The sequence below is a fragment of the Larkinella sp. VNQ87 genome (assembly GCF_049445795.1).
GTDB lineage: Bacteria > Bacteroidota > Bacteroidia > Cytophagales > Spirosomataceae > Larkinella.
The window spans coordinates 97,370-155,040 of sequence record NZ_JBMSDT010000013.1; the positions used below are offsets into that span (position 1 = coordinate 97,370).

Here is a 57,671-nt window from a genome sequence, read left to right on the forward strand (position 1 = left end):
CTTTTCGGCGGTGGTGAATGTGCGTTTCGAGCAGGTCTTGCCGGTGTTCACAGATCCGGAGGGGGGGCGGTTGACGTATGCGTTGAGCGGATTGCCTTCGGGTCTGGACTTCGATGGGGTGAGCCGGGTGCTGGTGGGGACGGTTCAGGCGGTGGGCGCTTATAAGATGACCTACACGGCTACCGACGCTCAGGGCGCCAAAACCAGTGTAGAGATCACGCTCAATGTAGCCAACGAGGCTACGACCCCGACCAACCCGACCAACCCGACGGACTCACCGTTAGTTCTGCTGGCACCGGAATACGATTGTCAGAGCGGGCGAATCACCTTCCGGACGAGCGGGGGCGACCGCTCCCAGATTGAATACCGGGCGGCTGGTATTACCGAATGGACAACGACTTCGACACACATTCTTTTCTTAACCATGCGGCAGGGCAGCACCTTTGACATCGAAGCACGACAAAGTCAGAAGGTGGTCAAGTATACCTTCACCACAACCTGTGCAAGCGGGAAAAGCGTGATTCCGGATCAGGTGATTACAAAAGGACTGTACTACACGTTTACCTTGCCCGAACCGGGGGCGGGTGTGCAACTTGAGGTGAGCGGTTTGCCGGATGGCATCGCCTATAATGCCGGAAACCGGACATCCAGCGGAAAGCCCCAGAATGCGGGTGTTTACACGGTGACCGTGAAGAGTACGACGACCGACCAGAAAACAAACAGCATCCAGTTTAAACTGACGGTTCGTGATCCGCAATTGACCGTCCAGTTGATGAAGGCCGGAAATGCCGCGTCGCGTCAGATTATTCAGGAGTTGACGAATAATATGTCGGTCGGTGTCAACAACCTGCCCGAGAAAATCAACATCTTCTGCACGTCGAACGTGCCGGTGGGCAGCATTGCCTTCGAACTGACAGGCGCAACCTCAAACAATTATGTCGATAACCAGACCCCGTTCGGGCTGTTCGGTGATGATGATGGCTTCAAGCCCCAGGTCGGTTCGTACGTTCTTCGGTTGGCGGCCTTTACCGGGGCCAACGGCAGTGGAGAAACCATTATTACCAAAACGATTGCGTTCTCGTTCGTGCCTGGTGGTGGCCGGATCGGGGTACTGGCTGAAAACGCCGAAACTGCCGAGGGGGAATGGCTGGTATATCCGAATCCGGTTCGTGAAATTATCAACCTGACCGGACCCGGTGCGGTGACGGATACGGGCGTCTTCCGTTTCTCCCTCTCATCAACTACCGGTGGACAGTGGGAATTGCAGGGCAAAATGACCGGCACGAGCCAGCAGAAGATAACGCTGGATGTTCAGTCGTTGCACTTACCAACCGGCTTATACTTCCTCCAAATTCAGGAAGGCAACCAGGTTCGGAAAGTAATTAAAGTTTTGAAACAGTAACGTTGTATTGAGTATTTATGAAAAAGCAACCGGTAGTCGGTTGCTTTTTTTATGCCCGAAATAAAACTGTAATACTCTATTCCGCACCCGCAACGCCCTGATGATAGAGCGTCAACCCGGCGATGGGATTTTCCAGAATCCGTCGGACGGTCAGGCCTTTGTCATTGGCAACCTGCCGCAAAAGGTCGCTGTAGTAGAATGCCACCGAACCGACGAAGTGAATCGGCAACTGTTCATACGCCGGAAACTTGCGGATGTAGGTGTCAAAAAACAGGGCAAAGGCATCGTAAACAAGCTGATAGGCAACCGGATGACTACGGTTATCAAACAGAAATTTGGAAAATGAAGCAAAATACCGGTTTGGAAACGGCTGTTTATAGGCCTGATCCAAAACCGTCAGCCGGTCCACATTTGGAAACCGCTTCCGGAATTTTTCGGTCAGTTCAGGGGGCAACTGACCGTGCAGATACCGCACTACCAGCGTTTTGCCCAGATAGCCACCGCTGCCTTCGTCACCCAGCCAGAAGCCGAGCGTACCGCCCAGTTGGGCAATCGTCCGGCCGTCGTACAGGCAGGCATTCGATCCCGTTCCCAAAATGCAGGCAATTCCCGTATCGTGGTGGCACAACGCCCGCGCTGCCCCCAGCACATCACTGCTGACTTCAACAGTTTTGGCATCTGGGAAAACTGTCCGGATAGCCCGTTCGACAACCCCACAGGATTCTTCATTATTGCAACCGGTACCGTAATAAAATACGTCCGTCACCGTTTCCTGAACGGAAGGGATCAGACTGGTTTGCAATTCAGAAGCAATGGCTGCACTATCCTGGTAATACGGGTTGAACCCGATGGTGCGGGCCTGCCCGACCTGGCCCTGGGCGTCGAGGGTGCGCCAGTCGGTTTTGGTGGAGCCGCTGTCGGCGATGAGAATCATGTTGGTGCGTTATTTGCTGATTAAGTGATTAATTTCCCGACGGCCTGAAAGCGGCTGAATACCCATTCGCCGTGGGGGGCGTCGGCCAGTTCGTCGGTCAGGTCCTGCCCGGCCCAGTGCTCGTAGTGTTTGCCCTGGCGCCAGAGTCGGCTGGCCGACACATCGTAAATCAGGCCCCGGTACGCACACCAGATTTCGTCGCGGTCGGAGCCATTGCGGAGCGCCAGTTGCGAGCGGGTGTACTCTTTCAGGGTATTTTGGGGGCCGGTAGACATACGGTTTTAAACAGTTCAGGCAGCAAAAATGCAACTTTACCCATAAGTTTAAACACGGATTTCGTAAAAACGCGTAACTTTATCCGGTTACTAATGAACACGAGCCAATCATTTAATTTCTAGAGATATGAACAAAATCTTTATCGTCGCCCTGGTGGCTTTAGTAGGGATTGTTACGACGGGTTGCAATAAAAATAAAGTGAAGCCGATTTCAGAACGGGTTGCAAAGGTATGGTCGGCGCAGAAAGTGGAAGAAAATAACGTGGTTGTTTATACCAAAGGCGGAAGTAATAACGTCAAACCCGCCTATTCACAATTCACCCTGGATCTGAGCAACCCCCCGACGGCAGTCATCACACAGGTCGACGGCTTCAAATCCACCGGCCAGTATGAGGTACAGGGTGAAACCAAACTCATCCTGAAGAACCTGAGCCCGGCCCCGACCGACGGCCCAACGATCGAGTACAACATTGGTTCATCGACGGATAACTCGCTGGAACTTACCCGCACGACGGCCGACCGGAAAACCGGCGGTACTACCAACAAATATACCTTATCAAATCCGTAGGCGCATTCCCATTCCGATTGCGTTTTACCAAGAACCGTTTTACCGGTTTTGCCGTTTTCAACCGAAAGCGGCTTTTTGCTTTTAAACACCATGAATACACGAACCGAACTGGAATCATTGGGCGAAATTGGCCTGATCGAGCGATTGAACCGATCCATCGGATCGCCGGTATTACCCGAAACCATTCGCGGCATTGGCGACGATGCCGCCGTGATCGATACCGGTGGCCCCGACTACTGGCTGATTTCGACCGACATGCTGCTGGAAGGCGTTCATTTCGATCTGTCGTATACGCCCCTCAAACACCTGGGTTTTAAGGCCGTGGCCGTGAACGTTTCGGACATTGCCGCCATGAACGGCACGCCACTCCAGATTACTGTCAGCATTGCGCTCAGCAACCGGTTTCCGGTCGAAGCCGTGGAGGAACTGTACGAGGGCATCAAGGCCGCCTGCGAAGCGTACCGCGTCGATCTGATCGGTGGGGATACGACCTCCTCGCGCTCGGGACTGGTCATTTCGGTAACCGTAACCGGCCGGGTGGCCAAGGATAAAATCACGTACCGGAATACGGCGCAACCCAACGATGTGGTTTGTGTCACGGGTGATTTGGGGGCGGCTTTCTGCGGATTGCAACTGCTGGAGCGGGAAAAGCAGGTCTTTCTGGCCGATCCGTCGATGCAACCCGAAATCGGCGAAGACAAAGCCTATGTGCTGGAGCGGCAACTGCGCCCGTCGGCCCGCACTGACATCGTGTATGAACTCCGGGATTTAGGCATTGTCCCGACGGCCATGATCGACGTCTCCGACGGCCTGGCTTCGGAATTGATCCATATCTGTACCCAATCCAAAACCGGGGCGGTTATTTTTGACGAAAACCTGCCGATTGACGATGTGACGTACCTGGTGGCAACGGAGCTGAATCTGAGCCCCATCACGGCGGCCCTGAACGGCGGGGAGGATTATGAACTCCTGTTTACGATTCGGCCGCAGGCATTCGAGAAGCTGAAAAACCACGCCCGCATCACGCCCATCGGCTACCTGACCGACCAGCCCGACTCCATCCTGCTGGCCACCAAAGCCGGGCAATACACGCCGATCAAAGCGCAGGGGTGGAAACATTTTTAATACGTAAAATAGCGAATACTGAATATTGAATAACGAATAATGAACCCTTGCAGCGCCACTTCATTATTCGATATTCGTTGTTCAATATTCGCTATTTCACGTTATTCTTTACACAAAGTGTGCGCCGTGGTTTTTGGCGTCGGCGACAAACTCTTTGACTTTTTGTTCTTCTTCTTTGGGGCAAATCAGCAGGACGCCGTCGAATTCAGCGACAATAAAGCCTTCTAACCCGCTGATGACCACCAGCTTGTTTTTGGGCGTTTTAATGATGTTATTACTCGTGTTATAAAGCAGGTGAGTGCCGTCGGTCACGTTCTCGTTTTCGTCTTTGCCCGAGACTTCGTAGAGTGATTTCCAGGTACCCAGATCCGACCAGCCGAAATCACTCAGGACAACGTAAACATTCTGGGCTTTCTCCATAATGCCGTTGTCGATGGAGATGCTTTTGCAGAGCGAATACGCTTTGTTAATGAACGGCTCTTCTTTCTCGGTATAATACCATTCGTTGCCTTCGGCAAAAATCTCGGCGGTTTCCGGCATATAGGCTTCAAACGCCTGGCGAATCGCCTGGGCGTTCCAGACAAAAATACCGGCGTTCCAGACGAATTCACCGCTCTCCAGAAATTGTTTGGCCAGTTCCAGGTGCGGTTTTTCGGTAAAGGTTTTCACCTTTTTGACGCCTTTGTCGTCGGAGTCCGGAATGTATTGAATATAGCCGTAACCCGTATCCGGGCGGCTGGGCTGAATCCCCAGTGTAACCAGAATGTTCTGACCGGCGGTAGCATCCAGCGCTGTCTGAATTGTAGCCCGGAATTCGTCTTCTTTCAAAATAATGTGGTCGGCCGGAGCCACGACCATGTTGGCCTCGGGGTCTTTCTGTGCGATTTTGTAGGCTGCGTACGCTACGCAGGGGGCGGTATTCCGTCGAACCGGTTCACACAAAATCTGGTCGTCGCTCAGATACGGAAGCTGATCTTTGACAAGTTTATGGTATTCAGAACTGGTAACGATATAGATATTTTCCGGTGGACAAATCCCATCGAAACGCTCGGCAGTTTGTTGCAGCAATGACTTGCCGGTGCCAAGAACATCATGAAACTGTTTGGGATTGTTGGTACGGCTGAACGGCCAGAAACGGGTTCCGACACCCCCCGCCATGATAACGACATAATTATGATTCATACCAAATAATTCGAGTAAGATTTAATCTGTAAAATGAATAAAGGGTCACTAAGCTACAAGGATTGCGATTAAAAGTTAGTTTCGAATAGGTTTTCTTATTGAAGGACAATGTAGCGTTAACATTTTTTGACAATAAACAAAGTTACCGAATCGTCTATACGAATCACAAGTAACAGGATTTAAGTGATTGTTAAAAAGCCACCTACGAAACGTATAATAAGTTCGTAAATTTTTGATAATCAATTTTGTAAGGGCGTAACCCGATTATTTGCCGGATAACCGGTGGTAATTCCTGGGATTTATTGTAATTTCCTTGCCTTCATCGGCTTCATTCTTAACTCATTATTTATCGGTAAAACAGTACCTGACCATGAGAAAATGCAGTAAGCAGTTCCTCCTGTCTGCCGGATTGTGGTTGACGCTGATCACAGGATGCTTTGCACAAACAAAACTTGCCGGACAAATTGTCGAAAGCAATACGTCTGAACCGTTGGTAGGCGTTAGTGTAGTTGTGAAAGGCACCATTGCCGGAACCATTACGGATGCCAAAGGACGATTTTCGCTGACGACCTCCGCGCCCACCCCGCTGACGCTGGTGGTTTCGTCAGTCGGTTTTCAGACGCAGGAAATTGCCGTAACCAGCCCGACAGAATTGAAAATTCAATTGAAAGAGCAGGTTATGCTGGGCCAGGAAGTGGTCGTTTCGGCTTCGCGGGTGGAGGAAAGCGTCATGCAATCGCCGGTTTCGGTGGAAAAAATAGACATTCGAACCATTCAATCGACCCCGGCTGCGACGTTTTACGATGCCTTGCTTAACCTCAAGGGCGTCGACATGACGACGCAGAGTCTGATGTTCCGGTCGGTCAACGTGCGGGGCTTTGGGGCCAACGGCAACACCCGCGTGGTCCAACTAGTCGATGGCATGGACAACCAGGCGCCGGGGCTCAACTTCTCGGTGGGCAACATTGCTGGTATTTCGGAGCTGGATGTCGAAAGTGTTGAGTTACTGCCCGGCGCTGCCTCGGCTCTTTACGGCCCCAATGCTGTCAACGGGCTGTTGCTGATGAGCAGTAAGAACCCGTTTCAGTACCAGGGGCTAAGCGCGTATGCCAAAACCGGCATCATGTCGGCCAGCAACCGCAGCACCGCCACCACCCCGTTCTATGACGCCGGTTTTCGGTACGCCAAAGCCTTCAGCAATCGACTGGCGTTTAAACTCAGCGCGTCGTACATCAGCGCTACCGACTGGCAGGCTACCGACTGGCGGGATCAGAGTTTTACGAACGGTTTTACGCTGGCCAACGGCACCCGCCCGGGCAATCCGGGCTACGATGGCGTCAACATTTACGGCGATGCCAGCGCAAACCTGAATGCGTTTCAATCGACGGTAGCCCAGTTGTTGCCGATCCCCGTTGAACAAATAGCCCTGCTCTCGCCGGATCTGGCCCGAATCATTGGTGGAGTGAATCAGCTCTCGGCGGCTACGAACATTCCGGCTACCCAGATCGTCAACGACGTATTGCTGCCTAACGTAACGGTTTCGCGAACGGGGTACAGCGAGCAGGATCTGGTGAATTACAAAGTCAGCAGCCTGAAACTCAACGGCGCCCTGCACTACCGCATCAACGACCGGCTGGAAGCCATTTTGCAGGCCAACTGGGGAACGGGAACGACGGCGTATACGGGTCAGGATCGGTTTTACATCAAAGGCTTCAGCATTGGTCAGTACAAAGCTGAACTTCGGGGGGCCAACTTTTTCGTGCGGGCCTATACCACCCAGGAGCGTTCCGGCGATTCGTTCTCGATTGGGCTCTTGGGTCAGGGCATCAATGAAGCCTGGAAACCCAGTCTGGATCAAAGCAATCTGGTGGGCTCGTGGTTCCCGCAGTATGCCTTCGCTTACGCGGGTGGGGCGTTGCAGACCTTCAGTACCGCACTCATGCAGGCAATGGCGACCAATCCGGCCACGGCTTACCAAACCGCGCTGAATGCCGTAAATGCGGTTTCCGGAAACCTGCACACCGCAGCCCGGACGGCGGCCAATCAGGGGCGGTTTTTGCCCGGAACTCCCCAGTTTGACCAGGCTGCGGCTACCGTATCCGGCCGCCCGCTGCCCGGAACGTTGCCTAATCTGGGTGCAAAATTTCTGGACAAAACGAACCTGTACCACGGTGAGTTTATGTATAATTTCAGCAAACTCATTGATCCGAAAACCCTGGAATTGCTGGTGGGCGGTAACTTTCGGCAGTATGCGCTCAACTCCGGGGGAACTATCTTTGCCCTGGATGAACAAAATAACGAATACCGGATCAACGAGTACGGCGGTTACGCGCAGGTGGCCAAAACCGTGGCCGACATACTGAAGCTGACCGGCTCGTTGCGGTACGACAAAAACATCAACTTCAAGGGGCAGTTCAGCCCCCGCCTATCGGCGGTGCTGACGCTGGACAAGGTACACAACATCCGGGCATCGTTCCAGCGCGGTTTTCGGATTCCGACCGCCCAGGCGCAGTACATTGACCTGAACACGCCGACCAATCACCTGATTGGCGGTTTGCCCATGTTCCGAGACCGGTATAATTTCAGCGGAAACCCGGTTTACACGCTGGAATCCGTCCGGGCGTTCGGAACCGCACTCGGGCAGGGAGCATCGCCAGCTCAGGCGGCTTCGTCGTTGCAGGTCTATGAGGCCAAAGAGTGGGAGCCGGAGCGGGTCGAGACGTATGAAATTGGCTATAAGAGCCTGCTTGGGAATAAGTTATTTGTCGATGCTTATTATTACAACAACCGCTTTCTAAATTTTGAAGGAACGCAGGTGGTGGTGCAGGGACTTCAACCGGCTACGGCGGACAATCCGCAATCACTCCTGCAACTGATTAGTGGGACAACCCGTAACCTGTACGGTTTTTACGTCAATGCGCCGGTGCAGGTCAGAAACCACGGCTGGGCCATCAGCGCCGATTACCTGCTGCCGGGGAATTTTGTCGTTGGCGGTAATATTGCTTACAATGCCCTGACCAACCGCGATAAGCTGCCTGCTGATTTCGTGCCGTTCTTCAACTCCCCGAAATACCGGTATAACCTGTCGGTCGGAAACCGGAATGTTCGCAATACCGGTTTTGGCTTTAATGTGGTCTGGCGGCATCAGGATGGGTTCCTTTGGGAGTCGAGTTTTGCCAACACAGAGGCAACCCTTCGCCGGGAAACCACCATTCCGGCCTACAACACACTGGATGCGCAGGTTAGTAAACGAATACCGGGTATCAAATCCGTGCTGAAAGTGGGCGGGACCAATGTTCTGGGAACACTTTATACCCAGGGCTGGGGAAATCCCAGCGTCGGTGGAATGTATTATGTCTCGCTGACGTTCGACGAGTTGATGAATCGTTGAGGTACTTGGCGGACGTGGTAAGCGGAGAAAGCCTTTCCAACAGGAAGGGCCTTTTTTCAGGTACTGGCAATGCGGATAAGATCTTCGATCTGGTTGATGATCAGAACATTGTCGGGTGTGTCGATGTCTTGCCCTACTACCTGATAACCAGTGAAAAGCAACTGAGCCGCTGGAAACCGGTCGGCCAGTTTGTTGACGAAGGGCTGTACTTCGTGGTTGCTGGGCGACGAGGTAATCGAGGCAAAGATATAGTCTGGTTTGTGCTGCTCATAGACGTACTCTAGCTCGCTCAGGGGCAAGCTCTGGCCCAGGTAAATCACCTTATTTTGCCGCGCCCGGATGACGTAGTTGGCAAAGAGCAAACCGATTTCGTGCAATTCGCCTTCCGGTAGAAACAGCAGGTATTTTTTGGCGTTCGGGCGTTGCTTGCTGACCTGGCCGTCGATGGCAACAATGATTTTCTGCCGGATCAGGTTCGACATGAAATGCTCCTGAGCCGGGCCGATCGAACCCGTTACCCAGAGCGTACCGATGCGGCTCAGGAACGGATAAATGATGTGAATCATCGTGTTCTCGAAGCCGAATTGTAAAATGTTGGTGCTGATTATTTTTTCAAACCGGTCTTCGTCCAGATCAATCATGGAAATTGTCAGGGCGTGAATCTGGTCGGGGTAGTTGAGTTTACGGTCAGAGATGGTAATGACTTCCTTGGTCATCTCGTCCAGCGACATCTTCGAGATTTCCGAAATCTTAAAACCGTGATCTTTCAGCAACGAAATATTCAGCACTAGCTTCAGATCCACATCGTCGTATGTGCGAATGTTGGTATCGGTTCGCTTCGGCGAGATGATATTGTAGCGCTGTTCCCAGATTCGGAGCGTGTGTGCTTTAATGCCCGATAGCTGTTCCAGATCTCTGATCGAGTAATTACTCATGGGAATTGTACAAATTGCAGTTTTCGTTAGGTAGGTTTATCGCAAAATGAGTTACGTATAGACGTATTCAGGTGCAATTTTGTTAGTTTAAGTTCAGTATGCTGAGTTACAAGATACAAAAAGAAAACCGACAAAGGATGCGCACAGCTTAAGAAAAATTGTAATAATCGGATATGCCAACAAACTTGCCCAGTGATATAAAACCGTAAATATCTAAAATTGTTTATAAACTAGTTAGAAAGAATACTATGTTGTTGACGGCAAAGAACAGAAATTGCAGGAGCAGCAGGGGGAGGGCCAGGCGGTTTTGCTTTCGAAAGGGCAGGCCGTACCAGATACCCAGAATGACCAGGGAGACAATCCACCAGCCCAGGTAATTCCGAATCGGAATAGAGGGTTCGAGCCAAGTCCAGAAATCCATCCGAACCGCAACGGGTTCGATCAACACATCCAGCAAAACCATCAGCGAAGCCGCCACGATGGTTTTCAAATACACCGGCAGAGTAAACCGGTCGCAGATGACACCACAGCAATAAGTCAGCATCAGCCAGTTTACACCAATTACCAGGGGAACCTCCCAGAGTGCCCAGCCCAGCGTAGCACCGTAGGCGTAATTGCCAAAAACAAAACCAGTGTGGACGCCCAGCACCTCGACCAAAAAGCCGAGTACGGTCGCCAGTGCGCAGTAGAAAAGAAAAGACGGTTTCCAGTCGGTATGAAATAGCAACAGAAAGAACAGCGAACCCAGTAAATTGAACGGAACCAGACTCCGGAACAGCGGAGCCCATGTCGGTACCTGCAGGCCAACGATTCCGGCGGTATAAGCCAGCAGCAGCAGGATCAATACAGGACGGTATAACCGGTCGGGCATAGGGGCAGTGGCAGCGAATGGTTAGGAATCCGGAACGGAAAGACGTAAAAAAAAGCCCTGCTGTTGACAGGGCTAGGAGAGGGAGAAAGACGGGTCTCGAACCCGCGACCTCCAGAACCACAATCTGGCGCTCTAACCAACTGAGCTACATTCTCCGTTTACGGACTGCAAAGATAGGAAAAGAATGATGGATTATGAATTATGAATGATGAATTTTTTAGCGCATCGATCATTCATAATCCATCATCCATCATTTTATTTACACCGCTTGCTGATACCGATCGTCAGCACCTTTCCAGTCGACGAGGTTCCACCAGGCAGCTACGTAATCTGGGCGTTTGTTTTGGTATTTCAGGTAATAGGCGTGTTCCCACACATCCAGACCCAGAATGGGGGTTCCTTTTTGGTCGGCTACGTCCATCAATGGGTTATCCTGATTGGGGGTCGAAGTAACGGCCAGTTCACCACTCGGCGTAACGATCAACCACGCCCAGCCAGAACCGAAACGGGTGGTAGCGGCTTTAGCAAACTCTTCCTTGAAGGCATCGAAGGAACCAAATTTCTGCGTAATGGCTTCGGCCAGTTTACCGGTCGGTTCACCACCGCCGTTTGGTGACAGAATGCCCCAGAAAAAGGTATGATTCCAGTGCCCACCGCCATTGTTCCGAACCGCTACGGGGTATTTGCTAACCTCGGTAACCAGTTCTTCGATCGACTTGCCTTCCAACTCAGTACCTTTTACCGCGTTGTTGAGGTTGGTCACGTAGGCGTTGTGGTGTTTGCCGTGGTGAATTTCCATCGTCTGCTGATCGATGTGGGGTTCCAGCGCGTTGCTCGGATAAGGCAGGGGAGCTAATTCAAAAGCCATATTGTGATATGTTAAGGTTAGACATACAGTTAAGTTGTCAAACGCACTAACAGCGACTTTTTGATTTATGTTCGTAAGCCCCGAAAAAAGTTGCGCAGCAGATGCAGGCTTTCATCGGCCAGGACACCCGTTGTCAGGCGGGTTTTGGGATGAAGGAGGGACGGCTGAACGCCGGAAAAACCGCGTTTCGGATCGGGGGCTCCCACAACCAGGTGGCCGATCTGCGCCCAGAATAGCGCTCCGGCGCACATCACGCAGGGCTCCAGGGTGACATACAATGTGCAGTCCGTGAGGTACTTCGAGCCCAGGTATTGTTCGGCCGCCGTGATGGCCAGCAGTTCGGCATGCGCCGTTACGTCGATCAGCCGTTCGGTCTGGTTATAGCCTTTCGCAATGATCCGGTTTCGGCAGACAACGACCGCTCCGACCGGGATCTCGCCTTCTTCAAAAGCGGACTCGGCCTGTTCAAGCGCCATGCTCATGAAGTAGTCGTCGTTGAGCATTCGTAGGGAGGCAATTTAAAAACGGGTCCGAATTCTCTTCGGACCCGTTCTAAGTTTATCGTTTCAAAATTTTCCGAACGGTTTTTCGGTCGCCGATCTGAATTTGCAGGAAATATGAACCCGAGGCCTGTTGTCCCAGATCCAGGTTGGTTTGTCGTTGGCGGGTGGTTACTTGCTTCATGACGCGTCCGTTCTGATCGGTCAGTTGCAATTGAGCCGGATTTTTTTGCAACGGCAGATCGATGTCAATGGTCACCATGTTATCGACCGGAACGGGGAAAACCCTGACGGCCGTGATGAGCGGGTCAGGTTCCAGACCCAAAACCGGCAATACCCGGATGATCGCCGTTCCGGTGGCTGTACCAACCCCGCAGACGTTCGATACCGAGCTGGCGGTATAAGTAGTCGATATGATGGGCGTAACGGTCACAAGGTGCGGGTTGGTACTCGTCGTCACTTTGGTGGTTTTCGAATTATCAGAATATTCGAACGTCCAGGGCGCATCACCCGTTAAGGCGAAGGAGAGCGGAGTACTTTCATTGTCGTAAATATCCTTCGTACCGGTTAGCGTTACTGTCGGTAAAGCCCGGATATTCAGAATGGTCGAGCTGGCACTTCCCGGTACCGGGACCTGCGGGTTGGTGGCCGTAACGCGGACCTGGTAAAGTCCCTGCGCCAGCGTCGTCGGAATCGGAGCCGTTATCGGGCTTTGCGTGGCATTGACCTTAATCTCCGTTTTGTTGGTAAACTCGGTGTCGGAAACCAGCGCCATTTCGACGTTGTATGTGTTTCCTTCCGTAAACTGCCCGGCAGTCGTGAAAGGCACCTGAACGGACGTACCAACGCAAACCGTCGTCACTGACAGCGCGCCTGTGGTAACCGTCGGAATGACGGCATTGACCGTGAAGGTTCCGAGGGGGGTTCCGGTTCCGCAGGTATTCGAAATGTTGGTAATGGTGTAAATGGTTGTTTTCTTCGTCGGCAACAGATTAATCTCCTGCTGCATGGTTTCAGACTTACCCGTGGTTCCGTCCGAAACTGTATAACTGAACGGCGGAACGCTGGTAAAGGTGATCGTCACCGGAACCGTTTTCCCCAGATTGACCGTTGCGGCTCCTTCGATTTTGGCGGTCGGCGGTGCATTGACGATCAGCTTAATTTCGGACCGGCGGCTTTGGCAGTTATTGGCAGTTTGGGTCACAAAATACGAATCACCTTCCGGCTTGGTTGAAATGTTCGTCGTCGGCGGAACGGGGGGGGCCGTAAACTCCCGGCCGTAGGGGTCAATCCATTTCAGGTTCTGGCCCGTCGCTTCGAGCGGTTTGGCCACTGCGTTCTGGCAGTACACCACCGGCGTGACAACGGTTGGTTTCGGCGTTACATTCACGGTATAGGTTACCGCAGCCTTCTGACTCTCGCAGCCATTGACCGTTTGGGTGACGCTATACGCATAGACCCGGTTTTCTTCGACGTTCGTGCTGGGTTTCGGGGCACCGCCGATCAGGTTGCCGTTGGCATCGAACCATTTCAGGGCTTCTCCAGTGGCTGCCAGGGTTTTTTCTTCGGCATCCTGGCAAACGACCAGATTCTCAACACCCGGCAGAATCGGTTGTGGCTTCACCGTAATTTTGGCTGCTGCGCGGGGGCTTTCGCACTGGTTGATCGTTTGTGTAACGTAATAGGTGAAGGTTCCGGCGGCTGTAGTTTGTTGCACCGGAGCCGCTCCCGCGCCGGTTCCGCCGGTTTCAACCGTGTACCATTTTAGGTTCTCACCAGATGCCTGTAGCGTAACCGGCGTGGATGTATTCTGGCAAACATCTGGCAGCGTCGGAACCGTTGGCAGGCCGGGCGTAGCAAATACCCGAACTTTAATCGTACCGCGATCGCTTTCGCAGCCGTTAGCGCCGTTCTGACTCACATAAAATGTCGTTTCACCGGGCGTTTGCGTATCAGGCGTCGGAGCGGCCGACAGAGCGGTCGTGCTGGCTGGCGTGCTATACCATTTCAAGGTAGCACCGGTTTCAAAAGTGGCAGTCAGGGCTGAAGCTGTTTCCTTCTGACAATACCGAATGTCCTGGGTGCCCGGCACAGCCGGTTTTGGCTTGATCGTCACCGTCAGGCTTGCCCGCTGGCTCTCGCAGCCATTGATAGTTTGGCTGACATAAAAGGTCAAATTGCCCGGCGTATTCGTGGAAGGCGTCGGTGCAGAATTGGAGCCGGTTCCGCCGGTAGCATTCGTGCCGTACCAGTTCAGAACTCCGCCTGAGCCAGCCGTTGCTATCAAGGGAACGGCTGCAGCATCTTCGCAGTAGCTCAGTGCTGCTCCCACTGTAGGAGCGGCTGGTTGCGGTTTTACCGTGACGGACAAAGCGGCCCGGGGGCCTTCGCAACCGTTGACTATCTGGCTGACGTAGTACGTAGTTGACCCTGCGGTGGTTGCTGATGGGGTTGGGGCTGTGTCCGAACCGGTTCCGCCCGTGGCATTGGTGCCATACCACTTTAAGGTGCCACCAGCTGAAGCCGATGCGGTGAGAGCTTCTGTGGGAAGATTCTGACAAATAGAGACTGCCGCAACGCCCGGAGCAGTGGGCGTCGCGTAAACCGTTACGGTGATACTGGCCCGGTTACTTTCGCATCCACCCAGCGTTTGACTAACATAATACGTAAAAACACCCGCCGAATTCGTCGAGGGTGTTGGCCCGGCCGCCGTAGGTGAGCCTCCGGTTGCATTCGTGCCGTACCAGTTGGCCGTTCCGCCACTGCCGACAACGGCGGTCAACTGACTGGCGGTTGCGCCCTGGCAGTACGTAAACGAGGCCGTGACGGTTGGGGCCGCTGGTTTGGGAGTCACGGTCACGGCAATTGCGGTCCGGGGGCTTTCGCAACCATTGACGGTTTGGCTCACGTAGTAATTGGTCGTTCCCGGCGTGTCGGTCGAAGGGACCGGCGCTGAATTGGAAGCGGTTCCGCCGGTTTGGTTGGTGCCGTACCAGTTGAGACTTCCACCGGAGCCTGCCGTTGCGACGAGCGCACTGGCCGGTGCATCCTGGCAATAAGCGCCCGGCGTCGTGGTAGTGGGCGCGGCCGGAATAGCCCGAATCGTAACAACCAATGCCGCCCGGGGGCTTTCGCAGCCATCGACGGTTTGGCTCACGTAGTAGGTCGTCGTGCCGGTGGCGCTGGTTGGAGGTGTTGGGGCGGCTGCGGAAGCGGTCCCGCCGGTTTGGTTGGTTCCGTACCAGTTTAAGGTGCCACCACTTGATACAGTAGCGGTTAAGGCTCCGGCCGGTGCATTCTGGCAGTAATTGGCCGGAACCGTGCTGGGTGCCGAGGGCGTTGCCTTGATGTTGACCACAATGACCGACCGGTCGCTCTCGCAACCATTGCCCCCTTTCTGGCTAACGTAGTAATTCGTTGTTCCGGCCGATGCGGCCGAAGGCGTCGGAGCAGTGGCCGAAGCTGTACCTCCGCTCGCGTTGGTTCCGTACCAATTGAGCGTGTTGCCGGTTCCGGCGGTGGCCGACAGCGCGCCCAAACTACCGCCCTGACAGGCTGAAACCGGAGTGGTTACTGTTGGAGGAGCCGGTTTAGGGTTTACCGTTACCGTAATACCGGTGCGTGGTCCTTCACAAGTTCCGATGGCCTGACTGACGTAATAGGTGCTGGTTCCGGGTGCGTCGGTGGAAGGGGTGGGAGCCGTTGCCGAAGCGGTTCCGCCGGTTTGGTTGGTTCCGTACCAGTTCAGTGTTGCGCCACCCGAGGCCGTTGCCGCTAGCGGGGAAGCCGGTGCGCCCTGGCAGTAAGTGGGGGCGGCCCCAGTCACAGGAGCCGCCGGAACCGCACTGACAGTGACGGTAATGGCCGCCCGGGGGCTTTCGCAACCGTTCAGGGTTTGGCTGACGTAGTAAGTAGTGTTGCCCGCTGAGGCTGCCGAAGGAGTTGGGGCCGTGGCCGACGAGCTTCCGCCCGACGCGCTGGTTCCCCACCAGAGCAGGGTGGCACCGCCACTGGCCGATGCAGTTAACGGGGCTGGGGAGGTTCCCTGGCAATAGGTCACGTTAGCGGTGCCGGGGGGGCCAGGGGCGGTTGTCAGCGTTAAAGTAGTGGGGCTAATGCTGCCGTTGACAGCCGGGGTGGTGGAAACAACTCGAATCCGAAACCCGCTGCCGTTGGTTCCGGCTGGAATGGTACCGGTGAGAGGGCTGATGGTGCCGGAACCAATGTCAGTAAAAGTTGATCCCGACGCCGGAGCGAGTTGAACTTTAAACTGATTTCCGGTTACAAATGTCCCCGATGTAGTAAAAGGAACGGAAACGGTGCCCCCGGCACAAACCGCAGAAACGGACAAAGCGCCCGTTGTAATCGTCTGGGCTGATACTTTCCCTACACTTCCGCACAACACAAGCAGCAAAAGCCAATACAGACGTAAACATTTATTCATATAAAAAACCGATAAGTGGTGGTGGAGTTACGTTAACTGGGTATTTTTCAGAAATTTGACTCAAAAATACAAATTACATCGACTGATAAATAATCTCGTGAATTTGTCGACGAATTTTCTGGGTATTGATCAGGGTATTGGCCGCGCTGGGGTGTACGCGATTGGACAGGAAGATAAAGACGAGATCGTAATCGGGATCGACCCAGATGACATTGCCGGTAAAACCGGTATGGCCAAACGAACGGGGTGACACCTGGTTGGCGTGGTAAACGCTGTTGCCATCTACTTCCGGTTTATCCCAGCCCAAAACACGATGACTGCGGTCGCTTTGCGTCCGGACGAACAGCGGAACCGTGCCCGGCATCAGAAACCGGCTACCGCCGTAATTACCCCGTTGCAGGTTCATTTGCAGCACTTTAGCAATATCGGTCGCATTTCCAAACAAACCGGCATGACCCGAAATACCGCCTTGTAAAGCCGCCAACTGGTCGTGAACGGTGCCCTGAAGCAGTGAATGACGGAAATAGGTATCCTGTTCAGTGGGCGCAATCCGGCTTCCTGGTTTGCAATACAAGGGGTTGAAGCAGAGCGTCGAAATGCCCAGCGGTTTATACAGGGTTTCGTTCAGGAACGCATCCATCGGTTGATTGGAAACCCGCTCGACCAGTTTTTGTAGAATCACGAAACTCAGGTCACTGTAGAGATAACCGTACCGGCCGGCTTCGTCCGGCCGACCCGTCAACGGCGTCCGGACAATCCATTGCCAGATCGAATCCCGCAAGGCCGGGGCCGCAAATAAGGCGGGGCCAACCTGTAACGCGTGTAAACTATCACGACCGGAGCGGAAATCGGCCGTCACCAGCGCCTTGGCCCGGTCGACGGCCCGTGGCAACCCAGCGGGCAAACCGGTTTGATGCAGCAAGACATCGCTGACCGTCATGTTGCGCTTGCTGCTGTTCTGAAACTCAGGCAGGTAGTAAGCGACTTTCTGGTTCAGATCAATCGCGCCCCGTTCGTTCAGGATCATCACCGCCTGGAGCGTTCCGACCACCTTGGTCAGCGACGCCAGATCGTACAGGGTTTCGTCGGTGACTCGTTCCGCATTGTTGTAGGCCAGATTGCCGAAGCTTTTGTCAAAAACCACCTTGCCTTTCCGAGCCACCAGCACCTGGCAACCAGGGAAAGCCCGATCTCGAATGGCTTTCTGAATGACGGTTTCAATGTGCCGCAACTGGCCGGAACGCATACCGACGCTTTCGGGCAGGCTATAGGCTAGCCGCTGGTTGGGAGCCGTAAACAAGCCATTCCCAAATTTCCAGTCGCCGATTGTAACGGGCATCACGCCCCTGGCCGGAACCGCCCCGAAGAGAACCTGGGGAACGACCCGCTGCATTTCTTCCCCATCTTCGTAGGCACACAAAACGGCATCGGCTTCCGTGTTGACAAACGGACGTAGGGCATAGGCCGACCCGAACGCGCAAACTATCACCCGAATACCCCGCTGCTTCAGGCGGTTGATCAGACTTAATGAGGCATTCGTTACACCGTAACTCCAGCGGGCCGAGGGGCTCATCCGGTGGAAACTCACCACCACCAGGTTGGCGTCCCCGATCTGGCTCAGCATTTCCTCCACACTATGGTCGCCGGACGGTTTTTCGCCGTAGGTAAGCTGTTTGAAGGGGGCATACCGGCCCAGCATTTTCTGGAAGGTATTACCATAATCGGTGCCGATCGAAACCGATGCCAACCGCAGTGTGTCCAGCGTGTTGACGGGTAAAATGTTATTGGTGTTCTTGACCAGCGTAACGGCTTGTTCGCAAAGTTCCTGCTTGAGCAATTGGGCTTCCGACGAGTTCAGGTCGCGGCTGAGGTTTTCAAGGGCGATGGGCTGATATTTGTTCAATCCGGCCCAGTATTTGGCCCGCAGGATTTTCCGGACCTTTTCATCGATTAGTTCCTGCGAAATTTTGCCCTGCTCAATGGCACTGGCAATTTTATGGACGGCGTCGGGTACATTTTCCGGATACAGCAGAACATCGTTTCCGGCCATCAATGCCCGCAGGTTGATTTCTTCGGCGGGTAGTTTGCCGATACCGGCCATGTTCAGCGCGTCGGTAAACACCAGACCCCGAAAACCGAGTTCTTTCTTAAGTAGGTCCGTCACGATTTTTTCGGACAGGGTGGCGGCCAGCCGGGGCGTATTGTCGACAACCGGAACGTGCAAATGGCCCGTCACAACGCCCATCAGACTATCCGCAATCAGCTTACGGAAGGGGTACAAATCGATGTCGTTGAGCTGCGCAACCGAGCGGTTGATTGTCGGGAGGGTGATGTGCGAGTCGGTGCTGGCGTCGCCGTGGCCCGGAAAGTGCTTGGCGGTGGCGATGACGCGCCTGTGTTGCAGGCCCTTCATGTAAGCAGCCGCCTTGAGCGCAACGTTCTCCCGTGATTCGCCGAAGGAGCGGTTTCCGATCACAGGGTTGGACGGATTACTGTTGATGTCGGAAACTGGCGCGAAGTTGATGTGAATGCCCAGGCGTTGGCATTGCCGTCCGATTTCGGCCCCCATGCGGTAGACGACCGCCGTATCGCGGATGGCGCCCAGTGTCATCTGCTTCGGGAAATCCATCGTGCTGTCGAGCCGCATCCCGAGCCCCCACTCGCCGTCGATGCCGATCAGCAGCGGAACGTTGGCGGCCGCCTGATAGCGGTTGGTCAAAACCGCCTGTCGGTACGGACCACCCTGGAAGAAAATAAGTCCGCCGATGTTATAGTGCCGGACTAGGGTTTCGATGTATTGGTAATGCGCTTCGTCCCGGTTTGAAAACGTCGCGACCATGAAAAACTGCCCGATTTTCTGCTCCTGCGTGAGAGTCCGGAACACACTGTCGACCCAGCGCTGCTGCTGCGGAGCCGAACCGAATACCTCCACCGGATGGGCAGCGGTTTTATAATGCCAGGTCTCTGATTTGGCAACACGCTTCACCGGGGCTTTCTTTTCGAAAGAGGCCAGAAAGTTGGCCGATAAAATGGCGTGACGCCACCGAAACCGGGTCAACCCGGTACGGTCCCATCCAAAAGCTGTCAAAAAACCGGCTATCGTTAGAGCCGCCACTACCCGCAAGACAACTTTAGTACGCATTTTGGTTAAGAAATACAGTTACGTCAGGTTGTACAGTTTAATCCATTGAAACGATAAAGTTAATTAAATAACGAAAAGATGCCTAATAAATACATGCGATAAAACCCAGATTTATTCCCTAAACGGTGGCTTTTGTCAGGTACAATTTGGTTGAAAAGCCACAATCAGCGCCCGGGGAGGACACTTTCGGGGGGCATCAGATTTGATAAAAACCGGCAATTCCTGTGCCATAAAAAAAGCGGTGGTATGACCTCAAAGTCATACCACCGCTCCTATCGAAAGATCGGATCGTTCAGATTACATAAATTTTCTCCACAAGATCACCCAGGTTTGGGTTATAGACGGAGTTACGGCTTTGACACAAGTCGTGAAGGTACGCTTGTCAGTAACCGTCGTCGTTTTGCATACCACTGGCTTGTACTGCTTCGCTTTGCGGTGAGCCGAAAACAGGTTGTGCGGATGACCCATTGCCGAAGCGTTGAAACCGGCGCACAACAGCAGAATAAAGATTACCAACGTTTTCATACTCTTCACGGGCTAACCCCTTGTTAAGTTCGATACAAAGATATAGGTTTTAGATTGTACCTTGCAATACATAGTACCTTGTTTTTTCGAAAAAACTGTTTGAACGGTACTATGAACGGATAAACGGTATTGACGAACCTACATCTTTCTTTTTGTTTACTACTTAAGACGGTGATCGTTGTAAAAGGTAACGCTAAGATAGGTTGTCTTTCCACCAAATTTCCACCAAAAGTAAGTGAACTGCGGAAATCATCTGATAAGTCACCAGAATTAGGGGACGAAACCCATTCTACGAATGCTGAATTCTGACTATGGATGCCTAAAATTATGGAATGACCACCCGCTTGACGGCACCGTCATCATTTTGCGTGACGTTGATGAAGTAAACGCCTTTCGCTTTCTTCGAAATATCGATTTGCCCGGCGTAACTGCCTGAGAAGTCTTTTACTTCTTTCTTGGCAATCTCTTTGCCATCGGGCGTCGTCACCCGGATCTGGATGTCGCCTTTGGCCGGGGCCGTGAAACGAACGTTCAACTGGTTGGTTTCCGGGTTGTTCGGGTACACTTGCAGGTTCCGGATGGTCGATGCCTTGGCTCCTTCATCAAGCGACCAGCTCCAGCCCCGGAAGGAGTCTTCCAGCCGCTGACCAAAATTGTCGGGCCAGTGAAACTCAAACCGTCTCAGCCGGTCGGCCAGTGAATCGGAATTGAATTCGAAGCGGTTTTGCAACTTGCCGTCGCGGTAAAATCGAAATTCACTCGGGCCGTTGATCCGGTTCGGTCGCCGGGCGGTCATGTTGCCTTCCCGACTGCGGATGATGCGGTCGGCGACCCGGTCGGAGTTTCGGTTTTCGTTGTACCTAAAGTTGCTGTTGTTGTCGTCGATGATGATCGTAATCTGTCCTTTGTGGTTTCCGCGTTTGGTCCGGATCGAATCGACCAGCCGGTTGACCAGTGCATCACGTTCGTCGTCTTTCATGCCTTCCATTCGGTAGTCGCGTTCAAATTCCCGGACGTCACCGGCGTTGGTGCGCTCAATGATCTTGACGTGTACACTATTTTTCTCAACGTCCGTTTTCTTATTGGACTGAGCCAGCGCCGGGGCCAGCGAACCGCTCAGCAGGCAGGCAGCCAGCAACAGGCGGTAGCGAATTCCAGATAAAGAGCTCATGTGTAATGGTTTTTTTACAGTTCGAAGCAGGTGCAAACCTAGGGTAATCTGGATTGTTTCGTTGTTAAAGTTTGTTAAAACCGTGTGAAGGCATAAGTCGTTAGCGCCCGGCTTTCGTACTTTTAAGTGGGTAAACTAGCTAATAGATGCGCTGCTAAACCCGAATGTTGCACAGGAGGAATAAAAAATGACAAAACAACGCATTCGCTGGATTGCTGTATTGATGACCGTGGGTGTTCTGGGGCTGATTTCGCTTCAGCTTTACTGGATCGACAATGCGCTCTCGCTACAGCGGGAACAGTTTGATTCGCGCGTGACGGACGGCCTACAGGAAGTGGTCCGGACGCTGGAACGGCAGGAGATTCTGTACCTGGCCCGGCAGCGCATGAATCAGCAGAAACAACAACAGCAACTCATGGCCATTTCGCGCCCGACGACGCCGAAACCTGTCGCAAAGAAACCGGTACCGGCTGCGGAAGCCTTGCTGGCACAGCGGCCGAAAGAGCCTAAACCGATCGTTTCGGAACCGGAAAGTACCAACGGAATGGTGCCGGTGAGCGTCTGGCAGCAAATTCAGGTATCGCCCTCGGATGCGCTGCACTCGGATTTTCAAAAGTTGTCGGAGGTGCAGCAGAAGCATTTTGAAGAACTGGTGCGGCAGCAGGACGCCCTGGGGCCGGAGGAATTCTGGGATCTGCAACTCCAGCAGCAGCGGCAGTTCAACAACCTGGTGGACCAGGTTTTCGAGCGCCAGTTGCGGGTATTATACGGGCAACCGGTTTTGAATGACAGCATCTTACTGGCTCACAAAGCGCAGACTAAAAAACCGCTGGCCCGCAAACCGCGCCCGAAACGCCCGGTTTCGAAACCGTCGGCATCAACGGCCGTGGCTTCGGCATCCAAAGTCGGCCACCAGAACGTGGAGCAACAGTCGGAGATGGTCAAAGGTGTTGTCCGGGATTTGTTATTTGCCAACCGCCCCATCGAACGTCGGGTTAATCGGACGCTGCTCGATTCGCTCCTGAAACAAACCATGGCCGAACGCGGCATTACGATTCCATTTGAATACGGCGTTCGGACCAATGTAGGTATGGGGCTAGCCAAACCGAGCCTGTTGTTTGCCTCACATTCCGACAACCAGATGCCGGGCCGGAAGAAGGTCTATAAAGCCGTGCTGTTTCCGAATAATTTTCTGGAACGCGGCAACTATGTATACGTTTATTTTCCGGACCAGCAACAGTTTATCTGGCGCAAGATGAGCGCCATTCTGGCAGGGTCGGCTCTGCTGGTGCTGGTGATTATGGCTTGTTTTTACGTAGCCATCAACACCATCCTTCGGCAGAAAAAGCTGGCCGATATCAAAAACGATTTCATCAACAACATGACCCACGAGTTCAAAACGCCGATTTCGACCATTTCGCTGGCGGTCGAGATGGCGCAGGAGCAACTCAGTCACGGCATTGAGAAATCGGAGGAACCGGCGACGCGCCTGACCCGCTACATGGGCATCATTCGCGACGAAACCCGGCGGTTGGGGACGCACGTCGAAAAAGTGCTGCAAATGGCCCTGCTCGACCGGGCGACGGCGGGCCGGGGCGGTGTCAAACTCAAGCTTTCGTCGGTCAATATTCACGACACTATCGGGAATGTTCTGAACACGATTGGCCTGCAAATTGAGCAGAAACAGGGTGAAGTTCACCTGGATTTTGAAGCTGTCGAGGAAATCATTGAAGCCGACGAGGTTCACTTGAGCAACATTCTCTATAACTTGCTCGACAATGCCATCAAGTATTCGCCCGAACAGCCGGACATTACTATCAGGACGCGGAATGTGGAAAATGGGGTCAGTATCACCGTCGCCGACCACGGAATCGGGATGACGAAAGACCAGGTCGGCCGGATTTTCGAGAAGTTTTACCGCGTGCCAACCGGCAATTTGCACGATGTCAAAGGCTTCGGGCTGGGACTGAGCTACGTCAAAAAAATGGTGGAAGAACACCACGGTTCCGTGCAGGTCAGCAGCCAGTTGGGAAAAGGAAGTTCATTCGAAATTGTGTTACCATACCATCAAACCTAAACCTCTGATTACCTCTGATGTTCTCTGATCAACTCTGTGTAACAGTTAAAAAAGTTATTACACAGAGTTAATCAGAGAACATCAGAGGTAATCAGAGAAAGAATTTATGCCGAAGCTCTTACTGGTGGAAGATGACCCGAATCTGGGGATGTTATTGCAGGAATACCTGAACTCGAAAGGCTACGAAACCGACCTGGCGACCGACGGTAACCAGGGCTGGCAGCGGTTTGTCGACAATGCCTACGACCTGTGCCTGTTCGATGTGATGCTGCCGAAAAAAGACGGTTTTTCGCTGGCGAAGGAAGTCCGGATGTCGGGGCGGGATATTCCGATCATTTTTCTGACGGCCAAGTCGATGAAGGAAGACACCATTCAGGGCTTCCGGATTGGGGCCGACGACTACATGACCAAACCGTTCAGCATGGAAGAATTGCTGCTGCGGATTCAGGCCATTCTCCGGCGGTATCACAAAACCGAGGACGTTCCGCAACCGACTACCTACCAGATCGGCTCGTTTTCGTTCGATTTTGCTCACCAGCTTCTCACGCGCCCCAACGGCAGCAGCGAGCCGCAGGCCATTAAACTAACCAGCAAGGAAGCCGCTTTGCTGAAACTGTTTGCCCAGAACAAAAACCAGCCGCTGAGCCGCAGCTTCGCGCTGAAACTGATCTGGGGTGACGATTCGTATTTCAACGCCCGGAGCATGGATGTGTACATCACCAAACTCCGCAAGTACCTGAAAGACGACGAATCGGTGCAGATCGTCAATCTCCACGGCGAAGGATTTAAACTCATGGCGTAACGCTCGGTGTGCTATCTTTGTAGCCGAAAACCACAAAAGTATGCTACGAAGACCCCGCAGAAATCGAAAATCGCCCGTGATTCGGGAGTTGGTCCAGGAACATTCGCTTTCTCTGTCGGACCTGATTTATCCCATGTTTGTGATGGAAGGAGAGGGCGTGCGGTCCGAAATCGCTTCGATGCCCGGTGTCGCGCGGTTTTCGCTCGATTTGCTGCTGGAAGAGATCCAGGAATGCGTCGATCTGGGCCTGCGCACGTTTGCCCTGTTTCCGAACTTGCCCGAAAGTAAAAAAGATAAGTACGCGACGGAAAGCCACAAGCCGGACGGTTTGTACCTTCAGGCCGTGCGAGCCATCAAAAACCGGTTTCCGGAAGTTGCTGTCATGACCGACGTGGCAATGGACCCCTACAGCTCCGACGGCCACGACGGCATTGTGGAGGAAGGTCCGAACGGCGTCGAAATCGTCAACGACGAAACGTTGGTGGTGCTGGGTAAAATGGCGCTGGCGCAGGCCCGGGCCGGTGCCGATATTGTGGGTCCTTCGGATATGATGGATGGCCGCATTGGCTACATTCGCGAAGTGCTTGATGCCGAAGGATTTACGAACGTGTCGATCATGGCATATACGGCCAAATACGCCGGAGCTTTCTATGGCCCGTTCCGCGACGCGCTTGATTCGGCCCCGCGATTTGGTGACAAGAAAACCTACCAGATGAACCCCGCCAACAGCCGCGAAGCCCTCATCGAAGCCGAACTGGATTACGCCGAAGGCGCTGATTTTTTGATGGTAAAACCGGCGATGGCCTATCTTGACATCATCAAGTTGCTGAGCGACAATTTCAACCTGCCGATTGCCGCCTATAACGTCAGTGGCGAGTACGCGATGGTGAAGGCTGCCGCTGCTAACGGCTGGATCGACGGCGAACGCGCCATGCTCGAAATCCTGACCGCTATGAAACGCGCGGGTGCCAAGATTATCCTGACGTATTTTGCCAAAGAAGTAGCCCAACTTTATAAAAACCGGTAGCAGAAGGCTTGACTTCCGGTTTTCCCCTTACAGCATGAGCAGCATATTGATCCGTAACGCCCGTCTGGTAAACGAAGGCACGATTCGTGAAACCGACGTTTTTTGCAAAGACGGTTTTATTGAACAAATCGGTGCCGGGTTGAGCCAATCGGCGGATACCGTGATCGACGCAGAAGGTAACTATCTGTTACCCGGTGTCATTGATGATCAGGTACATTTCCGAGAACCCGGTTTGACGCACAAGGCCACGATTCGGTCGGAAGCCCGGGCGGCTGTGGCCGGGGGCGTCACGAGCTTTATGGAAATGCCTAACACCGTGCCGAATGCCCTGACGCAGGAATTGCTGGCGCAGAAGTACGAAATTGCGGCCCGGACCTCGCTCGCCAACTATTCGTTTTTCATGGGCGGCTCGAACGACAACCTGGAGGAAGTGCTGAAAACCGATCCAGAAACCGTCTGCGGGATCAAGATTTTCATGGGCTCCTCGACCGGTAACATGCTGGTCGATAATGTAATCGTCCTGGAAGAAGTGTTCCAACAAAGCCCGCTGCTGATTGCCACGCACTGCGAAGATGAAGCCACTGTTCGGGCTAATACCGCCCACTACCGGGAGTTGTACGGCGATTCGGCCACGGCAGCCATTCACCCGCTGGTCCGGAACGAGGACGCGTGCCTGAAATCGTCGTCGATGGCGGTCGAACTGGCGAAAAAGTACAATACGCGGCTGCACATCCTGCACATTTCGACGGCCGACGAACTCTCGTTGTTCGATAATACGATTCCCCTGAAAGAAAAGCGGATTACGTCGGAGGTCTGCGTGCATCACCTCTGGTTCGATGCCGACGATTACACGCGGCTGGGCAACCTGATCAAATGCAATCCGGCCATCAAAGCTCCGCACCACAAACCCCAGCTTTGGCAGGCGCTCCTCGACGACCGGCTGGACATTATTGCCACCGACCACGCGCCCCATACCTGGGACGAAAAGCAACAGCCGTACTGGCAGGCCCCGTCCGGTTTGCCACTGGTCCAGCATCCATTGCTTCTGATGCTGGAAGCCGTTCAGCAGGGGAAAATTTCGCTGGAAAAAGTCGTGGAGAAAATGTGCCATGCCCCCGCCGATTGTTTTCAGATCGACCGGCGTGGTTACGTGCGAGAAGGCTATTGGGCCGATCTGGTGCTGGTCAATCCGGGAGCGCAAACCGCCGTGACGAAAGATACGGTTTTGTATCAGTGCGGCTGGTCACCGCTGGAAGGGACGGTTTTCAGCAATGTTATCACGCACACGATCGTTTCGGGGCATCTGGCCTACGCGCACGGAATGTTCAACGATACCATTACCGGGAAGCGCCTGCGGTTTGTCCGGTAAAAAAGCGAAAAGGCCGGTTCGAACCGGCCTTTTCATTTGCATCAGTCAACCTCGTCTACGCAAGCTTTCGCCTGTAAAAACATCGGTTGAGAACAGAGAGATATAAATTGCTAAATTTCTCGTAACACCAGGACTTTAACTGCTTTACTTCTTCCGGTATCAGAAGGCTGATGGCTTTTTTCAATTCCTTCTCAAACAATTTCTTGTCAAAGCTGACTTTTTGAAGGATTGTCTTGATGTACTCTAGCATTGTTGCCATACCACATACTACGGTTTTTTGGTTAGAGTTTTGAGGATCTACTCCACAGGGTAAAGACGTTTCGAGCAGGGTAAATCGTTCCGAAACATCTCCAAAATTGTAACGGTTTGTGCTTATTTTTGTTGTTCAAATTTAGAGATGAAATTTTTAAAATTCCAATTATTAGTTGTATTATTTTTTTGTGGCCCACTGAGCTATAATCTCTTAGCGCAGGAGCCATCGGTTGCTATTGAATTAGGTCAAACTGAAATTTCGATTGAACGGCCCTTTACCATTTCCGTTATCATTCAAAACAGCGATTCCCGGCCAGTTATCAACTTTCCGGCGTTCAAAGGTTTTACCAAGAAAGGAACAACTACCAGTATATCACCAGCCGAGGTAAATGGCAAAACCGTTGTTTCACAGGTAATTACTCAGGCCTACACCGCTATACGTCCGGGCCAGTACCGGTTGCCGCCATTCGAGCTGGTTGTGGGTGAAACTACCATTCAATCGGAGGAAGTAATCGTGATTGTTCGGCCATCGGATGCTTTGGCTACCTCTGTTGGGCCAACGCCGGTCTTGCCCGAAACCATTGCCAAAAACGCTGTTTTTCTCTCTTTGAGCACCTCAAAGTCCTCTGTTTACACCGGGGAAGGCTTTTCGTTAAAATTGTCTTTTTTTGTTGCCGAATCCTACCCGTTTGAGTTATCTTTTTATGAACTCGAGCAACAACTTCAACAACTGCTGAAAACCGTCCGTCCGGCCAATTGCTGGGAAGAAAACGAAGGCATCACCGACCTCTCGCGGCACCTCATTACCATCAACGGGAAAAAGTACGCGGAGTACCGGATTTACCAGGCTACTTTTTTTCCACTCACACAGCAATCCATCGAAATCCCGTCGGTTCAGTTAAAGATGCAACAGATTAGACCCGCAGCCAAACCGGGCGGAGAGCGAGGAAAGGAAATTGTGACGTATGCAACCCGGCCGTTGTCCATCCACGTAAAGCCATTGCCACCTCATCCGTTGCGGGATCAGGTAGCTGTCGGACAATTCCGGCTGATTGAAACCATCCTGAGGAAGAATGCCGCCGTCGGACAGAGCGTTAACTATAATTTTCGGTTGACCGGCGAGGGCAACATTGCATCGCTGGCTGCTCCGGTCGTGCCCGACTCAACGACGCTCGATATCTTTCCACCGTCTGAAAAACAGGTGATCAACCGGTCGGGGGGCGTAGTTTCGGGGTATAAAACGTTTTCGTATGCGCTCATTCCCCGGCAAAACGGTACTTTTCGACTGGCTTCCTACTTTCAGTGGATTTACTTTAACCTGAGACAGGAACGCTATGACACGCTTCACTCGGCGATCACGCTCCAGGTCGGCGGCACGGCTCTGCCCGAAGGCGACACCGTGCGGGTCAGTCTGCCGGGGTCTATCTACACGGGGATCGAACGAATCGATAGTTCCAAACAACCGTTCGACTGGCAGCAAATGCTCCGCTCAGTGGTAAATATCCTGCTGGTGAGCATGATTCTGGGAATGATGTATTTATTTTGGAGAAAATAAGGGGGAAATCGTACCCGCGGACTTTAGTCCGTGTTTTGAGTTAATATGACCGTTTAGATAGTATAAACTCCCAAAACACGGACTAAAGTCCGTGGGTACGCCCTCAAACTTTAAACGAAATCAATGAGCAGTACATACGGAACATTATTTAAAATCTCGACGTTCGGCGAATCGCACGGCGTGGCCATCGGCGTTATCATCGACGGTTGCCCAGCGGGCCTGGAGGTCGATACGGCTTTTATACAATCGGAACTGGACCGCCGAAAACCGGGACAGTCGCGGATTACAACCCAACGGCGCGAAAAGGACGAGTTTCAGGTCCTTTCCGGTATTTTCGAAGGAAAAACCGAGGGGACGCCCATCAGTTTAGTAATCTGGAACGAGGATCAACGGAGCAAGGATTATTCCCACATTGCCCAGCAATTTCGGCCTTCGCATGCCGATTATACCTACCAGCAGAAATACGGCGTCCGCGATTACCGGGGCGGTGGGCGCAGTTCGGCCCGGGAAACGGCGGCCCGCGTCGCGGCCGGGGCGCTGGCGAAGTTACTGCTGAACCAGCAGGGCGTCAGCGTTCAGGCGTATGTGTCGCAGGTGGGCAGGCTAAAACTCGAAACGCCCTACCAGCAGCTCGATCTGGCGAAAGCCGAAGAGAATGCCGTTCGCTGCCCGGATCCCGAACTGGCACAGCAAATGTTCGAGTACATCGACGAAACCCGCAAGCGGGGTGATTCCATCGGGGGCATCGTTTCCTGCGTCGTCACGGGCGTTCCGGCGGGCTGGGGCGAACCTGTTTTTGACAAGCTCCACGCCGAATTAGGGAAAGCCATGCTGAGTATCAACGCCGTAAAAGGCTTCGAATACGGTAGCGGTTTTGCCGGTAGCGAACTGTATGGCTCCCAGCACAACGACGAATTCTACATCGAGCCCAACGACGAAACCGGCCGCGTCCGGACCCGGACCAACCATTCGGGCGGCATTCAGGGCGGTATTTCCAACGGCGAGGATATTTACTTCCGCGTTGCCTTCAAACCGGTGGCGACCATCATGCAGGATCAGGACAGCGTGGATGTCGACGGCAATCCGGTGGTGGTCTCGGGCAAAGGGCGGCACGACCCTTGCGTGGTGCCGCGCGCGGTGCCTATCGTGGAAGCGATGGCTGCGTTAGTGCTGGCCGATTTTTATTTGCGGAACAAAGTGGCGAAAGTGTAACGGGGTGTTTGCAACGGTACCAGTGTTGGCTTGGCCGCTGTCAGGGTCTTCGACCGCTGACAGCGGTTGCTATAGGCAAAACTCGCAGCCTATACGGTTTTTGGGGCTCCGCCCCGCCAGCGTAGCTTTTAGCCTCGTTATCCTTTTTTTTGTTGGCTGGAAAACCAACGCCCAGCCTCTCCAGCGCTACACCTTCGAGCGGGGTTTATTCGGGACGGAATTCCGGCAGATTTTTTACGCGCCCAATGATAGTGTGGCCGCGCAGGTTCGCCGGGCGGTCGATGCGCGCATGGACTCGCTGAATGGAGTGATGAGTGATTACCTCGACGGCAGCGAAATCAACCGACTTTCGGCCACGGCGGGGTCGGGGCCGTGGGTTGAAGTATCTCCCTACTTGTACGACGTGCTTCGGCGGGCGGTTTTGATTGCCCGGCAGTCGGATGGCCTGTTTGATCCAACGATTGGCCCGCTGTCGCAACTCTGGCGTCGGGCGGTTCGGCGTAGCATTTTTCCAACGAAAGCCGAACTCCGGAAAGCCCACCGGTTGGTCGATTACCGCTACATTGCACTGGATTCGGTTCATCGGCGCGTTCGGCTGAAAAAACCGGGTATGCGGCTGGACGTGGGTGGCATCGGGCAGGGATACGCCATCGACGAAGGCATGAAGCTCTTGCATGAACTGGGCATCCGGTCGGCTTTGCTCGACATTGGGGGCGATATTCTGGTGAGCGACCCGCCCCCAGGCGAGCGGGGCTGGCGAATCCTGACCGGCGCGAACGCCGATACGGCCACGCTTTTACTCCAACATGCGGGCATTACGACTTCCGGCGCAACCCATCGGTACCTGGACCATAACGGCAAGCGGTATTCGCATCTGCTGAATCCGCGAACCGGTTTGGGGTTGCTGCACCATGCCCAGACAACCGTGCTGGCCCCCGACGGAACCTGGGCCGATGCGCTCACGAAGGTGTTCAGCGTGGCTGGTATCCGAAAAAGCAAGCGACTGATCCGGCGGTTTCCGGGCGTGACGGTCTGGTTGACGGAAGAACGAGATGGCCGGTTGCATAGCTGGCAATCCAACAAAAAAGCCCCGTAAGGTGCGCAGGCAGCTCTTACGGGGCTTGTGTAAAAAGACTGTTCGTTACTTGGACGTTGCCATCACCATGCGGATGTTGAGCTTGGCTCCGGTTTGCAACACGTCGACCAAATCCTGAACGGCCAGGGTTTTATCAACCCGCACCACAATCGTCGGCTCGGCCACATCCTTCATGATCGACTTCAGTTCCATTTCCAGGTTTTCGGCGGCAATCGGGTTTTTGTCAATAAAAAACCGCTTTTCGGCATCGACCGACAGCGTCACCTGCTTCTTGCTCAATTGCTGCGAGGAAGCCGCTTTGGGCAGCATGAGCTTAATTACGTTCGGATTCGCCACCGTCGAAATGATCAGGAAGAACAACAACAGAAAAAACATGATGTCGTTCAGCGAGGACGTCGCCACCTCGGCGGCAAACTTATGTTTTCTTCGGAATCGCATTTTTTTACGTTTAACGTCTAACGTTTAACGTTTAAGGCTCAAAACCGGCTGACAAACCGTTAAACCTCAAACCATTAAACCTTAAACGATTTTTATCTCACCCTTGCCGCTTCGGTCGGTTTTTGCAGGACCTCCATGAACTCGAACGAGTTGATTTCCAGCTTCAGCGTGAATTTCTCGATCAGCATGTTCAGCAGGTGATAACCCGTATAGGCAATCACCCCGACGATCAGACCGGCTCCAGAGGTGATCATTTTTTCGTATAGACCCCCGGCGATGATCCCGACACTGATATTATCCGACAGCGAGATGTCGTAGAAAATCCGGATAATCCCGGAAATGGTCCCGATAAAACCGAGCATCGGCGCAATCCCGGCAATAATGCCGAGGTAACCCAGGTTCCGTTCCAGCCGCGATAGCTCGATCTGACCGACGGTTTCGAGCGTGCCTTCGATTTCCTTAATCGGGGAACCAATGCGCCCGACGGCTTTCTCAAAAATGCGACCGATGGAGTTACGTTGATTCTTGCAGAATGATTCGGCGGATTTGATGTTCCCCTGCATCACCATGTCTTTCACGTTGTCGATAAAATTATCGTCGACCCGCGTGTTGCCGCGGATAAACAGCCAGCGTTCGATAATGAGGTACAGGGCGAAAAAAAACAGGAGGGAGATCGGAATCATGACCCAGCCGCCTTTGGCGATCAGGTCGAACAGTTGCATGCTTTGGGCCGGAGCTGCGGCAGATGCCGTGGAGTCGACGGCCGGAGCGCCCGCCGTGGGAACTTGTAATAGAATCATGTGCTATGAATCAGATAATCGGTTTTTAGCGTTAGACAAAACCGGTGCAGGAGTCTTCGTTCTTCAACGCCACGCCGGTCGGTTTTATTGTAAAAGATGGCTGTTCAAATATAACGAAACAATACGGAGAATAACCGGAAAAGTTAGCGACTAGACACGGACCAGAATCTTTCCGTGCCGACCGGGTCGTTCGCTATGTTCGATGGCCTGCTGGATTTGGGCCAGTTGATACGAAGCTTCGACGGGCAACTGGATTTGTCCACTGATTAGCAGTGTGATCACATTGCGGGCGACATTCTGCCGCGTCTGGCTGTCGACCCGGCGCATCCAGTCGGTCAGCCAGAATCCTTTGATTGTCAGTTCCCGGAAAATCATCAGCCCGACATTGAACGATGGATTTTGCAGACTCAGCACGCCGTACAGAATCATCGTGCCATTTTTCGCCAGACATTTCAGTGCGTCGGAGGCTGTTTGACCCCCCACGGCTTCCAACACGCAGGCAGCACCCCGGCCTTCTGTAAGGGCTTTCACCCGGGTGGTCAGTTTTTCTTTTTCGGTATTGACGATGGCGGTCAGGCCGAGGGCTTTCAGTTCGTCGTCGAGGTCGTTGTGCCGCACCGTTCCGATGGTCTGGATCCCCCGAAGTTTACACAGTTGAATAACGAGTTTACTAAACGACGAGCCCGCAGCCGTCAGTAACACCCATTGACCGGCCTGAAGTCCGGATTCTTCCAGCATCGCGTAGGCCGAAAATGGGTTGACAAACAACTGGGCGGCCACCTCATCGGACAGCGCATCGGGCAACGGAATCAGGCTGCGGTGGTTGGCGAGCGTGTATTCTGACCAGGCCCCGATAGCCGTGAAACTCACCCGAATGCCAGTCCGCATCGCCACCCCTTCGCCCACTTTATCGACAATCCCGACGCCCTCAAAACCGGCTCCCGAAGGCAGCTCGGGTTGGGTGCCGTACAGATTCTGCACGAACAGCAGGTCGGAGGGGTTGACCGGACTGGCGATGACTTTGATCCGAACTTCGCCGGGGCCGGGCTCGGGCAGGGGCGCTTCAACAACCTTCAGCACGTCGGCGGGCTTGCCGATGGACGAAAATGTAACGGTTTGCATAGGAGGGAACCATCAATGACGCCACGAAAATACCGGATAGTTCGACAAAAGTACAAGGCAGGGCGGCACTAACTGGCGGTAAAGTAGGTCATCAGGAACAAACTTTCTATTTTTGCAGCAAACGTACACAGTTTCCCGACCGCTTTTAACCGTAAAAACCGTCCTATGAGTGAATTCTGGGCTTACCTGCAACTCGGGTTTTCGCACATTACCGACCCCGGTGGTTATGATCACATTTTGTTTGTCGTAGCACTATGCGCCATTTATAACCTTAACCAATGGAAGCAGGTCCTGATTCTGGTGACGGCTTTTACGATCGGCCACTCCCTCACCCTGGCGTTGGCGACGCTGCAACTGATCAACTACAGCACGGATTTAATCGAGTTGCTGATTCCGATTACGATTCTGATTACGGCCATCACCAATTTTTTCCACAAAGTACCCAAAAGCCGGTTTACCGACGAGCCGCAGCAATCGCGGGGCCGGTATGTGCTGGCCTTGCTGTTCGGGCTGATTCACGGCATGGGTTTTTCCAATTACCTGCGGAGTTTGCTGGGCAAAGAGACCAGCATCGTAAAGCCGCTGTTTGCTTTTAATCTTGGCCTGGAGTTTGGCCAGATTTTTATTGTGATGGCCGTGTTGATCGTGGCCTTTGTCCTGATCGAAATCCTGCGGGTTCGGCGGCACGACTGGAACCTGATCATTTCCGGAATCGTCGCCGGGATGGCTCTTTCGCTCATTATCAACAACGAATACCTGGCACAGCTTTTCTAGTACCCACGGGCTTTAGCCCGTGCAAGCTGGTAAACCATCAAGCTGGTATTAGCTACCGGATCGTAAAAGTTTCCACGGACTGCCAGTCCGTGGAAACCTTACCTTTTAGTTTCGGTATTAACTACTGAACCAGAAAAAGTTGCCACGGACTGGCAGCCCGTGGTACTGGAAAAAGGATAAATAGCATCTTTTCCGGTATTGTACGGCTGCAATCCCATTCGATAAAGTTAGTTTACCGGTTTATTAGTAACTTCATTCCCACATTCATCTACAAATAATATTTCGGAGACCTAACTATGAAAGGGAGATTTAAGCTATTGCTTGCCGGATTGACCACAATAGTATTTGGCACGCAGGCGCAACCGCCATCAACCACGTACAAGGCCAACGATCGGTTTGAACAGATGGGGCCACTGCTGCCCACACCCAATACCTTTCGGACCGCTTCCGGCTCACCGGGTCGGGATTTTTTCCAGAACCGGGCCGATTACGACATCAAAGTCGAACTCGACGACGCCAACCAGAAAATTATCGGGACGGAAACCGTTACCTACTTCAACAACTCCCCCGACGAACTGAAGTACATCTGGCTCCAACTGGATCAGAATTTGTTCGAAAAAGGCTCCATCGGCGGTATGACGCGAACCGGAAGCGTGAACGAGAACGGGATGTCGGCGGCTTCGCTGAATGCGCTGACAGCCACCGGTGGCCGGGCGGGACGGAACAATGGCCCGGATCGGGAGTACGGTTACAAAATCACGGCGGTTAAAGATAAAACCGGGAAACCGCTGAAATACACCGTCAACGGAACCATGATGCGGCTCGACTTGCCCGCGCCCCTCAAACCGGGTCAGAACTTCGTTTTCGGCGTTGACTGGAACTACCTGATCACGGAATACTACGGTCGGAGCGGCTATGAATTTTTCCCGAAAGATGGGAATTACAACTACTTCATCGCCCACTGGTTTCCGCGTCTGGCCGCTTATGACGATGTAAACGGCTGGCAGCACAAGCAGTTTTTGGGCCAGGGCGAGTTTACGCTCATCTTCGGCAACTACAAAGTCGCCATCACCGTGCCCAACGACCACGTTGTGGCCGCCACCGGCGAATGCCTGAATTACAAGCAGGTACTGACGGCAACCCAGCAGCAGCGGATGCAGAAAGCCGCCAACTCGAAAACCCCAGTGGTCATCGTGACGCAGGCCGAAGCGGAAGCCGCCGAGAAGGCTAAACCTACCGGCAAGAAAACCTGGATTTACAAAGCCGACAACGTGCGCGATTTTGCGTTTGCCTCTTCCCGTAAATTCATCTGGGACGCCATGCAAACCGATGTCTACGGCGATGGGCGCAAAATCTGGAGCATGTCATATTATTCGAAAGAAGGCAACCCGCTGTGGGGACAGTATTCGACCCGGGCGGTGGAGCACACCTTGCGCTCGTACGGAAACCGTACCTTTAAGTACCCGTATCCGGTGGCCATCTCCTGCCACGCGACGCCGGGTGGAGGGATGGAATACCCGATGATCAGCTTCAACGGTGGTCGGCCCGAACCCGATGGCACCTACTCGGAATCCGTGAAAGCCGGGATGATCGGGGTGATTATTCACGAGGTGGGCCACAACTTCTTCCCGATGATCGTCAACTCGGACGAGCGGCAGTGGACCTGGATGGACGAAGGGCTGAACACGTTCTGTCAGTATCTTGCCGAAAAAGAATGGGATTACAACTTCCCGACCCGGCGTGGGGAACCGAACCAGATTGTGGATTACATGAAATCGGATAAATCGGTGTTGTCGCCGATCATGACCTCGTCCGATAACGTGATTAGCCTCGGGCCGAATGCCTACGCAAAACCGGCTACGGCGCTGAACATCCTGCGCGAAACCGTCATGGGCCGCGAACTGTTCGACTACGCCTTTAAAGAATACTCAAAACGCTGGATGTTTAAGAACCCCACCCCCGCCGACTTCTTCCGCACGATGGAAGATGCGTCCGGCGTCGACTTGGACTGGTTCTGGAAAGGCTGGTTCTACGGCGTCGAAGCCGTCGATCAGGATTTGGTCGAAGTCGACTGGTTTACGATCAACACCCAGAACCCTGAAGTCGAGAAAGCTCTGGCCCGCTCGGAAGCGCAGGCTAAGGCCAAAACTATGAGCAAGATCCGGGATGCGGCTACCAAAGACCAAAGCGTCGTGGCCCAGGATTCGACCATGAAAGACTTCTACAATAGCTACGATCCCTACGCCGTGACGGATGCCGACCGGAAACGTTACCAGGATTACCTGGCGACGCTGAGTGAGGAGGAGCGCAAGACGCTGGAATCGAAGAACAACTTTTACACCTTGACGCTGAAGAACAAAGGCGGTTTGCCCATGCCGGTGATCATTCGGATGCAGTTTGAGGACGGCACGGATTCGGTGGCTCGTTTTCCGGCGGAGATCTGGCGATTCAACGATGCACAGATCAACAAGGTGATTGCGACCTCGAAGAAAGTGACGCAGTGGACGCTGGACCCCTTCCAGGAGATTGCCGACATCGATACGGAAAACAACGCCTTCCCGCGTGTTTCAAAACCGACGCGGTTCCAGTTGTACAAGCAGCAGCGCAGTCCATATGCTCCGCAGGGACCCAATCCGATGCAGCAGCAACGGCAAGCAACGCAACCCCCGGCGCGCCAGGGCGGAGCGAGTAAGAATTAAGAATGAACAGGGAATAGGGGCTGAGACGAGATTCTTTCCGTTGTTCCTTGTTCATTAGTCATTATTCATTACCTTTGCCCCCGATTCGGGATGTAGCACAGCCAGGTAGTGTACTTGCATGGGGTGCAAGGGGTCGTGGGTTCGAATCCCGCCATCCCGACTGGCTCAAGGCGAAACAGAACCTCTTCTGTTTCGCCTTTTTTGTTTTGGCTTATGCCGGTTGCATCCGGTTGTTTTTCTTCAACAGAAACGCACAAATCAGCGAAATTACCAGGCCCACCGGCACAACTTCGGCATACGTCAGTACAATCACCATCAGCGGATTCTGATACATCTCTTTGTAGCCCTTCATTTCCTGCGCTTTGGCAGTTAGCTCGGTGGCGCTGGCTCCGGCGGTTTTAGCTTCCTTTAGCACATGAGCCGTGTATTTATCCATGAAATCCGGGATAAACAGATAGTAGTCGATCAGCCAGACCAGTACGTACATCGTCGACGCAATGAGCGTGATAAACAGCCCGATTTTGAAAGCCTTCCCGAACGAAATTACGCGGTCGTTGTAGTTGTCCCGATAGTTTTTTATGCCAACGAAAATCAGCGAAAAAGCCAGCACCATCGACGCATAGCCCAGCGCCATGTTGCCTTCGAAATTCTCGTTCTGATAGCACATCGCTGTCGAAATCACCATCACGGCCGTCAGGATCAAACCAGCGATGAGTCCGCAAACCAGAATGATTTTTTTCATACGAATAAACAGTTGTTGGTTGGGACAAAATTGGGAGAGTGGCCGGTTTTTCGGCTCATTCTTTCGGGTGATTTGTCAAACCGCGCCCAAAAATCATGCTTAAGCACGAGCTGTTCAGGGAATCAGCCGGAGCCGTTTGGCTTTCTCGATGGCCTGTGTCCGGCGTTTCACGTCCAGCTTTTCCAGCACGTTCGAGGAATGCGTTTTGATGGTGTTGAGTGAGACGAACAGCCGGGCCGCAATTTCCTGGTTGCTCAGGCCTTCGGCCATCAGGTGCAGCACTTCCAGTTCGCGTTTACTCAGGCCGGTTTTCGTCAGTTCCTGCTCATTGAGTACAAAACCGCTCGTGGGAGCGTAAATTTCTTTTTCAACAACAACCGTCTCGATTCTAGGTCGAGTGAGTTTCATCGCCAGCCAGATGCCCAACCCGGTAAACAATAGGGCAATCGCACCGATGTAAACTTCAAAGGCATGGTTCACAATCACGAACCGCAACTCCAGCCATTTCAGCAAGAACAGCAACAGCGCCAGCGAAATTCCGTACAGAACAGTGTGCTTGTTTCGGAGCAAAAAGTTGAGCATAACGAACCTGGCTACGTTACCTGAAAACCAGCGCGACCGACCGTGTGACGGGCGGTTTTAGCGGTCCGCAAAGATAGCCTCGTAATGAGTCGATGGCTCAAAAATACCGCCACTTTGTTCGTAAAAGATTGCGTCGGTCGGGTAGACACCTTGCTGCGTTTTCGTCCACGAGGCCCCGGCTTTCGGATGGTAACTCATGAGCTTGTCCCAGTTTTTGAAGTACTGGTGCCCGTTGGTTTCCTGCAAGCCGACCGTCATGCCCGGAAACGGCGGCAGTCGGGCCGCCACGGCTTTGTTCCAGTCGACCAAGATCGGGTTCACGGTCAGGTCGGCGCAGAAGCAGGGAATCTTTTTCTCAAATGCCAACTGCGTGATTTTCATGGTCATGCTGAGCGTCTTGGCAATCGCTTTGACCGCAATGGCTGAGTACCCCTGCTCGATCCGGCGGGCGGCATCTTCCACAGTATGCGCACTTTCATCGGCGGCTACCCGCACGCCGAGGTCGCCGACAAACACCTCGTTAGTTTCCTCAAACGGTTCTTCAATGACCGCAATCTGCTCGAACGCGCCGATTTTTTTGGCATGATCCAAAAACCGCAGCAGCGTTTCCTTTTTCTCGTAACGCCCGTTGGCGTCGAAATAATACGGGATTTTGCCGGTTTTCGTGTAGGGCGTTTCGTAATGACCGATGGCTTTGTGAACGGCCGTCAGAAAGGCGATGTCTTTCTCGATCATCTCGGCCTGTGTGCCCGCCGACCCGGTTTTCAGCTTCATGATAAAATAGCCTTCATCGGCCGCAGCCTTAATGCGTTCGGCGCTGGTACCGACACTGAACGACGGAATGCTGGCCACGGCTTTGTGCCGGTGCGACAAACCGGGTCGATAAGCTGCCGGAATCATGTCGTCGAAGCGAGTCATTTTGTTTTCGTGGGCGTATAGCAACCAGGCGGCATTATCGACGCAGACCAGGGCGTTGAGCGCGAAGGTTTTCCGCAAATTCGGGTTGCGGGTAATTTGTTTGCCGTAGACCAGCACTTCTGGCAAAACCGCATCCAGCAATGCCACCGGCGTCGTGAACGAGGTGCCTTTAATCAATTGTAAAGCCCGCTCGGTCATGGCGTACATCAGCGCGTTTCCGGCGCTTTCGGAATGGGCGGCAAACACGCTCGAATCTGACCACAAAACACCCTGCGTTCCCAGCCCGATTTTCCGGATGCCGGACTCCGATTCGAGCATCGCCATCGTCTGCCAACTGTCGGTAATGGCACTGCCTTTGAACCGGTACGGATTCAGCGGCTCCCGCTCAAAGTTGGAACTGACGTTCTTGATTTTGATCGTCGCCAGCGGTTTTTGGGAGGCTTCCAATTTCGGTGAAAAACCAGCTAGGCCAGCGGTTATCAGCGTGCCTGTTCGTTCAACAAATTCCCGGCGGTTCATATCCGTACCCACGGACTTCAGTCCGTGTTTTTATAGCTAACTATTTGATTGAGTGAACACAAAAACACGGACTGAAGTCCGTGGGTACTATTTCACCATCTTCTCAAAAAGCTGCCGCTGTTCGATCAAGGACGCGATTTTATCGGGTGGATTGGTGTGGCATTCGAGCAGCACCCAGCCTTTATAATCCGCCCCGGCCAACAAATCCATCAACTGCTGAAACGGATAATTCGGGTCGTTGAACTCGCGGACGTGGCAGGTGTCGCCGAGCCGGTTTTTCACCAGATTGAAGTTGTATTCCAGCCCTTTGCCGTTCAAATCCTGTTTGTTGCTGTTCCAGCAAACCGTCGCGTTGCGGTTGGGCGCGTGGTCCATGATGGTTTTGATGTTGGGCAATTCCTGCGTTTCGTTACCGTGGACTTCCAGCCGGAGTTGCTGCCCGAAATCGGCCGCGTATTTTGCCAGTTCGTCCAACGAACGTCCGATCTGCTCCAGCGTTTTTTCAACCGGCACCCCTTTATGAAGCTGGTTCGGTTTTACCTTGACACCCGAGCCGCCCACATCGGCGCTGAGCCGGATAAACTCTTTTGTGCGCTCGATGGATTTTCGCAATTGTTCCTGATCCGGGTAATCGTACTGCTGGTTGGTGCCCAGTCCTACGAGTTTGACCGGACTATCGGCAAACCGCTTTTTCACCTCCTGCCGCTCGGCCGCCGACAGGTTAGGCATTACGCCGTGGGCGTGCTCGACCCGCAACTCGGCCCCGCCGATGCCCGCCGTCGTGCAGTTCTGGATCAGCGTCGGAACGTCCCAATCTTTGCCCCACAGGTAGGTCACCATCCCGAGTTTCATCTTCGATTTCTTCCCGCCCAGGGCCGAAGCAACCGTTGGACTTGCCAGCAACGAGGCTCCGGCCAGCAAGGACAGGTTTTCGAGAAAAGTTTTTCGATTCATATTCATACGTCAGGGTTGTCAGAATCCAATTGAATTGCCACCATCGACGGGCAGCGACGCGCCGGTTATGTAGCGGGCGGCTTCCGACGACAGAAAAACGGCGGCATAACCGATGTCTTCCGGTTTACCAAAATGACCCATCGGCGTCCGGCGCATGGCCCGGTCGCGTCGGTCGGGGTCACCGCCCATCGCTTTTTTGCTCATCTCGGTTTCGATAAAACCCGGCGCAATGGCGTTGACACGGACATTGTGGGGCGAAAACTCCGACGCCAGCACTTTCACCATCCCTTCCACGCCCGATTTAGAAGCGGCATAAGCGGCCACCCGGTCGATGCCGTAATAAGCCGCCATCGACGAAATCATCAGAATCGAACCGCTGCGCCGGGGCACCATCCGCCGGGCGCAGGCCCGCGTTAGGGCAAAAACCGCATTGAGGTTGGTCTGAATGATGCGGTTAAATTCCTCGTCGGTGACCTCCAGCGCCGGTTTTTTTAGATTAATTCCGGCGTTGTTCACCAGAATGTCGATGGGGCCGAGCGTCGTCTCGATTTGCTCCACCAGGCCGTCCAGCCCCGCCAGGTCGGCCACGTCGTTGACGAAATAATGGGCGTTGGGGCCGAGCTTTTCAACGGCTTCCCGCAGCGGTTCTTCCCGTCGACCGGTTATTACGACGCGGGCACCCGCCTGCACCAGGCAGCGGGCAATATCAAAACCAATGCCGGTACCGCCCCCAGTAATCAGGGCCAACTTGCCAGTTAATGAAAAAGCAGAGGAATTGCGTTGATTTTCTGATGGTTGCACAATAGGGTCCGTTAATAAATTTACCTCGTTAAATAAACGTCGACTAATTCTTTCACCTCCCTTAAGGTCCGATCCGGTTTTTTGTACGGGGCCGGAATCGGTTGTTTGGCATACTCCTGCAGGTACAGCACCCAGGCGTCGCGCCACCAGATGGCTTCTTTCTGCTGCGTTGCCAGCCGACCGGTCACATCGGCAAAGGTCTCGGCATCCACGTCCGGTTTTACCTGCGCCCACTGCTGTTGCAACCAGCGGACCGAATCAGCGCCGGTGTAAAACCGGGTGCATAATTCCTCCCACAGCGTTCGGCCCGAGCTGAGTTTTTTGGTCCAGGGAACGTGGTGGAACCAGAGCACATACGGCAGCGGGCAGGTTTCGAGCTGGTTCCATTGCTTCTGTACCTCCGGGTGGTACTGCGCTAGGGCGTTGCTTCCACTGGCCGTGCGGTCGAAACCTAGCCCAATCGAATCGGCGCGGTGGTAGTAAACCGCCGTCCAGTCGGGCCGGGGGCTGCGGTTTTGCCACGGTTCCGGCGCGAAGTGAACGCCCGTCCAGGGCCGCGAAAGGCCAAGCGGGGTATTATAATTGACGTAAATCTCCCGCGATTTCAGCAGCAGATCGGTAACGGTTTTCACCGACCGGGGTTCCTGCGTCAGCGTCATTTTTACCCATTCGTCGGCAATGGCTTCCGACGAAAGCGTGTGGTCCCAGGCCAGCCGCCCGAAGGCATACCAGTTGGCCTGCGCCAGCGGGTGGCCCGTCCAGTTGCGGTCGGAACCCGTATTGGCAACCCCGGCGATGGCCGTCAGCGGGTACTGGTGCAAACTGCCGTCGATAACTTTTGCCACGGTCGAACCTTTTCCTGAAACGTACGTATCCGAATCGAGGCACTCTTTAAAAATCGGCGCTTCGTACACGAGGTGCGTGGCAAAACCGAGGTATTCCTGGGTCAACTGAAACTCCATACCCAGGGGCGTTTTGGGCATCATGCCAAAAACCGGCGAAAACGGTTCGCGGGGCTGAAAATCAATCGGGCCGTTTTTCACCTGCACGATGACGTTTTTCTCAAACTGTCCGTCCAGCGGTTTAAACTCCTCGTAAGCGGCTTTGAAACGATCGCCATTCGGGTCGGCTTTGTAGACAAACGCCCGCCAGATGACAATGCCTTTGTGGGGAGCCAGCGCCTTGGCGAGCATGTTGGCCCCGTCGGCGTGGGTGCGGTTGTAATCCTGCGGCCCCGGCTGGCCTTCCGAATTGGCCTTGACCAGAAAACCGCCAAAATCCGGGATGAACTTGTAGATTTCGTTTACTTTCTCTGCCCACCATTTGTTTACTTCCGGGTCGAGCGGGTCGGCGGTTTTCAGGCCGCCGATGGTTCGGGGAGCCGGGAAATACACCGACAGGTACACTTTGATCCCGTACGGCCGAAACACATCCGCCAGCGCGGCCACTTTCTTTAAGTATTCAGCCGTTAGAAACCGCGAACTCGCGTTGACATTGTTGACGACGGTTCCGTTGATGCCGACCGACGCATTGGCGCGGGCGTAATCGCGGTAGCGCGGATCGATACGCTCGGGCAGTTCGTACCATTTCCAGAGCGACCCACCGGCGTACCCGCGCTCGATGCTGCCATCGTTGTTGTCCCAGTGGTTCAGCATCCGGTGCTGAATTTTCGGATTGCTGGTCAGTGAGAGGTTGGCGATGGGTTGCTGCGTCTGGAGGTGACGCAGGAAGGCAAAGGCTCCGTACAAAACACCCGCATCGGTTTTGCTCGAAATGGTGATGTTCTGTTTGCCCACGATTTGGTAGCCTTCGTCGTTCACCTGCGGCTGGTTCGGATTCGTGCTCAGGACGATGCCGCCGGTTTTGGCGCTGGCGACAATCGGCACGGTTTTTCCGAGCAAGCCTCGCAAACCGGTCTGCAATTCGTCGGCGGCTGCTTTGAGCGTTGGGCTGTTGCTGGTCAGCACAATGAACTGGGCCGAACGGGCGTAAGCGGCTCGTTGCCCGGGGTCTTTGATCAGGTCGTACTTCAACCAAAGCCGGTAGCCGTCGTCAGCGCGGCAAAAGGTGGCGAGTAAGACAAAGAAGAGTATCTTGTATCTCATATTTCTTAAAAAGTTGTTACACAGAGTTAATCAGAGAATATCAGAGTTGATCAGGGTGTCTCTGGTTACCTCTGTGTAACAATGTTCTCTCCTATTGACCGCACAATCCCCAACTCAAGCCCGCGCAACTCGGCCAGGCCGCGCAAACGACCGATGGCCGAGTAGCCCGGATAGGTTTTCTTATGCAGGTCTTCGAGCATCTGGTGGCCGTGGTCGGGGCGCATCGGAATGCTCGTAACGCCGACGCCGGTTTTTGCCCGCCGTTGCTGTTCGAGCACGATTTCCTTTACGACGGCATACATATCCACATCGCCCGCCAGGTGGTCGGCTTCGTGGAAATTGAGCGGATTATCTTCCCGTTTCGTCGTGCGTAAATGGATAAAATGAATCCGGTTGCCAAACCGCCGGACGATACCGGGCAGGTCGTTGTCGGGCCGAACGCCCAGCGAACCGGTGCAGAACGTAATGCCGTTGGCCGTCAGGTCACAAGCCGCCATCAGTTCGGCCAGATCGGCTTCGGTACTGACAATCCGGGGTAACCCCAGCAACGGCCTCGGCGGGTCGTCGGGGTGAATGCAGAGGTTAATACCGACCGATTCGGCCACCGGAGCCACTTCCCGGATGAAATGGTACAGGTTTTGGCGCAACGTCTGGTCGTTGATGCTCGCGTATTCGTCCAGCAATCCCTGAAACGTCGATAAGGTAAAGGCTTCTTCGGAACCGGGCAACCCGAGCAGCACGATGTTGCTCAGTTCCGCAATCCGCTCGGCCGTCATCTGGCCGAATTTGGTGCGGGCGGCTTCGATTACGTCCGGTTCGTAGTCGGCTTCGGCGCCGGGGCGTTTCAGGATGCAGAGGTCGAAAACCGCAAAATCTTCCCAGACAAACCGCAACGCCAGCGAACCGTCGGGCATTTCGTAGCTAAGGTTCGTCCGCGACCAGTCGAGCACCGGCATGAAATTGTAACAAACCGTGGTGATGCCACAAGCCGCCAGATTCCGGAGCGACTGATGATAATTTTTAATGTACTGATCGCGCGTCGGACGGCCTTTTTTGATGTCTTCGTGAACCGGCAGACTTTCGACAACGGCCCAATGCAGCGGAGAATACCGCCCGTTGTCGGCTTCGATCAGTTGTTTGCGTATCTCAATTTCGTCAACCGTCCAGACGTTGCCGACCGGAAGCTGGTGCAACGCCGTCACGACACCGGAGCAACCCGCCTGGCGGATGTCCATGAGCGAAACCGGGTCGTGCGGCCCAAACCAGCGCATCGTTTGTAGCATTCCCATTCTTTACTTCAGTTAAAATACAGTTTATAGTTTAGGGTTTATAGTTTTGAGTTAGAGTATTGACAGTCAGATGCTTGTCTTTCACTATAAACTGTAAACCATAAACTACATCACTTAAAATACTTTTTGACGAATTCCAGAAAAACCGGCCAATCCAGACTATCGACGTGTCCGCCTTCGTGGTTCCGAAAACCTACCTCGCCCGACACTAGCGCGACATCAGGTTCGGGCATTTGATTAGTTCCGACGCCTTTTTTGCCCAGCAGTTCGTACACCGGGCTGGCGGCCACGCAGGCCAGAAACTCGCCGTGCGGATCGGCCCACTGGTCTTTGGTGCCGCCGGTGATGAAAACCGGACGCGGGGCCACCAACGCAATCAGCTCGTGGGCGTCGACTGGCATAGCCTGCCAGTTGCCACCATACTTAATAAAGTTACCAGCCATCCAATGATACTCACCCGATCCGGCTACATTGTCGATTGTTTCGCCAAAATTGCGTTTTTCCAGCGATGCGCCCATCGAACCGGAGCAACTCGGAAAGGCAATAGCCCAGCGCGGGTCCAGCGCGGCCGCCAGTAGGGCGGTTTTGCCCCAGCGCGAATGTCCCTGAATCCCAATCTGTTTCGGATTGATTACTTTGTCGGTTTCCAAATAATCGAGGGCGCGGCTCAGGCCCCAGCACCAGGCCGACAGAACGCCCCAATCGTCGGGTTTGCGGTCCTTGCCTTCGTTGACCAGTCCGATGATGCCGCTGTGCAGCCCGGCCCCGCTGTCCATCTGCACCAGGCCGGTGTTAAAGAGGGCTACGGCCCAACCGGTGTCAATAATTTTTTGAATGGTGGCCGTCGGCGTTGGGAAAGCGCCCCAGACAATGACCATCAGCGGCACCGGCCCGGTGGCCCGGACGGGCGTATACATCGTCAGTTCAATCCGGGGTGTGGCATTCGGGAATTTTGAATTGTCGATGCGGCCGATGATCAATTTTTTGGACGCTTTTCCACCCACGGCCGTATCCTGACCGGCCACTTCAAACGTGACCTTCGGCGTGTTTTTCGGGATTTTGCCGTAAATCTCTGTCTCGTAATCGTTCAGGATTTCCGGACGACGCTGTTTCCACCACCCGGCTGCACTTTTAACCGGTTTTCCGTTTTTCAACACCAACGGGTTGGGCAGAACGTAATCCGTGGCGTTGGCTTCCTCGTAATTGGTCCAGTTGCCCCAGCCCGACCGGACGTGCGTGTTTCCGGCTTCGTCGTACCAGTTGGTCGAGCCTTCCCGTTGTTTCAGGTGCTGCGGGCGTTTCGGATCGTCGGCGGGTGGCGGCAGGTTGGCGGGCGTTTTCAGACGCAGCGTTGCCATCGTCTTCTCCCAATCCGCCTGCGCAGCCGCCCGCATTTTATCCATATACGCCCTCCGCTCTTCCGGCGTCATTTTCGTAAAATCCGGACTTTGGGCGGTAGCGGTTTTGGCCAGTAAAACAACGAACAGCAGCGTTAAAACCGAACCGATAGTTGCTCTCAAAAAGAGATCGTTTCTCATCGATTACACAAAGAACGGGACATCTTTCGGCGCATACTTCTTCATGCCTTCCTCGTTGATTTCGACGCCGATACCCGGTTTTTCGGACAGCGGAATAAAACCGTCTTTCACCATCGGTCCGTCGAAGGTCACAATTTCCTTGAACATTGGATCTTCGTGGAAATAAATCTGCCATTCCAGAATCATGAAATTCGGCACCGACGCGCAGACGTGGCTGGAAGCCATCGCGCCCAGGTACGAGGCCACCATGTGAGGGGCAAACGGCACGTAATATAGGTTGGCGAGGTTAGCAATGCGCTGCCCTTCGCCCAGACCGCCCGCTTTCTGCAAATCCGGCATGATGATATCGACGGCCCCGATTTCCAGCATCCGGCGGAACCCATAGGCCAGATAATGGTTTTCGCCCGCGCAAATAGGCGTGCTGGTCGATTCGGAAATGATTTTGTAGGCTTCGACGTTCTCGGCCGGAATCGGTTCTTCCAGGAACATCAGGTTGAGCGGTTCCATCATTTTGGCGACCCGTTTGCCGGTGGTCATGTCATACCGGCCGTGCATATCGACGCAAATGTCGATCTTCGGCCCGACGGCTTTCCGGACGGCGGCAATCTGGTTGTACATTCGTTCCAGTTCGCCGGGGCTGGCCGTCCAGTTGTAACGGTCGTATTTGGCCGGATCACCAGCTTCGTCGATGTCGTATTTGACCGCATTAAAACCCATTTTGACGGCATCGGTGGCGCTTTTGGCAAAATTGTCGGTGCTTTTGTCAGTATCGCGGTAGGTGCCGGTGTCGCAGTACACCCGGATGCGGTCGCGGTATTTCCCGCCCAACAACTGGTACACCGGCAGCCCCAGGGCTTTGCCAACCAAATCCCATAAACCGGCTTCGACGGCCGACAGCACGGCGATGTACATCCCGGCTTGCGCGCCTTCAAAAAAACCGGATTTGCGAATGTCTTCAAATAGTCGGTTGACATTCAGCGGGCTTTTGCCTTTGATCCGCTGGGCCATCATTTTTACCAGATGGTAGGTGCCGGGCGTGGCGTCGACGGCTTCCCCGCAGCCCCAGATGCCCTGGTTGGTATGAATCTTGACGAACAGGCTGTGGCCGTTGCGGATGTAACCGCATTTGATATCCGTAATTTTCAGGTCCGAAGGGGCGGAAGATAGTGGCGTCCGTTCAACGGCGGTTTCGAGGCCGTTGCCGAACGTGGATAAGGTGCTGGCAGCCATCGCACTGGCGAGGGCGCTTTTGGTCAGGAAAGATCTTCTGGAGGTCATGAGGTTTAGATTTTTTAAAGTGTTGTTACACAGGGTTTATCAGAGGACATCAGGGAGTTCTCTGATAAACCCTGATGTCCTCTGATAAACCCTATGTTATAGCTTTTTTACCACGTGCGGGTTTTCAGATAATCCTGGATTTGCTCTTTCGGAACCGGCAGTTCGTTGACGTGCGCGTTGAGCCACTGGGAGAAATCCTTCTCGATTTCGGCTGACCAGCGGTTATCGATCTGTCCGGGCGTGTACTTCTGCTCGCGCAGCCGCTGATGGCCGAACATATCGCGTAGCCGCACGATTTCGGAGGTTTTGACGACTTTTTCGGCCAGATGGGGCGGAATAAACGTCACGGCACCGTCGCGGCCCAGCACCACATCGCCGGGCATCACCATCACTTTACCGATGCGCGTCGGGCGGTTGATGCCAACCAGCGTGGTGTTTAGCTCGCCGTCGGGGTTATTGAGGTGGTGGGAGGGGTGGTAGCTGCGAAAGAAGGACGTAAAACCGCCGATCTCTTTCAAACCGGCAATGTCGCGGACGGCACCTTCGTAAACAATGCCGTTACCGGTTTTGGCATAAATCGAGTTGCCTAGGTTGTCGCCGATGGTAGGGCCATCTTCGTGCATTCCAAACTGATCGACTACGTAGACATCGCCTTTCGTCAGCATGTCGATGGGCCAGGCGTTTTGCGATTTCACACGACCATCTTTTTCGTGGCCTTTTTTGTCGGTCACCCGGTGAACATCCGGGCGGCCGGGCATGAACGTGGCGGTGAGCGCGCGGCCCACCAGCACGCTGTCGGGGTTGATGGTTTGCCAGCCTTCGGCGTACTGGTATTTGTAATTGTCACCTTTCATCGTGGCCCACGCTTCCTCATGGGTCACCAGCCGCATGCGTTTCAGAATGGCATCCGGCACTTTGGGACGCCCATCGGGGAAGCGCTCGCCTTTCCATTCAGGGGTCAGGAAGATAAGTTCTTCGCGCGAGATTTGTTGTCCAAATGACACTTTTGCCGAACCAAGCAGCAATGCCGCCACAACGGTTGAGAAGAAAACCCGTTTCATCATAGTTGTAAGAACCAGTAAAGATTTAGGATTGAAACTAGCAAAGGCAAAATACGAAAATTTCTACCGGTTTCCCCACACCTGAATTTCGGAAACCGCAAGGTCGCCGGGTAAAAAGAAAAAACCGGGTGTCCAGGTTGTTCGCATACGGACAAAAAATGTCCGGCATCGTACACTTTTCAAAAACTATAAAAATATTTACACTGATTATCAGATACTTAATTTGCTGGCATGGCAATTGGCATAGAGTAATCAGAACAGTAACAACAACAGTAATTCAAACAACAACAAATACGAACAAGTCATGAAAGCATTATTTGGTACCCTGATCATCGCTGCGCTGCTGAGCGCAAACACTGCAACGGCCACCCCGAACAATCCCAAAGCCCGTTCGTTCGAAACCAGCACGTTTGTTACAAGCCAGAACAAAATCTGGGTGGCCGTTGAAAAATCATCCGCTTCGCCCGTGACCATTCTGTTGCGCAACAAGAACAACGATGTACTTTATACCCGGACACTGGGCAAAAACGAAAGCAAGTTTGCTGCCAAACTGGATGTCAGTGATCTATCCGACGGTCAATACCAACTGGAGTTTGTATCCTCCGAAGGAAGTGTCAAAAAGCTGGTTAACGTAACCACACCAAAGCAGGAGCCCGTTCGCATGATCTCCATGAACTGAAAAATTCTGTAGGATTAGTTTAGGTTAAGAAAGCGCAGGAAAGCTACTTCCGACTCGGAGGTAGCTTTTTTTTGATTTATTTTCGCAGATGGAACAACCGCGTACCATCTACACAACGGCTTTTTTCTTACTCTGCCTGAGTTCATTTCTCTTCTTTGCCAGTTTCAATATGCTGATTCCGGAGTTGCCTGCTTACCTGACCAGCCTGGGCGGAGCGGAATACAAGGGCTATATTATCAGCTTATTTACGTTGACGGCGGGTTTGTCAAGGCCATTTAGCGGTCGTCTGACCGACACCATTGGTCGGGTGCCGGTGATGGCGTTCGGGTCGCTGGTTTGTTTTGTGTGCGGTTTTCTGTATCCGGTGGTAGGGCTGGCCTGGTTCAACGGAATTGCCGCCCTGCTGTTGCTCAGGCTGGTTCACGGTTTTTCGACCGGTTTTAAACCGACCGGAACCTCAGCCTACGTGGCCGATATTGTTCCCGACGAACGGCGGGGCGAGGCAATGGGCGTGCTGGGACTGAGCGGCAGCATCGGGATGGCCTTCGGACCGGCGCTGGGAAGCTGGCTTACAGCGGCTTTCAGACTGAACCTGCTGTTTTATACGTCTTCAACACTGGCGCTTTTGTCAATCATTATTTTGCTGAATATGAAGGAGACTCTGATGGGTCGCGTGCCATTTCGCTGGAGCCTGCTGCGCCTTTCACGCCGTGACGTATTCGAGCCTGCGGTAGTGGCACCCTCCCTGGTTACGTTTCTTAATTCGTTTAGCTTCGGAGCTATCATTACCCTGGCACCGGACTTCAGCCAGGCGCTGAACGTCGGTAACAAAGGGCTATTCTTTACGGTTTTCACGATTTCCTCGCTGGCGATCCGGTTTTTGGCGGGCAAAGTATCTGATCAGTACGGTCGCCGGCCGGTATTGCGGATAGCCTCATTGCTGATTACCGGGGCTTTGCTATTACTAGCCTTCAGCACCTCAACGTTGATGTTTCTGCTTGCAGGGGTACTTTTCGGCATTTCTACCGGAATGTATTCACCAACGGCCCAGGCCTGGACGGTCGACCTCAGCCATGCCGGAAACCGGGGCCGGGCGCTGGCGACCATGTACATTGCGTTGGAAGCCGGGATTGGCTTGGGCGCTTATTTATCGGCTTCAATTTATCACAATCAAACCGAGCAGTTTCCGATGGCTTTTTGTTTCATCGCGGCATTTTCAGGGCTGGCGTTTTTGTACCTAGTCAGCCCATGGAGTCAGACAGAAAGAAATGTCAAAAATTCGGAGAGTAGAACGTTGAGCTGATTTTGTTATCGGATTTGTGATTTTTAAGAATGTTTTTTATTATAAAAATACAACAATCAACGATTTTTATAGTTATTGTTTTATGATCGTTTTACAGTTCGATGTAAGTCGATAAGTAGAAATTCAGGGTCTTACTGCTTAACGAACAATGGTGGCCGTCAATATACTTAAGGAGGAGTTGAAGCACGGTACAATTTTATTTAAGTGCCCAACAAATATTATTTTGTATAATGGCGTGTAAAAGAAATAGTTAGTAAAAAAATTTAAATTTAATATTTGCTTAAAATCTTGGAAAAATATAAATAACAGAGAATAATTTCTTAAATTAACAAAAAAATGACCTTGCCGTTTGCATAATTTCAGCTAGAAAATTGATACTTTTGTAGTAGGCTTCGGGAAAAGACATCCGAAATTTTATTCTACCAAAACGTTTCAATTTGAAATTTTCGTTTTCTTTACACAAAAAACCAGTTTCAATTTAACCCTACAGTTAGTCTAATGAAAACACAATCTCCAACTCCAGCACCAGCTAAAGCAGCAGCTCCCAAGAAAAAGTCGGGCGGTCTGAATCCGGTGTTTGTCATTCCCATTTTGTTTGCCATCGCCATCTGTACGTATTTGTTCGTATTTGGTGATCCAAGTCACTTTCAAGGTGGAAATAACGAAAACCTTCCGATCGACGGTGATTACTTCGGGATTGTATACAAAGGTGGGCCAATCGTACCGCTTTTGTTTACCTGTTTCTTGATTGTGCTGGTCTTCTCAATTGAGCGTTTTATTACGATCGGCCGCGCCAATGGCTCCGGTTCAATCGACGAGTTTGTTCGGAAAGTAAAAGGGATGCTCGACCGTAATGAAGTAGAAGCTGCTATCAAAGAATGTGATCGTCAGAAAGGTTCTGTAGGGAACGTAGTGAAAACCGCCCTCGTAAAATATCAACAACTGAGAACCGACGCCGAACTGACGAAAGAACAGAAGCTGATTGCGCTTCAAAAAGAAGTAGAAGAAGCTACGACGCTCGAATTGCCGATGTTGGAGAAAAACCTGACCATTATTGCAACACTGGCTTCCGTATCAACGCTGGTTGCCCTGCTGGGTACGGTATTGGGTATGATTCGCGCCTTTAGCGAATTGGGTTCGACGGGTCAGCCAGATACGGCCGCTCTATCAACGGGTATCTCGGAGGCTCTTGTAAACACCGCTCTGGGTATCGGTACGGCGGCTATCGCAACGATCATGTATAGCTACTTCACCAGCCGGATTGATGAGTTGACCTACAACATCGATGAAATCGGTCTGAGCATTCAGCAAAACTTTGCCGCCCACAATTAATTGGTGGTTGGGAACGTTTTTATACTTAAAAAGAATTAAACTATGCCTATCGTTAAGCCTAAGCGGTCGCGGCCCCACATGGACATGACGGCGATGTGCGATGTGGCCTTCCTCCTGCTGACGTTCTTTATTTTGACGGCGCAGATTCGGGTACAGGAGGCTGCTGAAATTAACCCGCCGACCTCGATCTCTGCCATCAAGGTGCCCGATACCGATATCATGACCATCAGCCTGGATAAAGAGGGAAAGGTGTTCTTCGGTATCGATGGCCAACCGAACCGGGTTGCCATGCTCGAAAATATCGGAGAAACCTATGGTATTTCATTCTCTGATCGGGAAAAGAAAGCGTTTTCGTTGTTACCTAACTTTGGTTTGCCGATTGGTCAGTTGAAATCCTATCTGTCTCTGAAGCCCGATCAACAGGCTCAGATCAAACAGCCCGGTATTCCGGTCGACTCCACGGCAAACCTGCAAACCAACCAGTTGTCGCAGTGGGTTTTCAATGCCCGGAAGGCAAATAACAAACTGCGGATTGCTGTAAAAGGTGATAACCTGGCGAAGTTCCCGAACTTCAAGAATGTGTTGAGCTCGCTGCAATCGCAGAACATCAACAAATTCAACCTGATTACAGGTACCGAAGCGCCACCTGCCGGTTGGACCAACGATTAATTAATTTTAACCACAAACTCACGCGATTCATCGCCTTAAATTCGTAAAAAATGGCAGATATCGACACCGGTGGGGGTGGTGGTAAGCATAAAGGTGGGAAGGTCCGCAGTAAGAAAGCGTCTACCCGGGTCGATATGACCCCGATGGTGGACCTTGGCTTCCTTCTCATCACTTTCTTCATTCTTGCCTCCACCTTAAGCAAACCGTCTTCGATGACACTGAACGTGCCTGACAAGACCGAAAAAGTTGAAACGGAGCCCATCAAGGCTTCGAAGGTAATGACCATTTTTCTGGGAAAGGAAAACCAGATTCACTACATCTTTGGAAAAGCCGCCAACGAAGATCCGGAGTTAAAGACGGTTCAGTATGGTCCGGAAATCCGGGATGCTTTGCAGGAAAACAAGCGCAAAATCGGGGAAAAGGATTTTGTAGTGGTCATTAAGCCAACCAAAGAATCCACCTACAAAAACCTGGTGGATATGCTGGATGAAATGGCCATCACCAAAACCAAACGGTATGCGTTGGTAGACCAGTTGACTCCAGACGAGGAGAAGCTTATTGCTGACAAAATGAAGTAATGAACGGCCAACAGCCAATTCAATGAAGTAATCGCCATGGCAGAAGTAACGACTAATACGGGAACACTGGATGATATAGTGTTTGCCGATCGTAACAAGGCGTATGGTGCGTATGCATTACGGAAAAACTATTCCAAGACGATCTACCGGTCGCTGATCATTGGATCAGCCCTGTTCCTCTTGGCAATGGCAACCCCGACAATCATTTCGGTTCTGAAGCCCGAAGAGCAGGAACAGGCGATGGTTGAAGTGGACCTGATGAAGTTACCACCTCCGCCGATTGATCCCAACGAACCTCCACCGCCACCACCACCGCCGGTTGAACTTCCGAAGGTGAACACGGTGAAGTTCCTTCCGCCGGAAGTAAAACCGGATGAGGAAGTACCCGAAGAAACTCCCCCGCCAACGGTGGAAGAACTGAAGGAAGCCGTTGCGGCTGAAAAAACGCAGGAAGGTGACCCCAACGCCGAAGAGGTAATTGTGGCTCCCGAAGAAACTGCCGGACCGACGAAAGTGGAAGCGGCTGTAGAAGCGGCTCCGAAAGAAGAACAAATTTTTACGGTAGTTGAACAAAACCCGGAATTCCCGGGCGGGATGGCTGCACTGGGTCAATTCCTAAGCAAGAACATTCGCTACCCGCCCGCTGCCTCACGGGCTAACGTCTCAGGCCGGGTATTCGTAAGCTTCGTTGTGAATACGGATGGTAGTATTCAAGATGTAACGGTACTGAAAGGGCTCGGTTTCGGGACGGATGAAGAAGCCATGCGCGTTGTAAAAGCCATGCCGAAATGGCGCCCGGGTAAACAGTCGGGCCGTCCGGTACGGGTGAAGTACAACCTGCCGATCAACTTCCAATTGGAGTAAGCGTACGAATGAGACAAAAACCATCGGGTGATCTGATCAGCCTTTATCTGAACGTGCTGATGGGATTGTTATACATGGGAGGGGGCATCTATCTGATTGCCTCCTCTCAGTCTTTTGGACTGTTACCTAGGGGCACCTTTCGGTATTTATTAGCTGGCTTACTGCTGATTTACGGCGCTTTTCGGGCCTATCGGGGAGTACAACGATTGTTTTGAGTATGAATACGCTGTTGAAAGTCTGGATGGGGTTCAGCTTGCTGAGCCTGGTGGCCTGTTCAAGTCCTCCGCCTGACAACCCGACCCACGGGCAAATTGGTGTTACGGCTGATGAATCGCTTGAGCCGATGGTCGAGTCAATTTATAAGGCATACGAGGGTGTTTATCCGAATGCAAAATTCAACGTCACCTTCAAACCGGAGGAGGAAGCGATTGCTACGATGCTGCGGGATAGTGCGCGGCTGGTTTTTTCAACCCGGGAACTGAGTGAGCGCGAAAAGGCGGTTTTTGCAAAGGAAAAAATCAAGTACAAATCCATTTTTATCGCAATTGACGGCATTGCGTTGATTGTAGGGCGGCAGAATCCCGATAGCCTGATTACGATGCCGGAGCTGGATGCCATTTTTCAGGGGCAGATTACCCGCTGGGAGCAATTGAAGCGGGGAACACAAACCGGACCGATTGTTCTTGTTTTTGACAACAGCAATTCCAGCAACCTGAACTTCGTGTTGAATCAATTCAAGGTGAAAGATATTAGCCGGATTAAAATTTTTACCGCGAAGTCAAACAAAGAGGTGATTGAATATGTTCGTAAGAATCCAACGGCTTTGGGATTTATCGGCGTAAACTGGATTAGCGATGGCGATTCCCCACTGGCTGCGGAGCTGTCGAAAAACCTGCGGGTTTTGGGTGTTTCAGAGAAAGCAAACCCGGCTTCGATCGAAGATTACTTTCAACCGTTTCAAAAGAACCTGGGTTTAAAGACTTATCCGCTCCGTCGGAACGTTTACGTAATTAGTCGTGAAGCCCATGCAGGTTTAGGGAGCGGTTTAATTAACTACATCATCCGGGACGTCGGAGGCTTGTTGATCGAAAAAAGTGGCCTTTGGCCCGCAAAACCGTATATTCGGGAGGTGTATTTAGAAAAACATTGAAAATATTTCTGCTTTTTAAGGCAACTTTGTAATTTCGCATTTTGTTTTTATTAGATAATAACCATTTTTTCACCCATTTCTCAACCTGAAACTTGGCATGAATTTTCAAAAGAAAGCCCTGTTGACAGTGGTAGCCGCCGGTTTGTTCGGCTCATTGCAAGCGGTTGCCCAGGATGCACAATCGGGAGTGAAGGATCTGGAGGCCGGTCGTATCACCAAGGCTATTCAAACCTTTCAGGGTTTGGCAACCAGCGCCCCTTCTGCCGAAAACTATTTCTATCTGGGCTTAGCCCAGTTGAAAGCCGGTAATCCGGATGCGGCCAAGCAAGCCTTTGACAAAGGGGTGGCGGCTGATCCGAAAAACCAGTTGAACAATGTTGGTTTGGCGGGCGTAGCACTTGCAAAAAAAGACGGCGCTACGGCGAAAAGCTTAATCGATGGCGCTCTGAAAGAAACCAAAAATAAAGACATCAATGTCTTACTGCGCGCCGGCGAAATGTACACCCTGTTCCGGAAACCCGAACAAGGGCTGAACGACCCGGCCGAAGCGCTTCGTATTCTGACCATTGCCGATGAGCGGGATAAGAAAAACGAGAATGCCGACATCGAAATGGCTCTCGGCGATGCGTATACGCTGAAAAACGACGGTGGTAACGCCGTAACCAAGTACGAGAACGCGCTGGCCATTCGTCCGAACGACGCGGAAGCAAAGTATAAAATTGGGAACACGTTCCTGCGGGCGAAAAACTACCAGCAGGCACAGAAGTTTTACGAAGAAGCCATTGCGGCTGACCCGGAATTTGCCCCGACGTACCAGGATTTGGCCGAAGCCTTTTTTGGTTCAAGAGCTTACAAGAATGCGGCCAAAAACATGGATCTTTACATAGAAAAAAGTCAGACGACGAACGTTGATGATCTGTTGCGTTCTGCTCAGTTCACGTTCCTGGCGGAGGATTATGCAAAGGCCATTGAAAAACTGGACAAGCTGAAAGGAAAGAGTGACAATCCAATTCTTCTGCGCATGTATGGTTGGGCTTATTCTGGTTCAGGAAAGGTTGATGAATCGATTGATGCATTGACTCAGTTTATTCAAAAAGCCCCTGAAAAAGTTATCGCCGATGATTATAAATATCTAGGGCGCGCTTACCTGCAGAAAGGAACACCGGAAGGAGACTCTTTAGGCGTAACTAACCTGGAGAAAGCTGCTCCGCTTGACTCAACGGAAAACCTGTATCGTGAAATCGGTAAGACCTTGTACGGGGCTAAAAAGTATGATCAGGCCATCGGTGCCTGGCAAAAGGCCATTGCTGTAGACACGGCTAAAGCAACTACCAATGATTATTTCCAGTTGGGAATGTCAAATTACCTGCAAGCCAGCCGAATTGGTCGTGATAGCACACTGATGATGGGTGGTGATACTGCTGCGATTCGTCAGGCGAAGGAAAAATATTATGCCTCAGCAGATTCTGCTTTTCTAAAGGTAAATCAGATTACGCCGGAATGGTCGCCGGGCTATTATTTCCGTGCTTCGGCTAACTACTTCAGCGATACAAAAGGGGCTATGTCGACGGGCGAACCCGTTCCCCTGTACGAAAAGTACCTGGAGGTGGCTGACAAAGAAATCGCAGCCGATGCAGCTAAGAAAGAAGCTAATAAGCGGTATATGATGACGGCCTATAAATTCCTCTCATCATACTACGCTAACAAGAATGATGCGACTAAATCGCGCGAGTATCTGTCGAAAGCCGCTGAACTGGACCCGAACGACAAAGACGTTCAAAATGCGCTGAATCCGCAGCCTCAGCAACCGGCCGCGACCAAGCCTGCTGCTAAACCGGCTGCCCCGAAAAAAACGGCTGGAAAAGCAACCAAGTAACCAATAAGCAAGCTTTTTAGTAGAAAAGGACTCCTTTGAGGAGTCCTTTTTTTATTTGAATACCGCCTATTGATAAATACTTGCGGATGAAAATGCTAATTTCCTGACAAGAATTGTATTTTTGTCCGCAAACCTGCGTTTATATTGCAATAAATATGCTCAATCTTGTACTATTTGGCCCGCCGGGTGCCGGGAAAGGCACACAAAGTGAAAAGTTAATTGCACATTACCGCTTAGTCCATCTGTCAACCGGCGATTTGCTTCGTTCGGAAATCCGCGAAGGAACCGAACTTGGTTTACGAGCTAAGATGCTGATGGATCAAGGAATACTGGTACCCGACGAGGTGGTCATTGGCATGATTGAGAATAAATTGAAGGAACATCAATCGGCGGCTGGCTTCATTTTTGACGGTTTTCCGAGAACTGTTCCGCAGGCCGAAGCCCTCGATCTGTTACTGGCCCAATACAACACGGCCATCACCGTCATGGTGGCGCTCGTGGTTGACGAAGAAGAACTGACCAAACGATTGTTGATCCGGGGGCAATCATCGGGTCGCCCTGATGATCAGAATGAAGAATTGATTCGGCGTCGGGTGCAGGAGTACAACAACAAAACCGCTCCTGTGGCAGGCTATTACGAATCGCAGGACAAATACAAGGCAATCAATGGCATAGGTGAAATTGAAGAAATATTTAAATCCATCTGTGAGCAAATTGAAGCTGCCTAAGCACGTTCGGTAGAACAATCCCTGAAATGGGGTTCAAACAATAGCATGGCTTCATCAAATTTTATAGATTACGTAAAAATAAATGTTCGTTCGGGTGCAGGTGGCGCTGGTTCTATGCACTTTCGGCGGGAAAAACACGTTGACAAGGG

At 52.8% G+C, this 57,671-nt stretch carries 49 protein-coding genes, 2 tRNA genes and 1 pseudogene (1 of these 52 cut by a window edge); 26 read left to right on the forward strand and 26 right to left on the reverse strand.

What is annotated here, in order from left to right:
- A partial coding sequence (locus tag ACO2Q8_RS21860; protein ID WP_423346992.1) for a putative Ig domain-containing protein occupies positions 1-1,402 on the forward strand: 1,402 nt, incomplete at its 5' end.
- Positions 1,403-1,478: 76 nt separating this feature from the next.
- Here ACO2Q8_RS21860 and ACO2Q8_RS21865 read toward each other — a convergent pair.
- Complete coding sequence (locus tag ACO2Q8_RS21865) at positions 1,479-2,336, reverse strand: N-acetylglucosamine kinase (protein ID WP_423346993.1); 858 nt, start codon at positions 2,334-2,336, stop codon at positions 1,479-1,481.
- A 20-nt stretch (positions 2,337-2,356) separates the two neighbouring features.
- On the reverse strand, positions 2,357-2,611 hold the full coding sequence (locus tag ACO2Q8_RS21870; protein WP_423346994.1) for a cytochrome b5 domain-containing protein: 255 nt from the start codon (positions 2,609-2,611) through the stop codon (positions 2,357-2,359).
- A 127-nt stretch (positions 2,612-2,738) separates the two neighbouring features.
- Here ACO2Q8_RS21870 and ACO2Q8_RS21875 point away from each other — a divergent pair, with 127 nt between their 5' ends.
- A complete protein-coding gene (locus ACO2Q8_RS21875) occupies positions 2,739-3,179 on the forward strand; it encodes a hypothetical protein (protein ID WP_423346995.1) in 441 nt (146 codons plus the stop codon).
- 90 nt (positions 3,180-3,269) lie between these two features.
- A complete protein-coding gene (gene thiL, locus ACO2Q8_RS21880) occupies positions 3,270-4,304 on the forward strand; it encodes a thiamine-phosphate kinase (protein ID WP_423346996.1) in 1,035 nt (344 codons plus the stop codon).
- A 108-nt stretch (positions 4,305-4,412) separates the two neighbouring features.
- Here the strand turns inward: thiL and ACO2Q8_RS21885 are convergent, their stop codons facing one another.
- On the reverse strand, positions 4,413-5,486 hold the full coding sequence (locus ACO2Q8_RS21885; protein ID WP_423346997.1) for a mannose-1-phosphate guanylyltransferase: 1,074 nt from the start codon (positions 5,484-5,486) through the stop codon (positions 4,413-4,415).
- Positions 5,487-5,856: 370 nt separating this feature from the next.
- Here ACO2Q8_RS21885 and ACO2Q8_RS21890 point away from each other — a divergent pair, with 370 nt between their 5' ends.
- Complete coding sequence (locus ACO2Q8_RS21890; protein ID WP_423346998.1) at positions 5,857-8,877, forward strand: TonB-dependent receptor; 3,021 nt, start codon at positions 5,857-5,859, stop codon at positions 8,875-8,877.
- 56 nt (positions 8,878-8,933) lie between these two features.
- Here the strand turns inward: ACO2Q8_RS21890 and ACO2Q8_RS21895 are convergent, their stop codons facing one another.
- From ACO2Q8_RS21895 to ACO2Q8_RS21935, 9 genes are all read right to left on the reverse strand, one after another.
- Complete coding sequence (locus ACO2Q8_RS21895) at positions 8,934-9,812, reverse strand: MerR family transcriptional regulator (protein WP_423346999.1); 879 nt, start codon at positions 9,810-9,812, stop codon at positions 8,934-8,936.
- Between the two features lie 223 nt (positions 9,813-10,035).
- Positions 10,036-10,683 carry a carotenoid biosynthesis protein gene (locus ACO2Q8_RS21900; protein ID WP_423347000.1) on the reverse strand — a complete coding sequence of 216 codons (648 nt, stop codon included), beginning with the start codon at positions 10,681-10,683 and terminating at the stop codon, positions 10,036-10,038.
- An 80-nt stretch (positions 10,684-10,763) separates the two neighbouring features.
- A tRNA-His gene (locus tag ACO2Q8_RS21905) sits at positions 10,764-10,839 on the reverse strand.
- A gap of 103 nt (positions 10,840-10,942) precedes the next feature.
- A complete protein-coding gene (locus ACO2Q8_RS21910) occupies positions 10,943-11,551 on the reverse strand; it encodes a superoxide dismutase (protein WP_423347001.1) in 609 nt (202 codons plus the stop codon).
- Positions 11,552-11,616: 65 nt separating this feature from the next.
- Positions 11,617-12,054, reverse strand: a complete 438-nt coding sequence (locus ACO2Q8_RS21915; protein ID WP_423347002.1) for a nucleoside deaminase — start codon at positions 12,052-12,054, stop codon at positions 11,617-11,619.
- 55 nt (positions 12,055-12,109) lie between these two features.
- Complete coding sequence (locus ACO2Q8_RS21920) at positions 12,110-16,495, reverse strand: T9SS type A sorting domain-containing protein (protein ID WP_423347003.1); 4,386 nt, start codon at positions 16,493-16,495, stop codon at positions 12,110-12,112.
- 73 nt (positions 16,496-16,568) lie between these two features.
- Complete coding sequence (locus ACO2Q8_RS21925; RefSeq protein ID WP_423347004.1) at positions 16,569-19,637, reverse strand: glycoside hydrolase family 3 N-terminal domain-containing protein; 3,069 nt, start codon at positions 19,635-19,637, stop codon at positions 16,569-16,571.
- Between the two features lie 297 nt (positions 19,638-19,934).
- Positions 19,935-20,162, reverse strand: a complete 228-nt coding sequence (locus tag ACO2Q8_RS21930) for a hypothetical protein (protein ID WP_423347005.1) — start codon at positions 20,160-20,162, stop codon at positions 19,935-19,937.
- Positions 20,163-20,487: 325 nt separating this feature from the next.
- Positions 20,488-21,333, reverse strand: a complete 846-nt coding sequence (locus ACO2Q8_RS21935) for a T9SS type A sorting domain-containing protein (protein WP_423347006.1) — start codon at positions 21,331-21,333, stop codon at positions 20,488-20,490.
- A 187-nt stretch (positions 21,334-21,520) separates the two neighbouring features.
- Between ACO2Q8_RS21935 and ACO2Q8_RS21940 the strand changes: the two genes are divergently transcribed.
- The 4 genes from ACO2Q8_RS21940 (at position 21,521) to ACO2Q8_RS21955 (ending at position 26,608) form a co-directional block, all read left to right on the forward strand.
- Positions 21,521-23,410, forward strand: a complete 1,890-nt coding sequence (locus ACO2Q8_RS21940) for a sensor histidine kinase (protein ID WP_423347007.1) — start codon at positions 21,521-21,523, stop codon at positions 23,408-23,410.
- Positions 23,411-23,516: 106 nt separating this feature from the next.
- Positions 23,517-24,212 (forward strand): response regulator transcription factor, encoded by a 696-nt coding sequence (locus ACO2Q8_RS21945; RefSeq protein ID WP_423347008.1) that lies wholly within the window; start codon positions 23,517-23,519, stop codon positions 24,210-24,212.
- Positions 24,213-24,252: 40 nt separating this feature from the next.
- The gene (gene hemB / locus ACO2Q8_RS21950; protein WP_423347009.1) at positions 24,253-25,239 is read left to right on the forward strand and encodes a porphobilinogen synthase; all 987 of its coding nucleotides are present in this window, start codon (positions 24,253-24,255) and stop codon (positions 25,237-25,239) included.
- Positions 25,240-25,273: 34 nt separating this feature from the next.
- Positions 25,274-26,608 (forward strand): dihydroorotase, encoded by a 1,335-nt coding sequence (locus ACO2Q8_RS21955; RefSeq protein WP_423347010.1) that lies wholly within the window; start codon positions 25,274-25,276, stop codon positions 26,606-26,608.
- 55 nt (positions 26,609-26,663) lie between these two features.
- Here the strand turns inward: ACO2Q8_RS21955 and ACO2Q8_RS21960 are convergent, their stop codons facing one another.
- Positions 26,664-26,867 carry a hypothetical protein gene (locus ACO2Q8_RS21960; RefSeq protein WP_423347011.1) on the reverse strand — a complete coding sequence of 68 codons (204 nt, stop codon included), beginning with the start codon at positions 26,865-26,867 and terminating at the stop codon, positions 26,664-26,666.
- A 138-nt stretch (positions 26,868-27,005) separates the two neighbouring features.
- Here ACO2Q8_RS21960 and ACO2Q8_RS21965 point away from each other — a divergent pair.
- From ACO2Q8_RS21965 to ACO2Q8_RS21980, 4 genes and pseudogenes are all read left to right on the forward strand, one after another.
- Positions 27,006-27,317: pseudogene (locus ACO2Q8_RS21965) on the forward strand (hypothetical protein); the annotation flags it as partial.
- 201 nt (positions 27,318-27,518) lie between these two features.
- Entirely contained in the window at positions 27,519-28,415 is an 897-nt protein-coding gene (locus tag ACO2Q8_RS21970) for a BatD family protein (protein WP_423347123.1), read from the forward strand.
- A 123-nt stretch (positions 28,416-28,538) separates the two neighbouring features.
- The gene (aroC, locus tag ACO2Q8_RS21975; RefSeq protein ID WP_423347012.1) at positions 28,539-29,627 is read left to right on the forward strand and encodes a chorismate synthase; all 1,089 of its coding nucleotides are present in this window, start codon (positions 28,539-28,541) and stop codon (positions 29,625-29,627) included.
- Positions 29,628-29,727: 100 nt separating this feature from the next.
- Positions 29,728-30,723: an FAD:protein FMN transferase gene (locus tag ACO2Q8_RS21980; RefSeq protein ID WP_423347013.1), complete on the forward strand. Its 996-nt coding sequence runs from the start codon at positions 29,728-29,730 to the stop codon at positions 30,721-30,723.
- 45 nt (positions 30,724-30,768) lie between these two features.
- On the opposite strand, the gene ACO2Q8_RS21985 is transcribed toward ACO2Q8_RS21980, so the two are convergent.
- The 3 genes from ACO2Q8_RS21985 to ACO2Q8_RS21995 form a co-directional block, all read right to left on the reverse strand.
- Positions 30,769-31,161: an ExbD/TolR family protein gene (locus ACO2Q8_RS21985; RefSeq protein ID WP_423347014.1), complete on the reverse strand. Its 393-nt coding sequence runs from the start codon at positions 31,159-31,161 to the stop codon at positions 30,769-30,771.
- A gap of 92 nt (positions 31,162-31,253) precedes the next feature.
- Positions 31,254-31,961 (reverse strand): MotA/TolQ/ExbB proton channel family protein, encoded by a 708-nt coding sequence (locus tag ACO2Q8_RS21990; protein WP_423347015.1) that lies wholly within the window; start codon positions 31,959-31,961, stop codon positions 31,254-31,256.
- Positions 31,962-32,111: 150 nt separating this feature from the next.
- On the reverse strand, positions 32,112-33,083 hold the full coding sequence (locus ACO2Q8_RS21995) for a zinc-dependent alcohol dehydrogenase family protein (RefSeq protein ID WP_423347016.1): 972 nt from the start codon (positions 33,081-33,083) through the stop codon (positions 32,112-32,114).
- Positions 33,084-33,248: 165 nt separating this feature from the next.
- Here ACO2Q8_RS21995 and ACO2Q8_RS22000 point away from each other — a divergent pair, with 165 nt between their 5' ends.
- The 3 genes from ACO2Q8_RS22000 (at position 33,249) to ACO2Q8_RS22010 (ending at position 36,716) form a co-directional block, all read left to right on the forward strand.
- Positions 33,249-33,857, forward strand: coding sequence for a HupE/UreJ family protein (locus ACO2Q8_RS22000; RefSeq protein WP_423347017.1), 609 nt, complete (start codon positions 33,249-33,251; stop codon positions 33,855-33,857).
- A 296-nt stretch (positions 33,858-34,153) separates the two neighbouring features.
- On the forward strand, positions 34,154-36,556 hold the full coding sequence (locus ACO2Q8_RS22005; RefSeq protein ID WP_423347018.1) for a M1 family metallopeptidase: 2,403 nt from the start codon (positions 34,154-34,156) through the stop codon (positions 36,554-36,556).
- A gap of 86 nt (positions 36,557-36,642) precedes the next feature.
- A tRNA-Pro gene (locus tag ACO2Q8_RS22010) sits at positions 36,643-36,716 on the forward strand.
- A 51-nt stretch (positions 36,717-36,767) separates the two neighbouring features.
- On the opposite strand, the gene ACO2Q8_RS22015 is transcribed toward ACO2Q8_RS22010, so the two are convergent.
- The 10 genes from ACO2Q8_RS22015 to ACO2Q8_RS22060 all read right to left on the reverse strand — a co-directional run bounded on the left by ACO2Q8_RS22015 (position 36,768) and on the right by ACO2Q8_RS22060 (position 48,343).
- Positions 36,768-37,298: a DUF4199 domain-containing protein gene (locus ACO2Q8_RS22015; protein WP_423347019.1), complete on the reverse strand. Its 531-nt coding sequence runs from the start codon at positions 37,296-37,298 to the stop codon at positions 36,768-36,770.
- Between the two features lie 114 nt (positions 37,299-37,412).
- Positions 37,413-37,880, reverse strand: a complete 468-nt coding sequence (locus ACO2Q8_RS22020; protein ID WP_423347020.1) for a response regulator transcription factor — start codon at positions 37,878-37,880, stop codon at positions 37,413-37,415.
- Between the two features lie 57 nt (positions 37,881-37,937).
- Complete coding sequence (locus tag ACO2Q8_RS22025; protein WP_423347021.1) at positions 37,938-39,317, reverse strand: enolase C-terminal domain-like protein; 1,380 nt, start codon at positions 39,315-39,317, stop codon at positions 37,938-37,940.
- Between the two features lie 87 nt (positions 39,318-39,404).
- On the reverse strand, positions 39,405-40,277 hold the full coding sequence (locus tag ACO2Q8_RS22030; RefSeq protein ID WP_423347022.1) for a sugar phosphate isomerase/epimerase family protein: 873 nt from the start codon (positions 40,275-40,277) through the stop codon (positions 39,405-39,407).
- A gap of 12 nt (positions 40,278-40,289) precedes the next feature.
- Positions 40,290-41,018 carry an SDR family NAD(P)-dependent oxidoreductase gene (locus ACO2Q8_RS22035; protein WP_423347023.1) on the reverse strand — a complete coding sequence of 243 codons (729 nt, stop codon included), beginning with the start codon at positions 41,016-41,018 and terminating at the stop codon, positions 40,290-40,292.
- A 74-nt stretch (positions 41,019-41,092) separates the two neighbouring features.
- Positions 41,093-43,177, reverse strand: coding sequence for an alpha-glucuronidase family glycosyl hydrolase (locus ACO2Q8_RS22040; protein WP_423347024.1), 2,085 nt, complete (start codon positions 43,175-43,177; stop codon positions 41,093-41,095).
- 65 nt (positions 43,178-43,242) lie between these two features.
- Entirely contained in the window at positions 43,243-44,466 is a 1,224-nt protein-coding gene (gene uxuA, locus ACO2Q8_RS22045) for a mannonate dehydratase (RefSeq protein ID WP_423347025.1), read from the reverse strand.
- A 110-nt stretch (positions 44,467-44,576) separates the two neighbouring features.
- Positions 44,577-45,986: an alpha/beta hydrolase family protein gene (locus tag ACO2Q8_RS22050; protein WP_423347026.1), complete on the reverse strand. Its 1,410-nt coding sequence runs from the start codon at positions 45,984-45,986 to the stop codon at positions 44,577-44,579.
- A gap of 21 nt (positions 45,987-46,007) precedes the next feature.
- A complete protein-coding gene (locus ACO2Q8_RS22055; RefSeq protein WP_423347027.1) occupies positions 46,008-47,282 on the reverse strand; it encodes a mandelate racemase/muconate lactonizing enzyme family protein in 1,275 nt (424 codons plus the stop codon).
- 107 nt (positions 47,283-47,389) lie between these two features.
- Entirely contained in the window at positions 47,390-48,343 is a 954-nt protein-coding gene (locus ACO2Q8_RS22060) for an RraA family protein (protein ID WP_423347124.1), read from the reverse strand.
- A 304-nt stretch (positions 48,344-48,647) separates the two neighbouring features.
- Between ACO2Q8_RS22060 and ACO2Q8_RS22065 the strand changes: the two genes are divergently transcribed.
- The 11 genes from ACO2Q8_RS22065 to obgE form a co-directional block, all read left to right on the forward strand.
- Positions 48,648-49,022 (forward strand): DUF3244 domain-containing protein, encoded by a 375-nt coding sequence (locus tag ACO2Q8_RS22065; RefSeq protein ID WP_423347028.1) that lies wholly within the window; start codon positions 48,648-48,650, stop codon positions 49,020-49,022.
- A gap of 88 nt (positions 49,023-49,110) precedes the next feature.
- Complete coding sequence (locus ACO2Q8_RS22070) at positions 49,111-50,325, forward strand: MFS transporter (protein WP_423347029.1); 1,215 nt, start codon at positions 49,111-49,113, stop codon at positions 50,323-50,325.
- A 498-nt stretch (positions 50,326-50,823) separates the two neighbouring features.
- The gene (locus tag ACO2Q8_RS22075) at positions 50,824-51,657 is read left to right on the forward strand and encodes a MotA/TolQ/ExbB proton channel family protein (protein WP_423347030.1); all 834 of its coding nucleotides are present in this window, start codon (positions 50,824-50,826) and stop codon (positions 51,655-51,657) included.
- A 42-nt stretch (positions 51,658-51,699) separates the two neighbouring features.
- Positions 51,700-52,326, forward strand: a complete 627-nt coding sequence (locus tag ACO2Q8_RS22080) for an ExbD/TolR family protein (protein ID WP_423347031.1) — start codon at positions 51,700-51,702, stop codon at positions 52,324-52,326.
- Positions 52,327-52,376: 50 nt separating this feature from the next.
- On the forward strand, positions 52,377-52,904 hold the full coding sequence (locus ACO2Q8_RS22085) for an ExbD/TolR family protein (RefSeq protein ID WP_423347032.1): 528 nt from the start codon (positions 52,377-52,379) through the stop codon (positions 52,902-52,904).
- Between the two features lie 36 nt (positions 52,905-52,940).
- Positions 52,941-53,768, forward strand: coding sequence for an energy transducer TonB (locus tag ACO2Q8_RS22090; protein WP_423347033.1), 828 nt, complete (start codon positions 52,941-52,943; stop codon positions 53,766-53,768).
- A gap of 8 nt (positions 53,769-53,776) precedes the next feature.
- Complete coding sequence (locus ACO2Q8_RS22095) at positions 53,777-53,983, forward strand: hypothetical protein (RefSeq protein WP_423347034.1); 207 nt, start codon at positions 53,777-53,779, stop codon at positions 53,981-53,983.
- 2 nt (positions 53,984-53,985) lie between these two features.
- The gene (locus tag ACO2Q8_RS22100) at positions 53,986-54,918 is read left to right on the forward strand and encodes a PstS family phosphate ABC transporter substrate-binding protein (protein ID WP_423347035.1); all 933 of its coding nucleotides are present in this window, start codon (positions 53,986-53,988) and stop codon (positions 54,916-54,918) included.
- 127 nt (positions 54,919-55,045) lie between these two features.
- Complete coding sequence (locus ACO2Q8_RS22105; RefSeq protein ID WP_423347036.1) at positions 55,046-56,794, forward strand: tetratricopeptide repeat protein; 1,749 nt, start codon at positions 55,046-55,048, stop codon at positions 56,792-56,794.
- Positions 56,795-56,949: 155 nt separating this feature from the next.
- The gene (locus ACO2Q8_RS22110; protein WP_423347037.1) at positions 56,950-57,522 is read left to right on the forward strand and encodes an adenylate kinase; all 573 of its coding nucleotides are present in this window, start codon (positions 56,950-56,952) and stop codon (positions 57,520-57,522) included.
- Positions 57,523-57,567: 45 nt separating this feature from the next.
- A protein-coding gene (gene obgE / locus ACO2Q8_RS22115; protein WP_423347038.1) for a GTPase ObgE crosses the window boundary here: on the forward strand, positions 57,568-57,671 show its 5' end (the start). Its footprint extends 904 nt past the window's final position; only the first 104 of its 1,008 coding nucleotides appear in the window; it begins with the start codon at positions 57,568-57,570; its stop codon lies beyond the right edge, outside the window.

Bases quoted from the DNA above. Each gene is read 5' to 3' on its own strand.
- ACO2Q8_RS21900 (WP_423347000.1), bottom strand. From the start codon at position 10,683: ATGCCCGACCGGTTATACCGTCCTGTATTGATCCTGCTGCTGCTGGCT.
- ACO2Q8_RS22090 (WP_423347033.1), top strand. From the start codon at position 52,941: ATGGCAGAAGTAACGACTAATACGGGAACACTGGATGATATAGTGTTT.
- ACO2Q8_RS21945 (WP_423347008.1), top strand. From the start codon at position 23,517: ATGCCGAAGCTCTTACTGGTGGAAGATGACCCGAATCTGGGGATGTTA.
- ACO2Q8_RS21960 (WP_423347011.1), bottom strand. From the start codon at position 26,867: ATGGCAACAATGCTAGAGTACATCAAGACAATCCTTCAAAAAGTCAGC.
- ACO2Q8_RS21870 (WP_423346994.1), bottom strand. From the start codon at position 2,611: ATGTCTACCGGCCCCCAAAATACCCTGAAAGAGTACACCCGCTCGCAA.
- ACO2Q8_RS21925 (WP_423347004.1), bottom strand. From the start codon at position 19,637: ATGCGTACTAAAGTTGTCTTGCGGGTAGTGGCGGCTCTAACGATAGCC.
- ACO2Q8_RS21895 (WP_423346999.1), bottom strand. From the start codon at position 9,812: ATGAGTAATTACTCGATCAGAGATCTGGAACAGCTATCGGGCATTAAA.
- uxuA (WP_423347025.1), bottom strand. From the start codon at position 44,466: ATGGGAATGCTACAAACGATGCGCTGGTTTGGGCCGCACGACCCGGTT.
- ACO2Q8_RS22025 (WP_423347021.1), bottom strand. From the start codon at position 39,317: ATGAACCGCCGGGAATTTGTTGAACGAACAGGCACGCTGATAACCGCT.
- ACO2Q8_RS21985 (WP_423347014.1), bottom strand. From the start codon at position 31,161: ATGCGATTCCGAAGAAAACATAAGTTTGCCGCCGAGGTGGCGACGTCC.
- ACO2Q8_RS22005 (WP_423347018.1), top strand. From the start codon at position 34,154: ATGAAAGGGAGATTTAAGCTATTGCTTGCCGGATTGACCACAATAGTA.
- hemB (WP_423347009.1), top strand. From the start codon at position 24,253: ATGCTACGAAGACCCCGCAGAAATCGAAAATCGCCCGTGATTCGGGAG.
- ACO2Q8_RS21885 (WP_423346997.1), bottom strand. From the start codon at position 5,486: ATGAATCATAATTATGTCGTTATCATGGCGGGGGGTGTCGGAACCCGT.
- aroC (WP_423347012.1), top strand. From the start codon at position 28,539: ATGAGCAGTACATACGGAACATTATTTAAAATCTCGACGTTCGGCGAA.
- ACO2Q8_RS22095 (WP_423347034.1), top strand. From the start codon at position 53,777: ATGAGACAAAAACCATCGGGTGATCTGATCAGCCTTTATCTGAACGTG.
- ACO2Q8_RS21915 (WP_423347002.1), bottom strand. From the start codon at position 12,054: ATGCTCAACGACGACTACTTCATGAGCATGGCGCTTGAACAGGCCGAG.
- ACO2Q8_RS21930 (WP_423347005.1), bottom strand. From the start codon at position 20,162: ATGAAAACGTTGGTAATCTTTATTCTGCTGTTGTGCGCCGGTTTCAAC.
- ACO2Q8_RS21955 (WP_423347010.1), top strand. From the start codon at position 25,274: ATGAGCAGCATATTGATCCGTAACGCCCGTCTGGTAAACGAAGGCACG.
- ACO2Q8_RS21865 (WP_423346993.1), bottom strand. From the start codon at position 2,336: ATGATTCTCATCGCCGACAGCGGCTCCACCAAAACCGACTGGCGCACC.
- ACO2Q8_RS22075 (WP_423347030.1), top strand. From the start codon at position 50,824: ATGAAAACACAATCTCCAACTCCAGCACCAGCTAAAGCAGCAGCTCCC.
- ACO2Q8_RS21990 (WP_423347015.1), bottom strand. From the start codon at position 31,961: ATGATTCTATTACAAGTTCCCACGGCGGGCGCTCCGGCCGTCGACTCC.
- ACO2Q8_RS21995 (WP_423347016.1), bottom strand. From the start codon at position 33,083: ATGCAAACCGTTACATTTTCGTCCATCGGCAAGCCCGCCGACGTGCTG.
- ACO2Q8_RS22070 (WP_423347029.1), top strand. From the start codon at position 49,111: ATGGAACAACCGCGTACCATCTACACAACGGCTTTTTTCTTACTCTGC.
- ACO2Q8_RS22015 (WP_423347019.1), bottom strand. From the start codon at position 37,298: ATGAAAAAAATCATTCTGGTTTGCGGACTCATCGCTGGTTTGATCCTG.
- ACO2Q8_RS21910 (WP_423347001.1), bottom strand. From the start codon at position 11,551: ATGGCTTTTGAATTAGCTCCCCTGCCTTATCCGAGCAACGCGCTGGAA.
- ACO2Q8_RS22060 (WP_423347124.1), bottom strand. From the start codon at position 48,343: ATGAAACGGGTTTTCTTCTCAACCGTTGTGGCGGCATTGCTGCTTGGT.
- ACO2Q8_RS22065 (WP_423347028.1), top strand. From the start codon at position 48,648: ATGAAAGCATTATTTGGTACCCTGATCATCGCTGCGCTGCTGAGCGCA.
- ACO2Q8_RS21940 (WP_423347007.1), top strand. From the start codon at position 21,521: ATGACAAAACAACGCATTCGCTGGATTGCTGTATTGATGACCGTGGGT.
- ACO2Q8_RS22020 (WP_423347020.1), bottom strand. From the start codon at position 37,880: ATGCTCAACTTTTTGCTCCGAAACAAGCACACTGTTCTGTACGGAATT.
- thiL (WP_423346996.1), top strand. From the start codon at position 3,270: ATGAATACACGAACCGAACTGGAATCATTGGGCGAAATTGGCCTGATC.
- ACO2Q8_RS22030 (WP_423347022.1), bottom strand. From the start codon at position 40,277: ATGAATATGAATCGAAAAACTTTTCTCGAAAACCTGTCCTTGCTGGCC.
- ACO2Q8_RS22080 (WP_423347031.1), top strand. From the start codon at position 51,700: ATGCCTATCGTTAAGCCTAAGCGGTCGCGGCCCCACATGGACATGACG.
- ACO2Q8_RS22000 (WP_423347017.1), top strand. From the start codon at position 33,249: ATGAGTGAATTCTGGGCTTACCTGCAACTCGGGTTTTCGCACATTACC.
- ACO2Q8_RS21935 (WP_423347006.1), bottom strand. From the start codon at position 21,333: ATGAGCTCTTTATCTGGAATTCGCTACCGCCTGTTGCTGGCTGCCTGC.
- ACO2Q8_RS22085 (WP_423347032.1), top strand. From the start codon at position 52,377: ATGGCAGATATCGACACCGGTGGGGGTGGTGGTAAGCATAAAGGTGGG.
- ACO2Q8_RS22100 (WP_423347035.1), top strand. From the start codon at position 53,986: ATGAATACGCTGTTGAAAGTCTGGATGGGGTTCAGCTTGCTGAGCCTG.
- ACO2Q8_RS21920 (WP_423347003.1), bottom strand. From the start codon at position 16,495: ATGAATAAATGTTTACGTCTGTATTGGCTTTTGCTGCTTGTGTTGTGC.
- ACO2Q8_RS22110 (WP_423347037.1), top strand. From the start codon at position 56,950: ATGCTCAATCTTGTACTATTTGGCCCGCCGGGTGCCGGGAAAGGCACA.
- ACO2Q8_RS21875 (WP_423346995.1), top strand. From the start codon at position 2,739: ATGAACAAAATCTTTATCGTCGCCCTGGTGGCTTTAGTAGGGATTGTT.
- ACO2Q8_RS21890 (WP_423346998.1), top strand. From the start codon at position 5,857: ATGAGAAAATGCAGTAAGCAGTTCCTCCTGTCTGCCGGATTGTGGTTG.
- ACO2Q8_RS22040 (WP_423347024.1), bottom strand. From the start codon at position 43,177: ATGAGATACAAGATACTCTTCTTTGTCTTACTCGCCACCTTTTGCCGC.
- ACO2Q8_RS22055 (WP_423347027.1), bottom strand. From the start codon at position 47,282: ATGACCTCCAGAAGATCTTTCCTGACCAAAAGCGCCCTCGCCAGTGCG.